The 55,650-nt window shown below is 40.9% G+C and carries 47 protein-coding genes; 30 read left to right on the top strand and 17 right to left on the bottom strand.

Going from position 1 to position 55,650, the window contains the following annotated elements:
- From zntR to J8L97_RS11735, 4 genes are all read left to right on the top strand, one after another.
- Positions 1 to 386: Zn(2+)-responsive transcriptional regulator (gene zntR, locus J8L97_RS11750; RefSeq protein ID WP_211049899.1), on the top strand; the 386-nt coding region annotated here is incomplete at its 5' end.
- The gene (locus tag J8L97_RS11745) at positions 370 to 1,482 is read left to right on the top strand and encodes an SO_0444 family Cu/Zn efflux transporter (protein ID WP_211049897.1); all 1,113 of its coding nucleotides are present in this window, start codon (positions 370 to 372) and stop codon (positions 1,480 to 1,482) included. The genes zntR and J8L97_RS11745, both read left to right, overlap by 17 nt.
- Positions 1,483 to 1,587: 105 nt before the next feature.
- On the top strand, positions 1,588 to 2,682 hold the full coding sequence (locus J8L97_RS11740) for a 1-acyl-sn-glycerol-3-phosphate acyltransferase (protein ID WP_211049895.1): 1,095 nt from the start codon (positions 1,588 to 1,590) through the stop codon (positions 2,680 to 2,682).
- Positions 2,683 to 2,887: 205 nt separating this feature from the next.
- Positions 2,888 to 3,136, top strand: coding sequence for a DUF1289 domain-containing protein (locus J8L97_RS11735; protein WP_211049893.1), 249 nt, complete (start codon positions 2,888 to 2,890; stop codon positions 3,134 to 3,136).
- Here the strand turns inward: J8L97_RS11735 and J8L97_RS11730 are convergent.
- Complete coding sequence (locus tag J8L97_RS11730; RefSeq protein ID WP_211049892.1) at positions 3,133 to 3,810, bottom strand: hypothetical protein; 678 nt, start codon at positions 3,808 to 3,810, stop codon at positions 3,133 to 3,135. The two genes, J8L97_RS11735 and J8L97_RS11730, sit on opposite strands and share 4 nt — an antisense overlap.
- A 125-nt stretch (positions 3,811 to 3,935) precedes the next feature.
- On the opposite strand from J8L97_RS11730, the gene J8L97_RS11725 reads away from it, so the two are divergent.
- Genes J8L97_RS11725 through J8L97_RS11715 form a run of 3 tightly spaced genes read left to right on the top strand, consistent with a single transcriptional unit; the run spans position 3,936 to position 9,057 of the window.
- The gene (locus J8L97_RS11725) at positions 3,936 to 4,142 is read left to right on the top strand and encodes a DUF3283 family protein (RefSeq protein ID WP_211049890.1); all 207 of its coding nucleotides are present in this window, start codon (positions 3,936 to 3,938) and stop codon (positions 4,140 to 4,142) included.
- A 3-nt stretch (positions 4,143 to 4,145) separates the two neighbouring features.
- The gene (locus tag J8L97_RS11720; RefSeq protein ID WP_211049888.1) at positions 4,146 to 4,553 is read left to right on the top strand and encodes a GNAT family N-acetyltransferase; all 408 of its coding nucleotides are present in this window, start codon (positions 4,146 to 4,148) and stop codon (positions 4,551 to 4,553) included.
- A gap of 16 nt (positions 4,554 to 4,569) precedes the next feature.
- Positions 4,570 to 9,057, top strand: coding sequence for an EAL domain-containing protein (locus tag J8L97_RS11715; protein ID WP_211049886.1), 4,488 nt, complete (start codon positions 4,570 to 4,572; stop codon positions 9,055 to 9,057).
- Here J8L97_RS11715 and J8L97_RS11710 read toward each other — a convergent pair.
- Both J8L97_RS11710 and J8L97_RS11705 read right to left on the bottom strand, forming a co-directional pair.
- A complete protein-coding gene (locus J8L97_RS11710; protein WP_409455159.1) occupies positions 9,054 to 10,001 on the bottom strand; it encodes an ion transporter in 948 nt (315 codons plus the stop codon). The two genes, J8L97_RS11715 and J8L97_RS11710, sit on opposite strands and share 4 nt — an antisense overlap.
- Positions 9,998 to 12,673, bottom strand: a complete 2,676-nt coding sequence (locus tag J8L97_RS11705) for a bifunctional acetate--CoA ligase family protein/GNAT family N-acetyltransferase (RefSeq protein WP_211049885.1) — start codon at positions 12,671 to 12,673, stop codon at positions 9,998 to 10,000. The genes J8L97_RS11710 and J8L97_RS11705 overlap by 4 nt, the downstream gene beginning before the upstream one ends.
- 134 nt (positions 12,674 to 12,807) lie before the next feature.
- On the opposite strand from J8L97_RS11705, the gene J8L97_RS11700 reads away from it, so the two are divergent.
- On the top strand, positions 12,808 to 13,521 hold the full coding sequence (locus tag J8L97_RS11700) for an SIMPL domain-containing protein (protein WP_211049882.1): 714 nt from the start codon (positions 12,808 to 12,810) through the stop codon (positions 13,519 to 13,521).
- Here J8L97_RS11700 and J8L97_RS11695 read toward each other — a convergent pair whose 3' ends face one another.
- From J8L97_RS11695 to J8L97_RS11680, 4 genes are all read right to left on the bottom strand, one after another.
- The gene (locus J8L97_RS11695) at positions 13,522 to 14,286 is read right to left on the bottom strand and encodes an ABC transporter substrate-binding protein (protein ID WP_211049880.1); all 765 of its coding nucleotides are present in this window, start codon (positions 14,284 to 14,286) and stop codon (positions 13,522 to 13,524) included.
- A gap of 210 nt (positions 14,287 to 14,496) precedes the next feature.
- On the bottom strand, positions 14,497 to 15,057 hold the full coding sequence (locus tag J8L97_RS11690) for a hypothetical protein (RefSeq protein WP_211049878.1): 561 nt from the start codon (positions 15,055 to 15,057) through the stop codon (positions 14,497 to 14,499).
- Between the two features lie 176 nt (positions 15,058 to 15,233).
- Entirely contained in the window at positions 15,234 to 15,758 is a 525-nt protein-coding gene (locus tag J8L97_RS11685; RefSeq protein ID WP_211049876.1) for an NUDIX hydrolase, read from the bottom strand.
- Between the two features lie 115 nt (positions 15,759 to 15,873).
- The gene (locus tag J8L97_RS11680) at positions 15,874 to 16,926 is read right to left on the bottom strand and encodes an aldo/keto reductase (RefSeq protein ID WP_210996033.1); all 1,053 of its coding nucleotides are present in this window, start codon (positions 16,924 to 16,926) and stop codon (positions 15,874 to 15,876) included.
- A 140-nt stretch (positions 16,927 to 17,066) separates the two neighbouring features.
- Between J8L97_RS11680 and dinB the strand changes: the two genes are divergently transcribed.
- From dinB to J8L97_RS11665, 3 genes are all read left to right on the top strand, one after another.
- Positions 17,067 to 18,128 (top strand): DNA polymerase IV, encoded by a 1,062-nt coding sequence (dinB, locus tag J8L97_RS11675; protein WP_210996034.1) that lies wholly within the window; start codon positions 17,067 to 17,069, stop codon positions 18,126 to 18,128.
- Between the two features lie 72 nt (positions 18,129 to 18,200).
- Positions 18,201 to 19,886, top strand: a complete 1,686-nt coding sequence (locus J8L97_RS11670; protein WP_211049874.1) for a carbon starvation protein A — start codon at positions 18,201 to 18,203, stop codon at positions 19,884 to 19,886.
- Positions 19,887 to 19,981: 95 nt separating this feature from the next.
- Positions 19,982 to 21,514 carry a leucyl aminopeptidase family protein gene (locus J8L97_RS11665; protein WP_211049872.1) on the top strand — a complete coding sequence of 511 codons (1,533 nt, stop codon included), beginning with the start codon at positions 19,982 to 19,984 and terminating at the stop codon, positions 21,512 to 21,514.
- 115 nt (positions 21,515 to 21,629) lie between these two features.
- Here the strand turns inward: J8L97_RS11665 and J8L97_RS11660 are convergent, their stop codons facing one another.
- The gene (locus tag J8L97_RS11660; protein WP_211049871.1) at positions 21,630 to 23,264 is read right to left on the bottom strand and encodes a methyl-accepting chemotaxis protein; all 1,635 of its coding nucleotides are present in this window, start codon (positions 23,262 to 23,264) and stop codon (positions 21,630 to 21,632) included.
- A 204-nt stretch (positions 23,265 to 23,468) separates the two neighbouring features.
- Positions 23,469 to 25,691 (bottom strand): S9 family peptidase, encoded by a 2,223-nt coding sequence (locus tag J8L97_RS11655; protein WP_211049869.1) that lies wholly within the window; start codon positions 25,689 to 25,691, stop codon positions 23,469 to 23,471.
- Between the two features lie 110 nt (positions 25,692 to 25,801).
- Here J8L97_RS11655 and J8L97_RS11650 point away from each other — a divergent pair, with 110 nt between their 5' ends.
- Positions 25,802 to 26,197 (top strand): HIT domain-containing protein, encoded by a 396-nt coding sequence (locus tag J8L97_RS11650; protein ID WP_192506643.1) that lies wholly within the window; start codon positions 25,802 to 25,804, stop codon positions 26,195 to 26,197.
- Between the two features lie 33 nt (positions 26,198 to 26,230).
- Here J8L97_RS11650 and J8L97_RS11645 read toward each other — a convergent pair whose 3' ends face one another.
- The gene (locus J8L97_RS11645; RefSeq protein ID WP_211049867.1) at positions 26,231 to 27,910 is read right to left on the bottom strand and encodes a dipeptidyl-peptidase 3 family protein; all 1,680 of its coding nucleotides are present in this window, start codon (positions 27,908 to 27,910) and stop codon (positions 26,231 to 26,233) included.
- Positions 27,911 to 28,140: 230 nt separating this feature from the next.
- On the opposite strand from J8L97_RS11645, the gene J8L97_RS11640 reads away from it, so the two are divergent.
- The gene (locus J8L97_RS11640; protein ID WP_192506645.1) at positions 28,141 to 28,980 is read left to right on the top strand and encodes an HDOD domain-containing protein; all 840 of its coding nucleotides are present in this window, start codon (positions 28,141 to 28,143) and stop codon (positions 28,978 to 28,980) included.
- Positions 28,981 to 29,231: 251 nt separating this feature from the next.
- On the opposite strand, the gene rdgC is transcribed toward J8L97_RS11640, so the two are convergent.
- Both rdgC and J8L97_RS11630 read right to left on the bottom strand, forming a co-directional pair.
- Positions 29,232 to 30,140, bottom strand: a complete 909-nt coding sequence (gene rdgC / locus J8L97_RS11635) for a recombination-associated protein RdgC (RefSeq protein WP_210996040.1) — start codon at positions 30,138 to 30,140, stop codon at positions 29,232 to 29,234.
- A gap of 118 nt (positions 30,141 to 30,258) precedes the next feature.
- Positions 30,259 to 32,019 (bottom strand): sensor histidine kinase, encoded by a 1,761-nt coding sequence (locus J8L97_RS11630; protein WP_211049865.1) that lies wholly within the window; start codon positions 32,017 to 32,019, stop codon positions 30,259 to 30,261.
- 211 nt (positions 32,020 to 32,230) lie between these two features.
- Between J8L97_RS11630 and J8L97_RS11625 the strand changes: the two genes are divergently transcribed.
- The 14 genes from J8L97_RS11625 (at position 32,231) to J8L97_RS11560 (ending at position 48,148) form a co-directional block, all read left to right on the top strand.
- Positions 32,231 to 32,596, top strand: coding sequence for a response regulator (locus J8L97_RS11625; RefSeq protein ID WP_192506648.1), 366 nt, complete (start codon positions 32,231 to 32,233; stop codon positions 32,594 to 32,596).
- A gap of 281 nt (positions 32,597 to 32,877) precedes the next feature.
- Complete coding sequence (gene thrA / locus J8L97_RS11620) at positions 32,878 to 35,295, top strand: bifunctional aspartate kinase/homoserine dehydrogenase I (protein WP_211049903.1); 2,418 nt, start codon at positions 32,878 to 32,880, stop codon at positions 35,293 to 35,295.
- Positions 35,296 to 35,307: 12 nt separating this feature from the next.
- Positions 35,308 to 36,246, top strand: coding sequence for a homoserine kinase (gene thrB / locus J8L97_RS11615; RefSeq protein WP_211049863.1), 939 nt, complete (start codon positions 35,308 to 35,310; stop codon positions 36,244 to 36,246).
- Position 36,247: 1 nt separating this feature from the next.
- Positions 36,248 to 37,531 carry a threonine synthase gene (thrC, locus tag J8L97_RS11610; protein ID WP_211049861.1) on the top strand — a complete coding sequence of 428 codons (1,284 nt, stop codon included), beginning with the start codon at positions 36,248 to 36,250 and terminating at the stop codon, positions 37,529 to 37,531.
- 251 nt (positions 37,532 to 37,782) lie between these two features.
- Positions 37,783 to 39,039, top strand: coding sequence for a serine hydroxymethyltransferase (glyA, locus tag J8L97_RS11605; RefSeq protein WP_211049859.1), 1,257 nt, complete (start codon positions 37,783 to 37,785; stop codon positions 39,037 to 39,039).
- 85 nt (positions 39,040 to 39,124) lie between these two features.
- The gene (gene nrdR, locus J8L97_RS11600; RefSeq protein WP_192506652.1) at positions 39,125 to 39,574 is read left to right on the top strand and encodes a transcriptional regulator NrdR; all 450 of its coding nucleotides are present in this window, start codon (positions 39,125 to 39,127) and stop codon (positions 39,572 to 39,574) included.
- A 29-nt stretch (positions 39,575 to 39,603) separates the two neighbouring features.
- A complete protein-coding gene (ribD, locus tag J8L97_RS11595) occupies positions 39,604 to 40,683 on the top strand; it encodes a bifunctional diaminohydroxyphosphoribosylaminopyrimidine deaminase/5-amino-6-(5-phosphoribosylamino)uracil reductase RibD (RefSeq protein WP_211049901.1) in 1,080 nt (359 codons plus the stop codon).
- Between the two features lie 10 nt (positions 40,684 to 40,693).
- Positions 40,694 to 41,350, top strand: a complete 657-nt coding sequence (locus J8L97_RS11590; protein WP_211049858.1) for a riboflavin synthase — start codon at positions 40,694 to 40,696, stop codon at positions 41,348 to 41,350.
- Between the two features lie 32 nt (positions 41,351 to 41,382).
- Positions 41,383 to 42,492, top strand: coding sequence for a bifunctional 3,4-dihydroxy-2-butanone-4-phosphate synthase/GTP cyclohydrolase II (ribBA, locus tag J8L97_RS11585; RefSeq protein ID WP_211049857.1), 1,110 nt, complete (start codon positions 41,383 to 41,385; stop codon positions 42,490 to 42,492).
- A 152-nt stretch (positions 42,493 to 42,644) separates the two neighbouring features.
- The gene (gene ribE / locus J8L97_RS11580; RefSeq protein ID WP_192506655.1) at positions 42,645 to 43,109 is read left to right on the top strand and encodes a 6,7-dimethyl-8-ribityllumazine synthase; all 465 of its coding nucleotides are present in this window, start codon (positions 42,645 to 42,647) and stop codon (positions 43,107 to 43,109) included.
- Between the two features lie 11 nt (positions 43,110 to 43,120).
- On the top strand, positions 43,121 to 43,531 hold the full coding sequence (gene nusB / locus J8L97_RS11575) for a transcription antitermination factor NusB (protein ID WP_010362354.1): 411 nt from the start codon (positions 43,121 to 43,123) through the stop codon (positions 43,529 to 43,531).
- 43 nt (positions 43,532 to 43,574) lie between these two features.
- Positions 43,575 to 44,537, top strand: a complete 963-nt coding sequence (thiL, locus tag J8L97_RS11570; RefSeq protein ID WP_211049856.1) for a thiamine-phosphate kinase — start codon at positions 43,575 to 43,577, stop codon at positions 44,535 to 44,537.
- Between the two features lie 8 nt (positions 44,538 to 44,545).
- A complete protein-coding gene (locus J8L97_RS11565) occupies positions 44,546 to 45,025 on the top strand; it encodes a phosphatidylglycerophosphatase A (RefSeq protein WP_192506657.1) in 480 nt (159 codons plus the stop codon).
- A gap of 15 nt (positions 45,026 to 45,040) precedes the next feature.
- A complete protein-coding gene (locus J8L97_RS11560) occupies positions 45,041 to 48,148 on the top strand; it encodes a ligand-binding sensor domain-containing diguanylate cyclase (protein ID WP_211049855.1) in 3,108 nt (1,035 codons plus the stop codon).
- Positions 48,149 to 48,166: 18 nt separating this feature from the next.
- On the opposite strand, the gene J8L97_RS11555 is transcribed toward J8L97_RS11560, so the two are convergent.
- The 4 genes from J8L97_RS11555 to J8L97_RS11540 all read right to left on the bottom strand — a co-directional run bounded on the left by J8L97_RS11555 (position 48,167) and on the right by J8L97_RS11540 (position 51,621).
- A complete protein-coding gene (locus J8L97_RS11555; protein ID WP_211049854.1) occupies positions 48,167 to 48,472 on the bottom strand; it encodes a DUF962 domain-containing protein in 306 nt (101 codons plus the stop codon).
- Between the two features lie 47 nt (positions 48,473 to 48,519).
- On the bottom strand, positions 48,520 to 50,382 hold the full coding sequence (gene dxs / locus J8L97_RS11550) for a 1-deoxy-D-xylulose-5-phosphate synthase (RefSeq protein WP_211049853.1): 1,863 nt from the start codon (positions 50,380 to 50,382) through the stop codon (positions 48,520 to 48,522).
- A gap of 105 nt (positions 50,383 to 50,487) precedes the next feature.
- Complete coding sequence (gene ispA, locus J8L97_RS11545; protein ID WP_210996051.1) at positions 50,488 to 51,375, bottom strand: (2E,6E)-farnesyl diphosphate synthase; 888 nt, start codon at positions 51,373 to 51,375, stop codon at positions 50,488 to 50,490.
- Positions 51,376 to 51,378: 3 nt separating this feature from the next.
- Positions 51,379 to 51,621 carry an exodeoxyribonuclease VII small subunit gene (locus tag J8L97_RS11540; RefSeq protein ID WP_192506662.1) on the bottom strand — a complete coding sequence of 81 codons (243 nt, stop codon included), beginning with the start codon at positions 51,619 to 51,621 and terminating at the stop codon, positions 51,379 to 51,381.
- Between the two features lie 301 nt (positions 51,622 to 51,922).
- Here J8L97_RS11540 and pomA point away from each other — a divergent pair, with 301 nt between their 5' ends.
- The 3 genes from pomA to J8L97_RS11525 all read left to right on the top strand — a co-directional run bounded on the left by pomA (position 51,923) and on the right by J8L97_RS11525 (position 54,287).
- Entirely contained in the window at positions 51,923 to 52,690 is a 768-nt protein-coding gene (gene pomA, locus J8L97_RS11535; protein ID WP_192506663.1) for a flagellar motor protein PomA, read from the top strand.
- Between the two features lie 2 nt (positions 52,691 to 52,692).
- A complete protein-coding gene (locus tag J8L97_RS11530) occupies positions 52,693 to 53,622 on the top strand; it encodes a flagellar motor protein MotB (protein WP_211049852.1) in 930 nt (309 codons plus the stop codon).
- A 173-nt stretch (positions 53,623 to 53,795) separates the two neighbouring features.
- A complete protein-coding gene (locus J8L97_RS11525) occupies positions 53,796 to 54,287 on the top strand; it encodes a hypothetical protein (protein WP_247682477.1) in 492 nt (163 codons plus the stop codon).
- A gap of 26 nt (positions 54,288 to 54,313) precedes the next feature.
- Here the strand turns inward: J8L97_RS11525 and J8L97_RS11520 are convergent, their stop codons facing one another.
- The gene (locus J8L97_RS11520) at positions 54,314 to 55,519 is read right to left on the bottom strand and encodes an aromatic amino acid transport family protein (protein WP_211049850.1); all 1,206 of its coding nucleotides are present in this window, start codon (positions 55,517 to 55,519) and stop codon (positions 54,314 to 54,316) included.
- Between the last annotated feature and the right edge of the window lie 131 nt (positions 55,520 to 55,650).

Raw genomic sequence — 55,650 nt, 5'->3', positions numbered from 1 at the left:
CAGGCGTAACGACAGACACGTTACGTTATTACGAAACGCATGGTTTGTTAACGCCTTCTTCTCGAAACGACGCTGGGTATCGTTTGTACGATGAGACCCACCTAAAGCAAATGCACTTTATCCTACGCGCTAAAGAAGTCGGATTTAGTTTGCGAGAAATTCAGGAGCTGCTGCAAATAAAAATTGAAAAACAGCAGCGCCGTTGTGAAGAAGTAAAAGCGATTACACTACAAAAACGTGACTTGGTACGACAAAAAATTTCAGACTTACAACGCTTTGAGCAGTCGCTCACAATACTGGCAAATCGTTGCTGTGGTGGTAAAGAGAGTGCGGACTATTGTTCTATATTGACAGCATTGGAGGATATAGATGTTACTTATAAATAACTTTTGGACATTATTTCTTGTATCAGCGCCCTGGCTGATGCTTGGTTTATTACTTGCTGGAATATTAAATGTGTTTATTCCGACTGATTTTCTACAGCGTCATTTAGGTAAGGAAGGATTTTGGACAACTTTGAAGGCAGCCCTCATTGGTGCCCCCATGCCGCTCTGTTCGTGTGGTGTAATACCCGCAGCGATTGGTCTTAGGCGCGCTGGTGCATCAAAAAGTGCAACGACCGCATTTTTGGTATCAACACCGGAAACTGGGGTTGATTCAGTATCTATTTCGTATGTTTTATTAGGGCCATTTATGGCTATTATTAGGCCTGTTGCAGCTGTGTTCAGTGCGGTTGTTGCAGGCGTACTTGTTGGAAGAGATAAGTCAGATATTGCACCTCCTGTGCATGAGCCATCTAACTCATCACACTGTCATGACACACAACAACATGTGCATGATAGTTGTTGTGCGCCTAAACAGGCACAGACCGAAAAGAAAAGTACCTGTTGTGCTTCATCAAAACCAGAAAAAATGCAATTTTTAGGTAAAGTGTGGCAGGCAATTAAATTCAGTTGTAATAAGCTGTTATCAGATACAATGTTGTGGCTGATTATAGGGCTGTTTTTTGCTGCACTTGTGCAGACCTTTGTACCTGCATCATTTTTAAGCCAATGGGGGAGCGGCTTGATGGCAATGGTGGCTGTGATTCTAGTGAGTATTCCTATGTATATTTGTGCTACCGCCTCAACGCCGATTGCTGCGGGTTTGTTGATGGCGGGCGTTTCTCCAGGAGCTGTGCTGGTCTTTATGTTAGCTGGACCCGCGACGAATATTGCGACATTAGGGGTCGTTGGCAAAGAGCTAGGTCGACGAGCGGTAATTGCTTATTTAATCGGTGTGATAGGGGTTGCTGTCTTATTTGGTTATTTAACAGATTACTTAGTTATGGCGTATGACTTTAATGTGAAGACGACGGTGGCAATGCAGCACGATATATTACCGACTTGGATATCAACTCTCAGTGGCGTATTATTGTGTTTATTGATGTTACGATTAGTGCTGCTTGATATTAGCAAAAAGCTTAAAGCATCAATCGCTTAATGTTAGTAGCAGGGTGGTCAGACTTGTTAATCTTAGCTTAACAGTCAATAGCGCGATAAAATAGTCCCGTTATTTCGTTTAATTTTTAATAAAAAGAGCAGTTTAGTGGATAAATACGCAGATATAAGACCGTACAATGATGAAGAAGTTGCGTCGGCCTTAGGTCGATTAGTAGCTGACAATAGCTTCATTGATGTGATTGTAAAATACACTTTGCCAGAGTGGCTGAGTAAATGGTCTATGTTATGCCGTCCATTTGTACGTTATAAGTTAGGTCGAAAATGGGGTCGTTTTAATTCTGTTAAGCAGGTGCAAGACGAAGTCGCACGTTATCTTGATATGTTAGTAAGAAAAACGACGAGTAAAGTGACCTACTCAGGCTTGGAGACACTTGATAAAGAATCGGCCTATTTGTTTATTTCAAATCACAGAGACATCGTGTTGGACCCAGCTTTAATGAACTGGGGTTTGCACAGCCATAACATGAATACCGTACGTATAGCGATAGGTGATAACTTATTGCAAGTGCCTTATATTACTGAGCTAATGCGACTCAATAAGAGCTTTATAGTTAAGCGTTCGGCAAAAGCGCCAAAAGAGATGCTAAGAGCACTAACACATTTATCAAGCTATATTTTTGATTCATTGAGCTCAGGTCAATCAATTTGGATTGCCCAAAAAGAGGGGCGGGCAAAAGACGGGGTCGATCAAACCGATCCAGCTTTGCTGAAAATGCTACAATTATATGGTCGAAAACAAAAGCTTTCGTTTGATGAGTACGTTAAGCAGCTCAAGATAGTGCCTGTTTCGATTTCATATCAATATGAGCCATGTGCTGTTGCTAAAGCTAAAGAACTTGTACATAAACAGCTTCATGGTAGCTATGTTAAAGCGGATGGTGAAGACATAAAAAGTATTTTAGAAGGGATCCGTTCTGATAAAGGCCATGTACATATTTCTTTTGGTCATCCAATTGAGGATGAGTGTGATTCGCCAGAGATGTTAGCGGAAACCATTGATAAACAAATTATTGGGCAGTATTACTTACATCCAAGTAATTATATTGCGGCAGGAGATAAACAACAGGTATCGCCTAAGGAGCAGCAAGATTTCATGGGACGTTTAGAATCAGTGCCTGAAGAGCTTAAGCAACAGGTATTAGCTATGTATGCAGAGCCGCTCAAACGCAAAGCGTTATAGGTAAACGAGTTGAAGTATAAACGCCACTATTTAGTGGCGTTTTTTGTTTTGATTGGCTTGCGATAATTCACGAAGATGATTTGTTATTCAAAATAGGTTTATACTGATCAGAGACGATAAATCTTTTGCATACGTATCGTTATACTTTCAAATAAGTAATGTAGCTATGTGTGCACTGAATTGACTAGATGAACTGTGAGCCAATGTGGAACAAATTGAAATATTTGAGATCCCCAATCCCTGTAAAGGCATATGTGAAGTAAACACTCGGGGTTATTGCAAAGGGTGTTACCGCAGCAGGGAGGAGCGTTTTGCATGGGGGCAATTGACAGAGCAACAAAAAAAGCATGTTATTACTTTATGCCAGCAGCGTTATAAACGTTATTTGGCAAAGCAGACCGCAAATACTTCTCCAAAAAGTGGAGCCGACGACCAGCAGCAGTTGGACTTTTAAATACCATATTTATTTTTTAACATGGATACCGTGCCTTTTTTATCTAAGTCAATTAATGATGTCATAATACGTGGTACTAGATGAGCGTGCTTTTCATGTAAATAGTGGTACAGGTTAATTTTATCTAGTGTTGTGCTAAATATCCCGAGCTCCTGGAGTTTTTCTTTGTATTCTTTGATATGAAATTCGATTACCAATGCAGCGCTGACTTTTTTTTGGGTTAGTAAATTGAGCTGTGTAGAGTTACTTTTTACTTGAATCAATTCACCTAAGTAATTTTGCTTGCCTAAATACGCTTTTGGCGCCAAATGTGATGCTTGTATTACAATCGATTGGGCGTCTAGTATTGAGCACGTTTGACAATGACTCAAGAATTGAAGGTTAAAAGAAAGTAACGGGAAGTCCACTTTTATGAGTGATGGATACTGCTGTGACGCGCCATCGACCCGACCAAGTTGCCCATCTAAGACACCTGCATTTGCGGCGACCAATGCACTTTGATAGTTAAAGTCGATAATTTTTATATCATAACCGATATTTTTATACACAAGCCGTGTTAGCTCAATAACATACCTAGATTGTGGTGTGTCGGCAGGACGATTAAATATCAATGTATTATTACTGTATGCAAACGAGCTAAAGAGTAAAAAACATAGCGTATATATAACAGGCATGATTATGGGAGATCCTATGTTTGTTTTATTAATTATTAAGTTCTCAGTAAGGTGCTCAAGTCAGTCTAGCAAATTAATAATTTATGTTACACTAGGCAAACGTTTACAATCACAATAATGTACCTATGAGTTTTAATCTGTGCAAACTACCTCGACATGAAAAGTATCAAATTCAATTAGACTATGAATCGTCATTTTGGGCATACCAAATTAAACGAGGAAAGCGTTCTCGAGAGATGGTATATGATACAATTAACAGTCGTCCCGTATCTGAACAGGCAGTTTTAAAGCAGCGGTTTGAGTATTATCTTAGTATTATGCTTGCAGGTTAGAAGATGTATGTTGTTAAACAACTCACGCCAATGTCTGTTCCGCTGATAAATAAGTTTTACCAACAATTCTCTGTACGAGGACGGGCGACTAAGCAAGATCAATGCTGGGTTGTTAAATCAACGGAGATAATTGCTGGCTGTCTAATACAAAGTAAAGACGATGCATTACTCTTATCAACGGTATTTGTTCACCCTGAATATCGTTCTCAGGGCTTTGCAAAGAGCTTGCTCACAAGCGTATTACAATCTCAAAATGAAGTCTTGTATACATTTTCATATAGAAAGCTAGATGGCTTTTATCGCCAGTTGGGGTTTGAATATAGTCCTAACTTACCACATCACTTATCCGTAAGTTTCTCTAATTATATTAGACAAAAACGTGATATTGTGGCGATGTGTATTTATAAATAATCAATCGTTAACACCTATGAGATATTTGATATTTATCCTAATTACATTAATATCCTCGAGCCTTTTCCCTTTCAATATATTGGCATCTGAAGTCACGCGATTATCACCTTCAGAAGGCTTATCTCAAAGTTATGTTAATACTTTAGTTATTGATAATAAGGGATATTTGTGGCTATCTACCGAGGGTGGTCTAAACCGTTATGACGGTTATCAAGTCTTACGGGTTAAAGGGCCTCAAGGAGAGCTTGAGGAGGTGATGATTGATCGTATTTATCAAGATCCATTAAATAGGATTTGGATAGCCTCTCGTAGATTAGGCCTTTACAGCTATGATTCCGAGCATGATAAATATCAAAAATATTTGGAAGTCGCACAGTCGCAAGAAGAGATGCTTGAGCAGTCGGTGAATCAAATGCTGTCCAAAAGTGACACGCAATTATGGTTAGGGCGCGGAGATAACGTTGCATTGCTCGACATTTCTACCGGTAAAGTGTCTATTGAGGTTCATTTGCCAATAGATAAGCAATCTGGGCACGTTAGAAAACTGTTACGCAAGAATGAATATTTGTTTATTGCAACCTCAGAAGGCGCGTTCGTTTATCATTTAGACTCAAAAATACTGAAAAGAATAACCCATGTTGATACACCAGAGCACAATTTACAATTACATACTAAATCATTTGCGCTGCAAGGGGAGGATACTTTATTAATTGGCGCTGTAAATGGCCTATATCAAGTTGATATTAGTCAATTGGGTGATCTTACAGATGAAAATTATCAATGGGAAAATCAGCATTTAATCAAAGAGTTAAATATTTGGAAAATTGTGGTTAAACCAAATTCATTATTGCTAGGCACTGATAAAGGTTTGATGCACTTTAATACCATAGATGGTGTATTGACAAGAGATGAGCGGATCTCAAAAAGCCGTTATACGTTGACCGATAATAGTATCATTGATTTTCTTGAAGACAAGTACGGAGCATTGTGGGTTGCAACTAAGCGAGATGGTGCTTTTTACATTCCCAAGCGAAAAACACATTTTCATAATGTAAACAATGGTTCAGTAAAAGGTACTGGATTTTCTCATTCAACGGTGTGGTCTTTGTTAGAATACAAAGGAGTAATATGGGCGAGCACCAATGACGGATTAACCAGTTATGATTTAAGCACAAATGAAACCAAAACTTATTTAAAAGGGTATATGGGGGAGGCTGTGATGCCTGAATTTTCCATATCAAGGTCTTATTTATATAAAGATAAAATTTGGCTAGAATCGAGCCGAGGTTTATTTGTATTCGATCCGAATACGTATGAAGTCAGTCGTCCTCAAGTGCAAAACGCAGCTCATCAAAAAGTGATTGAAGACTATTTATATGGTATGTTACTAATGCCTAACGGGAGGTTGTATTTTATTCATCCCAGTGAAGGTTTTTATTATTATGATATTGATAATAAAGAACTTAAACAACTTGAAGGTGACATTGCAGCGCGCAATCCATTTTTATCCTATGCGTTTCTAGCCCCTTTACCAGATGAACCGTCATATCCGCTCTATTACTCCGGTGGGGTATTATATCGCTTGAATCCAGTGACATCTGAGTTAACAGAAATATACGCAGTGCCAGATGCTAACGAAAACCTACCAGTGTCATTACTCACTTACACCGTCGATAAAAATAACGTGCTTTGGTTGGCTTTTTCTAATTTTGGTCTGGTGGGTTTATCGCTTGATGGGTTTGAAGTGATCCATACAATTGATCTAAAAAAGCTTAATCTTGGTACTCCTATGTACGGTATGCACCAAGACAGAGCGGATATGATTTGGATGTCTTCTCATAAAGGGATTTGGCGGTTAGACCCAGATAATTTGCATTTGCAGCAGTTTACGACGAAGGATGGCCTTTTTACTAATGAGTTCAATGGCGGATCATCAATCAAGTTATCAGATGGTCGAGTTGTATATGGCTCATTGAAGGGCTTTACTATTTTTAGTCCAAGAGAAAACCGCCCTAAGCAACCTTTATTATCACGCATAAATATTACCTCAGTAGAGCTCATGTCACGAAAGTTGCATTCATATGGCTTGAAAACGTTTGGGGATATAGTGTTAAACCATGATGATATTGGTTTGGAGGTGACTTTTTCAGCCATGGTCTTTAATTATCAACAAAGTATTGTGTATGAATATCAAATATCAGGGAGTCAGAAAATCTTAACTCGAGGTAATAATCGAGTGACGTTCCCTAAACTTAATCCGGGTAATTACCAGCTGAAAGTGTGGGCCAAAGACCCTTTAACAGGTGATTATACTCAACCCGCGAAATTGAATATTCGTGTGAGGTATCCGATGTGGCGTTCTCCTATTGCTTTAGCCATATACTTGATGCTTGTTTTGTTTATTTTTGGCCTTTGGCTTTATCGAAAAAGCCGAATTGAACAAATGATTATTGCTGCCCATAAAGAAACTCAAAACAGTGAGGCACGTTTAAAACTTGCGCTAGAAAGTAGCGGCTCTGGCGTTTGGGATTGGCACCTGCACAGCCAACTAATTTACCAACCGAGGCTGTTTTCTGAATTGGAATACGCACAGAATAATATTTGTTTGGATGATTATTTACAACTTATCCATCCCAACGATAGAGCTATTTTTAGATTAGAGTGGCTTGAATTTGTTTCCACAAATAAAGGTGTATTTGATTGTACTTATCGTTTAAAGCATGCGAAGGGACATTGGCGCTGGTATAAAGATTTTGGCAAAGTAATGGCGTGGCAAGAAGGCACCCCAGAACGAGTTACGGGTACCTATACCAACTTGACACGTGAACGTATGTTTGAAGAGCGCGCTAGGTTATTTGGTGCGGCGTTTGAGAAAACGCGAGATTGGGTGTTTATACTAGATAAAAATTTACGCATTCAAGCGTGCAACACAGCATTACAACAAGCATTTAATATTGAAGCAGAGCCAAAGTCGAGTACGAATTTACACTTGGGATTAAGTCGTCAGACGAGAATGCGTTATTTACGACGCATGACCGATTTAAAAATGGGTGAGCACATAAGTGCTGAAGATCAACTGATTTTAGCAAATAGTCAAATTTGCCATGTTTTGATCAAGATAAGTGCGGTAGAAGGTGTGAATGGAGAACTGCATAACTATGTGGTCGTTTTAACTGATATTTCTTCACAAAAACGAACGGAGCAAGAATTATATCAACTTGCAAACTATGACACCTTGACGGGGTTACCGAATAAAGCGTTATTTATTGACAGAACAGAGCATGCAATAGAGCAAATGTATAGTACGCAACCAGTGGCTGTACTGGCGATTAAGTTTAAGCGTTTACAACATTATCAGGATAGCTATGATAGCGATTTTTATGATGTACTCATTAAGCAATTGACAAATACCTTAAAGTGCTGTTTTCGAGATCACGATAGTCTGGCTATTGGAGTGAGCCAAGAATTTTACGTATTAATGGAACAAATAGAGGATATATCGCAAATTACCCGCTATATCAATTGTCTGATGAACCGTTTTGAACCTCCTGTTAAAGTACTAGAACATAGTTGTAATATACAGTTAAGTATTGGCGTGGCTATGTATCCTGAAGATGCCCTAAATGCGTTTACATTAAGTGACCGAGCAAAAATAGCGTTAAACCACGCAATGAAACATTATGGTAATCACTATCAGTTTTATCAAACTGAGCTAAACGAGCAGGTGCAAAAAGGCATTGAAATAAGCAAAATGCTTGAGCTGGCGAATCAACGGAATGAGTTTTGCAACTTGTACCAACCTATTATCAATGGTACGAGTAAAGTCATTGATGGGTTTGAGGTGATGTTGCACTGGCCTATAGATGCCCTTTACCGGCGAGATGAATTGACCGATGCAGCAGAGCAATCAGGGTTAATTAGTGAGTTGATGTTACAAACCTTAGAGCGTGCATTAATTGAATTGAAACAGTGGCATTTGTTCGCTCCGCAATTATATATTTCAGTGAACCTATCACCTTTAGATTTTCAATACCCAGAATTAATCAGCAAAATAGGGGGTACGTTAAAAAGAACGCAAGTTGATGGGAAGCATGTGGTCTTTGAGATTTCAGAGCCTGTGATGATGACTGATATTCCTCATGCATTGGAGAGAATGTACCAGTTGAAGGTATTAGGGTGTCGATTGTTTATGGATGATTTTGGTACAAGTTATGCCTCATTAACGTATTTGAAAAAGTTACCGGTTGATGTGCTTAAAATTGATAAGGGCTTTATTCAAGACATAGGTGTAGATAATGAACACGAAGTGATCATTCATTCTATTTTGTCACTGGCACATAGCTTAGGTATTCAATGCATTGCTGATGGTATAGAAAATAAAACCCAGATGAAATTTTTACGCTTACTTGGTTGTGATTATTTTCAAGGCTCACATTTTAGTGAGCCAATACTGGGAGAGAAAATCGCAGATTTACTTGCTTTGACTTGGCAACATCGCTTTTAGAGTTTGTTGCCACAGTGGCGACAATATGTCGCGTAAGCGCGTTGACTACTCATGAGCTTTATTGCTTGGCTGGCTTCACTTGGGCTGAGCCCAAGCTCCACTCTTAAGCTTTCTAAATGTTGCCGCTCTTGTCCATCTAAGACGCCATCATGTAGGCTGTGTAAAACCGCTTCATTAAATGCATCTCTGCGCTTTCTGAGTTGTTCAGCAAAACTTGACGCTAATAAGCCTGTGGGGATGGCGACCATTCCCATACTTAATAATGTAATTACACCACCAAAAAAGCGACCAATAGGCGTTATTGGTACGACATCTCCATAGCCAACGGTAGTGAGGGTTGCCATTGCCCACCACATAGAATCAGGGATTGAACCAAATTTATCAGGTTGTACGTCATGCTCTAATAAATAAATGCCGCACGAGGCCATTATTAATACCACAGACATGATAAAAAATGCGGCGAGTAAGCTACTACCTTCCTCTTTAAATGCGGCAAGTAATAATTGCATTGCTCTTGAGTAGCGAGTGAGCTTAAAAATACGGAAGAGCCGAATTACCCTTAAAAAGCGTAGGTCAAAGCTAATGAACATCATTAAAATAGTGGGTAAAATAGCCATTAAGTCAATCAATGCGAGCGGAGAGAAAATGTATGCTAGCCGCTTCTTTAAGTTTGAGGCGCTAAGTTGTTTAGCATCAATATTATCTACACAAGACCATAACCTCAGCAAATACTCAATGCTAAAAATACCCACAGATATGACTTCAAGTAGTAAAAAATAGTGATAATACTGTGCCGTGAGCTCTGGTACCGACTCTAAAACAATGGCGACCACATTGATCATGATAAGCGCTATTAAAAAAAAATCTAAATATCCCCCCATTTTTTGATAGGGGCGGCGACCTGCAAGCAGCGCAGCCACTTTTTCTCTGTATGTTGTCATCATAGTTTGCTGATTTCTAATCGCATGTCTACTGTACCCTCAGAAAAATCACGAGTGACAGTAAAGCCTAATTTTTTTGAGAGCTCAATCATACCGATATTTTCTGGTAATGTAATACCTACAACCATTTCAACACCGATGGATTGGCAGTGTTTTATCACCGCTTGCATAAGAACTCTGCCAAGCCCAAGTCCTTGACAATCAGACCTAACGATAACTGAAAATTCAGCATTGTGGTTATCTGGATCCATCAATACTCTCGAAACGCCCAGTGTTCTATATGTGCTTTTATAGGGCTGAGAAACTATAAAGGCCATTTCGCGATCATAGTCAATTTGTGTCATCTTCGCGAGTTGTTCATGGTTAAACTGCGGTAACTCCCCAAAAAACCGTTTATACCTATCCTCTTTCGTGAGGGATTGATCAAATTCTTGGTGTGTGCGCTCATCTTCAGGTTTTATCGGTCTGAGGATTGCATGGGTATTGTTTGTAAGTGTGATTTGGGTGACAAGCTCCTTTGGGTAAGGGCGAATTGCCAGCCTTTTTTTGCCAAGCTTAGGCTGGTATGGTTGTAGTGTGATATCGGCATCCAAGACAAGAAATTGGCCAGAACTGGCCAAAATGGGATTTAGTTCAATACTGTGAATGTCAGGTTGATCAACAACCAACTGTGAGACTCGGGTTAATAGCGCACATAGGCGATATTTATCAACTTTATCGGGTAATGTGCGCACTTTTAATACCCCTTTATCGTGAGCCGCAGCGATTAGATATTTGGCTAAATTCATGTTTAATGGGGGAAGTGCAACGGCTGCTTGGGAAAACTCGAGCCCAGTACCCGCTTCTCCTAGCAAAATAACGGGGCCAAAGTTTTGCTCTGTTTTAACGGCAATTCTTAGCTCTTGAACACCAGCTCTGGGTGCCATCTTTTGTAAGGAGAACCCCTCGATTTCGGCATGTGGATATGTTTCTTTGATGCGTAGCAGCATTGCAAAAGCGGTTTGCTCTACCTCATGCGCATCATTTAAGTTTAACACTACGCCACCGACTTCAGATTTTGAAGGGATCGAGGCACTGATCAATTTAAGTGCAATTGGAAAGCCTAACGCTTGAGCTTGCTCTTTTGCTTCACTGGGTGTGAGCGCTATGAGCGTTTCAATGCAGTGTACCCCGTAATGACTGAGAATTTGACTTGCTAAATGGGTTGATAGGTGTGAAAAACCTTGAGATATGAAATGTTCGACCTGTAGTTTGGCAGCTTGACTGTCGATTTGATCATCATCGCTGGTGGACTCAGGAGTTTGTGTTAAGTGTTTTTGGTTACGACGATAACTAACTAAGTGCATAAATGCACCCACGGCACCTTCGGGTGTCCGATAAGTTGGAATAGCGTGCTCTGCGCATACATATCGTGCTTCGTATGCCGCCTCTTCACCCATAAAATTTGTTATGACATATGGTCGAGCCATTTTATGTATCTTATCGAGTGTCGTGGCAATTATTTCTGCGTAATCTTCACTAGGCGCTAAAGCTGAAGGCGTGTGTATTATGAGTAGGTTTTTTACTTCAGGTGCTTTGAGTAAAATATCTAACGCTTTTTGATAACGCTGTGGTGCTGAATCTCCGAAAATATCGACAGGATTTGATGTCATGTCCGATTGTGGGATCACTTTATTGAGTGCATCTCGCGTTTGTTGAGACAGCTGAGTTAGCTTCCCTGAATGTTGTAACAGCGTATCAACGGCCATAATTGCGGGGCCTCCGCCATTGGTGAGTATGGTTAATTGTTCGATTTGTAAGAGCTTGGGATGAAGTGCTAATGTTTGTGTCGCTGCAAAGAGTTCTCGCAAGTCATTCACCCTCAGCATACCCGCGCGCTGAAACATAGCGTCATAGACTGCGTCGTCCGAAGTGCTGCCCCCGGTATGAATGAAAGCGGCTTCTGCACCAGCTTGAGTCCGTCCTGTTTTAATGACGATGACGGGTTTACTAAATGCAGCAGCACGCGCAGCAGATATAAACCGTCTGACATCTTCGATATTATCGATGTATAAGAGAATTGCTTTGGTTTTAGGGTCTCGGCCTAAAAAGTCGAGCAGCTCGTCAAAGTCAATGTCAATGCAATCCCCAACAGAGACAAAGTAAGAAAATCCAATACGCTTGTTTCTGGCCCAATCTAAAATCGTTGAACACACTGCGGCTGATTGTGAAACAAACGCGAGTCTACCTGATTGAGCAACAGTATGAGAAAAACTTGCGTTTAACCCCAAATGAGGGATTAGTAAACCAAGGCAGTTAGACCCAAGTAATGTTACATTCGCTGATTTAGCTATGTGCTTTAAAGATATTTTTTGCTGCGTATTTAGGCCGGCTGCTATGATGATCGCGTGTTGACAGCCAAGGTGGCCAAGCTCTCTGATCACTGTATTCAAAGTGGCTTTATTCGTGCAAATAACAGCAAGGCTAGGTACATGTGGTAAGTGTTCAATACTTGGGTAAGCGAGTACTCCATGGACAGCGTCATGCTTGGGACTGACAGGCATAATAGGTCCTTTGAAGCCCCCTTGTAGTAAATTTCTCATGACGATATAACCAGCGCGGCCTGGATTGTTTGAGGCACCAATCACTGCAACTGAACGAGGGGAAAAAAACTGGCTTATGCGTTTCACGCTCATAAAAGAATTCCTTATTATAATTCAAGTTCAGTTTAGGCTCATCGGTTAGGTATCACTCTATCATTTTTTTAGCGACGATCTAGCCTATTAAGGTTAGACTTTGATCTGACAACTTATTTTAGGAGAAAAGTGACATGCCTGTAGATATGACAAAGCACATAGGCGCTTCGATAGTTCTGGCTTTGGGGGTTATTGTGAGTACGTGGCTGATCATCAATACCATTGCTGATATTAAAGCAATGGAAAGAACGGTTCAGGTTAAGGGGTTAGCCGAGCAGGAAGTGTCAGCGGATACCGTTATTTGGCCTGTATTTTACAAAGATGCAGACAATAATCTAGATGCATTAATGGCGCGTGTTGATGAGAAAAACTCGGCGATTCGCGCATTTCTAGTGCTGCAAGGTTTTGATGATGAAGAGATTAGTGTGTCTGCTCCTTCTATTGTTGATAAATATGCACAAGAATATAACCAGAGTGAACGTGGTTTTCGCTATGTCGCGAAAGCAGGCATGACCGTATTTAGTCATTCGCCAGATAAGGTAAAAACAACATTTTCTCAGCTAAGTCAGCTCGCAAAGCAGGGCATTGCTATTACCCAGGATGATTATCAAAATAGGGTAGAGTATATGTTTACCCAGCTCAATGATATTAAACCTGAGATGGTGCAGTTGGCGACACAAAAAGCGAGAGAAGTTGCGTTGAAGTTTGCGAAAGACTCAGACTCTCAACTAGGAAAAATTAAATCGGCTCGACAGGGGCAGTTTAGTATTCGTGATAGAGACAGTAATACACCACATATTAAATTGGTACGGGTTGTAACAAGTGTTGAGTATTACTTGGCGGATTAGTCATTTTTTTTGGGGGGGGACCTTGAGTTTCCACCTAGCCAGTATTTGTTGATAAAGCCCTTTCTTTTTTATGCTTTGCAGTGCTATGGCGAGGCGTTGGCAGATATTATTGGGTATTTGCTTATTGGCTACCAAATGTAAAGCGGAAGGGAAGTGGGTAATATGTAACTTTTTTTCGACTTTGAGGGCACTATACCCAGAATTTTTTAACTCTTTTTCAAGTGTAAGGGTATTTGTCATCACAAAATCAACTCTGCGCTTAAATAACACATGCCATAATTGTTGATAGTGACTGGCAAGAAGAAGATTTTTATCTTCTACAAAGCCTGCACTTTGTAAATATCGCGCACTAGAATACCCTCTAATTGTGCCGACCCTAAATTGTTGTGCATCATTAAGCGTAGAAACATGATGAGGGGAGCCTTTTAAACTAACCAGATAAGCATCAGCGAAATAAAGTTGTCCAAGCCAAGTAAATTGTGATGCGCGAGAGGAGGTTTTAAGTAAGGACATCATTAATGCTAAGGGGTTATTTTGTAACTCATGGTAAGCCCGTGCCATCGGCATAATTTCAAACTGCCCCTGTAATTGCGCTTCATGTAAGACGGCTTTAGTGATATCAACGAGCGCGCCAGCAGCATTACCATTTTTATCGGAAAAGTGGTAAGGAGGTAAATCTTCAGCAACAAATACGAGTGGTTGTGCATAGCCGTGCTTTACCCCGAGAAAAAGCAAGGAAATGAACATATAAAGAGTACTGCGCATACACCTACCTCCTCAATATTGATTTTTGATTGTAGGGAATTTAATCGTGAAGGGATAGAGGTAATTCTACTTTTAATTTAAAGTTCTTATTTATTAGTTGTTTACTTGTTTTTAATGCAAGTGTTATGGCTTTTTTTTAAGCCATTTATTCATTACTTTGTCGTATGCTTGAGTTATCTTGGTGTTGTTACAGGTATAAGGTAAACTTTGTCATTGCGTGGTTAACCCTGAGTCTGCAACGCGATTGTTAACGTCACCAGTAAATACTTTATAGCACGTATTATTATGCTGGTATTCAGTAAACGTGTGGTTCATTGCGATGACTTTTGGTTGTTTATTTAGCGTATTTAGGGTGTGTGCGATGATGCGTTTATTTTTTCGGTTGTGTGGACTCGAAGAAAGAGGAGTCGTATGCGCCAGACCTTGAGCTTTAACGTGTTGTAGAAATTTACGTGGATTAATATCAAATTTTGTTGTTGGCATCTTTGTGGTTTTTGGGGAATGAGGCTGGGAGTCTGATACTGGCTTGAGCGATGTCGGTATAGGACGTGTTTTATTCGGATCTGGTGTGAGGCTTTTTTTGATTGGCACTAACGGTTCTAAGTTAAGCTTTTTTTGATAAAGTCTATTGTTAGTCTCTATAACTAAATAAGTTTTTAGCACCGGGGTTATCGAATGGGGAATCGTAATGTGGTTTTGTGAATTGAATAAGTATAAAACGGCAATGTGTAATACAGCAGAGTAAAGCACTGTTTTTATAGTAAGTTGCACGTAGAAACCCCAATATCAAAAGTGACGTTATGACAAATAGGTGTCTAGAAAGTTCCTTTTAGACAAAGGGCTTTACTCATAACCTACACCATTCATAGTTGTGAACCTTGAATAAACAGCCTTTGTTATGGTCGATAAAGTATCGATGCTGAATTTCTATGTTAAGGCGTTAACCACTATTTGCTATGGCTGCTTGTCATATAGTGATCTTTGATTTGCTCAAGTAGAGAGATTTCCCTAATGAGTGATAGGCCTTGCTTTTGACTGTTTGCGAGGGTTTTTTTGTTGTGCTCGATTGCCGTATTTATATCAACCCACATTGGAGACATACCGTTAGCGGTTTCATAGTCTTCCATTTTCGGTGTATCAAAGTGACCGCAAATAGCACATATGTAGCAATCTGAAACAATGTGAATCACATCAAAGTCGTTTTTGTACCAGGGTCGATACTCTTCATATCTGCCAAAAGCTTCAATCTGGGTTATTTGTCTCACTCCCGTTTCTTCTTGTAACTCCCTAAGTAGCGCGTCTTGGATAGATTCACCAGAGTCAACGCCACCACCAGGCAGGGTGTAGTCGTCATATCTAGCCGTATACAAGAGTAATATTTTATCACCATCGAGCACGATAGCCCGCGTTGTTTGGCGGGTAAATTGGGTCCCCAGCAGAGGTTTTACGGGGGTTGAGTTTAAACTACGCATAAAAAACAAGGGCCGATGATCACAAAGCCCGTAATTATACGTAAAATGATGCCAGATACAAAACCAAGGAAAAAAAGAATGTGGTGTTTTTTCCTTGGTCGGGACGTGTAGCGGTTTAAAACGGTGCTGGGTATTGTTTAAATACTTGCGTTATCTCTTCGAGTACTTCACTCGCCAGTGATTGCTCGAACGCGTTTAAGTTTTCCTTGAGTTGTGACATGTTGGTTGCACCGATAATAGTCGATGTGACACCATCGACTTGGTTGCACCATGCCAGCGCCAATTGAGCCGGCGTTAATCCATGGCTTTTCGCGATATCGACATAAAGTTTCGTCGCTTGGTTACTATATTCAGTATCTCTAAATAGCCCTTGCCGTTGCATCAAAGTCCATCGACTACCAGCAGGGCGAGCACCATCGATGTATTTCCCTGTCAGCATGCCGGCTGCTAAAGGTGACCATGGTAAATAGGCGATATCTTCGTGAACACAGTTTTCAATGAGATACGGCCAGTCTTTAGCATGTAATAAGCTAAATTCATTCTGAATAGATACTGGCGCAGGCAAGCTGTGTTCACGTGCAAGTCTAAGGTATGTATTTATGCCCCATGTTGTGTCATCGGATAGACCCCAGTGCCTAATTTTTCCGGCTTCAATACAGTGTGCAAGCCCTTGTAAAATATCCAGCATATCGGCAGTTTCTTGCTCAGAATTCACGTTTGAAAAGTTGATTTCACCAGGTTGGTGTTTGGCGAAGTGGGGTGTACTGCGGTTGGGCCAATGTAGTTGGTACACATCAATGTAGTCTGTATTCAAGCGCGCTAATGAATCATCAACGGCTTCGATAATAGACTGGCCAGAGATAGGTGCGCCATTTCTAACCCAACTGAGCCCTGGGCCTGCGATTTTAGTGGCGATGATGAGTTGGTCACGCTTCTCTTTGTGGCGAGTTAACCAGTTACCAATAATCGCTTCTGTTTTACCATAAGTTTGCGGTGATGGGGGGACAGCATACATCTCAGCAGTATCAATAAAGTTTACGCCTCTGCTTAATGCATAATTAATTTGTTCATCGGCGTCATGTTGATTATTTTGTAAACCCCAAGTCATGCTGCCTAAACAGATGCGAGAGACATTAAGTTGGCTGCGGCCTAAACGACTAAATTGCATGCTAACTCCTTGTTGTTATTGAAGTGACTGTGATAAGTCTGAAGAGTTAACATTGTAGTGTAAATAAGGGAATAGGAAAAGTTGCATAAATAGGAAATTTAGGGTCATAATAACTGTATATAAATACAGTTTAGTTTGTGATGCGTAAATTTATACACATTGATATGGATTGCTTTTATGCTGCGGTGGAAATGCGAGACAACCCTGAGCTGGCAAATGTGCCTATGGCTATTGGTGGAAATAGTCACCGAGGTGTCTTGTCAACGGCAAATTACTTAGCAAGAGAGTTTGGTGTTCGTTCTGCTATGTCTAACTATCAGGCTAAGAAACTCTGTCCAAACTTAGTCATTGTTCCGGGGCGAATGCCTGTTTATAAAGAGGCTTCGGTGCAAATTAGAGCGGTGTTTTCAAAATATACAAATTTGATAGAACCGCTGTCGTTAGATGAAGCATATTTAGATGTGACTGACAGTCGGCACTGCGCTGGCAGTGCGACGTTAATTGCTGAAAAAATTCGTGCAGATATTTTTGATGCAACCGGATTAACGGCTTCTGCTGGTGTTGCCCCAATTAAGTTTTTAGCCAAAATAGCCAGTGATGAAAATAAACCCAATGGACAGTTTGTGATCACCCCATCAGAGGTGGGCGATTTCATTGATACACTCGCGCTTAAAAAAATACCTGGTGTTGGTAAGGTGACGCAACAAAAGCTACAAGCGATGGGGTTGGCGTACGGAAAAGACATCAAAGCGTGTGAAGAGCATTTTTTAACTCAGCGCTTTGGCAAGTTTGGTGGCGTGTTATGGCGTCGATGTCAGGGGATTGATGAGCGTGGTGTCGAGACCCATAGAGTAAGAAAATCAGTAGGAGTAGAAACCACATTTAGTGAAGATACGAGTGAGTTTGAAATACTAAAAGCACGTTTAGTCAATGATTTATTACCAGAGCTCAATCGTCGAGCTGTCAAGCATATTCAAGAGCGGGGTATTGCTAAGTTAGGAGTGAAAGTTAAGTTTTTCGATTTTCAACAAGTCAGCAAAGAGTGTCAATTCGATGTGTTAGATGCCAATGTGTTGTGCAACTTATTGAATGAGTTATTGGCGCGTTATCGACACAAACCCGTCCGGCTTATCGGTATTCAGATTGGGTTATTAGATTCAAAGCACAGCCAACCTCAACTCGGTTTATTTGATTTAGACTAAAAGATAAGTGCTGTGGGCTGTATTTATGATAACGTAAAGTTAACAAAAAATAATAATTAACGGGAGCCCACTATGCAATCGATTATGATTGTACTGTTTGGTATTGCTGGAATGATATTTGGATGGTTTGTGTATTCGAAGTTCATTGCTGAAAAAATATTTAAAATGGATGATGGCTTTGTCACTCCAGCCCATGAGTTGAACGATGGTGTTGATTATGTGCCAACCAACAAAGTTGTTTTATGGGGGCATCATTTTACGTCTGTGGCAGGAGCAGCACCTATCGTAGGGCCTGCGATAGCGGTGTATTGGGGGTGGGTACCCGCGGTCTTATGGGTTGTTTTAGGCACAATTTTCTTTGCTGGCGTGCATGATATGGGCGCTTTATGGGCAAGTACGCGCCATAAAGGCAAATCAATGGGCGCACTCTCAGAAACGGTTATTGGTAAACGCACGCGCGCATTATTTATGATCGTCGTATTCTTAGTGCTACTGATGGTAAATGCGGTATTTGGTGTGGTGATCGCGAATTCATTTGTCGCGAACCCAACTGCAGTATTACCTGCTTGGTCTGCCATTATTGTAGCTTTAGTGATTGGCCAATTGTTGAAGCGAAAAGTCCCCTTAGTCCCTTTATGTATAGTCGGTGTGGCTATTTTATATGCAACAATTTACATGGGGTCAGGTGCGCCAATTTCGTTGCCAAGTGAGTTGCTCGGACTGACAGACAAAGCCAGCTGGATTGTGATCTTATTTATTTATGCCGCAGTGGCGTCCTTACTACCTGTATGGATGTTATTGCAACCGAGAGACTTTATTAATGGTATGCAACTCTTGGTTGGTTTAGTGCTCTTGTACGGAGCGGTGTTTGTGGTGATGCCTGATATCACGGCGCCGGCGTTTAATACGCAAACCGTTGTTGATACGCCAAGTATCATTCCTTTGTTATTTGTCACGATTGCCTGTGGTGCTGTATCAGGCTTTCACGGCATTGTTTCTTCTGGCACCAGTTCAAAGCAATTAAACAAAGAGTCCGATGGCCGGTTTGTTGGGTATTTGGGCGCCGTAGGTGAAGGGTGTTTGGCTTTGATCACATTGGTTGCTGTGAGTGGCGTTATGCTTGCTGTATCACCTGAAGAGTGGCATGAAATATATAGTCATTTGGGCGCTGGGAGTGTATCTGCATTTATTACTGGAGGGTCGAATTTAATCAGTAATGGATGGGGGATTTCAGCTGAAATAGCAGCGACTTTACTCGCTGTGATGGTGGTTTTGTTTGCTGGAACGACGATGGATTCAGGGGTGAGATTGCAGCGTTACATTATCCAAGAGTGGGGGGATATTTATCAGCTGACATTGCTCAAAAATGGTGTAATCGCGACATTTATCGCCGTCGCATGTTGTTTGTTACTCGCTTTTGGTGCTGGTGGGGCGTCAGGTAGCGGTGGGATGATCATTTGGCCATTATTCGGCTCAACCAATCAAATATTAGCCAGCTTAACGTTATTGGTGATTTCTGTGTATTTAATTAAGCTGGGTCGTCCTGCAAAATTTACTTTGATCCCAATGAGCTTTGTGCTGGTGATGGCTTTTTTTGCTGGGTTAATTAAGCTTGTTGAATATTATGAGCAAGGAAATTGGTTATTGGTGAGTTTAGATATTGTCGTACTCGTTGTGAGCGTGTTAGTGATGTTAGAAGCTTGGTCAGTAATCACTCGGCTTAGGAAAGATAACGCTACGCATAAGCAAACTCAGTGATACAAATGCAATTTGAGGTTTATCGCACAAACTGGTAAACCCCCACTCAATAGCTGATAATTGGGCCCTTAAGTTACTCTTTAAGGGCCCTTTTTATGTCTTTTCCTCTCGCGTTACCCTGTCATGATTTTTTAACTCAAGATGCAGATGCAGTGATTGTAATCGCAGCCAATGTGCATGATCTTGGTCATACTCAATTGAATGCCACTTTGGCCCCCTACTTGGCGGTCGATCAACGTATCGCCAGTAAAGCAACGTTGGTGCTTGCCAATGACTTGCCTGGCAAACGTTTGATTGTGTCGCCTACTGGACCATTGCACCGCGATTATGATGATGTACGCCGCGTATTTGATGCAGCTAAATCGGCGATTACAGAAGCAAAAGCAGCCGGTGTGACAAACCCTGCACTGATGGTTGTAGGATTACCTGCTGATGAGCGCTACAAAAACGCATTAGAAGTGGCTTTTTTAGGCACTTGTCAAGCATTGTGGCAACCGCTTGAAGCACGTGAATATCGTGGTGAGAGTATTGAGCCTATTACTGTAATACATATGGTCGGGGCGACTGAAATGCAGACGAAGCAATTAAATGCGATTGCTGCAGGTCAATATGCTGCCAGAGATTTATGTGGCACAGAGCCTGAAAGAATGGCACCGCCACGTTTTGCTGATTACTGTGAAGCATTATTTGTGAACACCTCTGTGGCCGTTGAAGTGATATCAGATATTGGTAAAATTGAAAATGACTACCCCATGCTGGGTATGGTAGCGCGTGCATCTTATGCTGTTGAACGTCATCACCCTCGTGTTGTTAAGTTGGAGTATACGCCGACAGATGAAGTAACCCGTACTCTAATGTTTGTTGGTAAAGGCTTGGTATACGATACTGGTGGTGCTGATTTGAAAGTGGGTGGTTTTATGGCTGGTATGAGCCGAGACAAAGGCGGGGCAGCATCTGTAGCTGGTTTTATGAAAGCCGTTGCTGAATATCAACCTAAAGGTGTCAAAGTTATTGCTTACTTAGCCGTTGTACGTAACTCAATTGGCTCAGATTGTTTTGTACCAGATGAAATTGTAACATGCCGGGAAGGTCTTAATGTTCGGATAGGTAATACTGATGCTGAAGGACGTTTAGCCATGGGCGACTTACTGAGTGAAATGAAGGATTTGGCTAAATCTCAAGTTAACCCTGAACTATTTACAGTGGCGACACTGACGGGGCATGCAGCACGCGCAGTGGGTCCATATAGTGCTTATGTTGAAAACGGGCCGGCACGTACAGCAAAAATATCTCGTCAATTGGCTGATATGGGAGATTTGTGGGCTGATGGTGCAGAGCTATCGCGTAGTCGTCGTGAAGATTATGACTTTATAAAACCACGCACTTTGGCTGATGACGTTATTTCAAGTAATAATGCGCCATCCGCTATCACAGCGAGGGGCCATCAATTTCCCATGGCATTTTTAGCGTTAGTAGGTGGGCTAGATAAACACGGCTGTGATGCACAGCAGCCTATTCCATATGTTCATATGGACATTGCAGGAAGTGGTGTTGAAGGGGGCGATTGGCAGCATGGAAAACCAACTGCTGCAACGGTATCTAGCCTATTTGCACGCTATTGTTTGTAGCTGTTGAGTGGTGAACAGGTCTGGACTTCGTCAGTAGTTAGTTCAATCACTCCAAATTACACTAGGCAGCGAATATCATTATTTGTTGCCTAGTTGTAATGTACATTGGGATAAGTTAAATCTTAAATCGCTGCACGATGTCATCCAAATGATGACTGGATTGTTTTAGATCAAGGCTGGCATCCGTTAGGGAATGAGTTGTGTCTAGAGACTGGTGGGTAGCGTTAGATAAATCGGTAATACGTAAACTGACCTCTTGCGCAACACTGTTTTGTTCTTGAGTTGCTCTTGCAATATCGCTATTCATTTTACTTATCACTTTGATTAACCGTCCAATTTCATCTAGGGATTGGTTAGTGCCGCAGGCTTGTTTTACTGTACTGGTTGATATTTCTTGGCATAACTGCACGGCCCTCACCGTTTCTTGGGCATTTTTTTGCAACTTTTCAATCATTTTTTGGATTTCGTCAGTGCTTTGCCCTGTGCGACTTGCTAGGGTGCGCACTTCATCGGCTACGACCGCAAACCCTCGGCCTTGCTCTCCGGCTCTGGCTGCTTCAATTGCCGCATTAAGAGCAAGTAAATTTGTTTGCTCTGAAATACCACGAATGACATCCAGTACAGAGCCGATGTTATTACTCTCGGTTGCTAAAATTGCAGATACTTTACTTACTCTTTGGATATGGGTTGACAGAGTTTGAATGGCAGTAATGGTATTTGCAACAACTTGCTTATCCTGTTCACTATTTAGTAGTGCATCAGCGGCTGCGACTTCAGCAGCACGAGCATTTTCATTGACTGCCGTTATTTGTGTACTCATTTGTTCAACGGCAGTAGCAACCTGCTGACTATTGTCATTTTGTAGTTCTATGTGGGTTAAGTTTATGGCGCCTGCTTCATTTACTTGGTTAGCAAAGAGGCCCAAATGTGCAGCACTCTCAGCGACTTGAGAAATGGACTGACGCATTTTTTCAGTATATAAATTGAAGTACCGTGAAAGCCGAGAAATTTCGTCGTTGCCTTGCTCGTTCAGCTGTTGGGTTAAGTCTCCTTGGCCTTGAGAGATATCTTTCATCATGTTTGTTGTCAGACGAATTGGATTTAAAATACTGTTACTAATAATGGTGCAAAGGATGGCTAAAACAATAACGATGATAATAACATCTAAGATCATACGCCAGCGAAGCTCTGAAAATTCGTCATCAATGGTATCTAAATAGACCCCAGAACCGACTACCCATTGCCATGGGAGAAACCCTTTAACAAATGATATTTTATCTACCGGAGTTTGTGCGCCAGGTTTAGGCCATTTGTAAGGCACAAATCCTTCCCCGTGACTGACAACCTTGTCCACCATCTCTACAAATAAAGAGGTCCCGTCAGGGTCTTTGCTATTCGTTAAATTTTTTCCATTGAGCTGTGGTTTCAGTGGGTGCATAATCATCGTTGGGGTGAAATCATTGACCCAAAAGTAGTTATTACTGTCATATGTAAGCCCTTTGATTGCGGTTAACGCAGCATGTTTAGCGGCAGCTTCTGTTAAGAGGCCTGTTACTTGTCGTTGGTGATAAACAGAGAGTAAGCTGTGTGCAGTTTCGACCAAATTTTTGGTTTTTTCATATTGTTGTTTTTTTAGAGTGGCGTACTGCTGAGTTAAATTTGTCAAACTTAGAATAATTAGTCCTAATATGACTACCATGAGTAACATCATAAGGCGTTGAAAAATCGTAAATCGTCTTAAAATCTGCATATCAATCTCCTTGCTAAAAATACACAGTCCTGTGCATAAAGATAACGGGCGAGGTTTTAAGATAAAGAAATAAAGAGAGTCTGTCAGTACATTTTTAAGATGTTTTTATCTTTAAAAGCAAAGAGTTATTTGTTTTTTTAACAAGGAATACAATTAGATTTTGGTCTAAGAAAAAGCCCACAAATATGGGCTTTTTGGCTAAATTTACATGTTGAAGTGACGGTTAAAAAAGTTTGTGATCGTTTGATGTAAATGGGTTTGCACTTTCTTACCGCGTAAGCTGTGCTTTGAACCTGGGTATGTCATCATCTCGAATGGTTTTGCATTGTCTTGAAGCTGTTTAAAGAGTTTAGTTGCATGAGTAAATAACACGTTGTCATCAGCCATACCATGATAAATCATCAATGGACCATTTAAATTATCAGCAAAAGGGAAGACAGCACTTTGTGCATAGCCTGTTGCGTTACTTTGCGGGTGCCCTAGGTAGCGCTCAGTGTAATGGGTGTCATATAAAGCCCAATCAGTTACAGGGGCACCTGAAACACCTGCTTGGAAATAATCACCAGCTTTAAACATAGCCATAAGTGCCATATACCCACCGTAACTGTGACCGTAAATACCAATTCTTGTCGGGTCAACGTAATCAAGCGAGCGCAAGAACTCAACACCTTTGATTTGGTCATCTACTTCGACAACACCTAACTTTTTATATATTGGCGCTTCAAAGGCTGTCCCACGGTTATATGAACCACGGTTATCTAATTGGAAAATCACATACCCTTGTTGTGCCATGTATTGAAAGTAAAGGTTTTTACTACGCCAACTGTTGGTAACCCGCTGTGCGTGTGGTCCACCGTATACATTGACCATAACAGGGTGCTTTTTACCTTTTTCCATATTTGTAGGTTTGAAAATACGGTAATGCAATGTTTGTCCGTCTTCGGCTTTAATGGTGCCATACTCAGGTTCCGCCAACTTACTCAAATAAGGTGTAAGTGGGTGAGTACTGTCTAACTTGTTTTGCTCCAGCCAAGTAATGAACTCTCCATTTACCTTACGTAGCGCGACAGAGTTGGGTTTGTTAACTGAGGAGCTATTATCAATAAATGTTTTAGCATCTTTGGCGACAACGATTTTATGATAGCTGCCCGTTTGTGTGATGCGTTTGGTATTGCCTGATGTGAATATAGGGGCGCTATATAAATGTTGTTCTAGAGGTGTATCTGCACGACCAGCAAAATAGATGACCCCTTTAGTCTCATCAATACCTTTTATACTATCGACAATCCACTCCCCTTTGGTGATTTGGCGAATGAGTTGGCCATTGGTTCGATAGAGGTATAAATGTTTATATCCATCACGTTCAGAGGCCCACACAAAGTGTTTTTTGTCGGCTAGGAAGCGTAAGTCAAAGTGTAAGTTAACCCAAGTATCACTTTGCTCTGTTAGCGCAACCGTTTGCTGTTTTGTTTTGGTATTATAAAAGCGCAGCTCTAATGCTTGTTGAGAGCGATTTTGCCATTGATATGACAGTGTTTTATCATCTTTAAGCCATTTAGCGCGGGCAATGTAAATATCTTCATTTTTGCCTAAGTCAATCCAGTCAACCTGTTGGTTATTCAGCTTAACAACACCTAGGGCTATTTTGACATTACTTGTACCTGTGAATGGGTAACGCTGATTGAATAGTTTAACTTCATCGGCATATATTTCGTTACGAATTGCTTCTTCTACAGGGCTTTCATCGATACGAGTAAAGGCGACTTTTTTCTCATCACCTGACCACCAGTACCCGGTCATGCGACTCATTTCTTCTTGCGCAACAAATTCAGCCATGCCATTTTTGATGACGCCGCCGCCATCCGTGCTGAGCGCGATTTCTTTGCCACTGGCAAGTTCAAGTGCGTATAAATTTTGCTCACGAATAAATGAGACATAGTTGCCTTTCGGAGAGAAGCGAGCATCGGTTTCAAAAGCAGGTGTATTTGTTAGTTTCTTACTTTTTCCAGAGTCTATTTGATAATGGTATAGGTCGCCATTTAAAGGAAACAATAAGGCTTTTCCATCGTTTGACCATTTGTATTCGAGAATACCGCGACCAAAAACCCGTTGTCGTTCACGACGGGCTTTTTCTTCGTCAGATAAAGTTTCAGGCCCAGAAAACAGCGCAGCTGAGTCAACTAATAATCGGTTAGAGTTGTCTTTTAGGTTGTACTCCCAAAGGTCGTAACGGTTATAGTCGTTTGTTTTACCTTGTAAATACGTGACACGTTTGCCACCAGGAGAAAATTTGAGTTTAACAGGGGCTTTGCCTGCTAAGTTTGGGTCATCAAAAATACGTTCAAGGGAGAGGGGTTTTGCTGCAATGGTTGCACTGCACAATATAAGTGGCAGACATAACGCTAAAGACGAAAGAGTAACTCGCACAAGAGGGCCTTATCAAAGTGATTTGTTGGTTGGATGTTATAGGCAAGCATAGGCAATGGCAACAAATTGGGATAGAGTTCACATAATAATAAGTGTAAGTGGAGGTAATTATGACATTTGAGCTCGCCCCAGAATTAAAGCGTGATTGTATCGAGTTAGTTGATTGGCAGTTATGCAAAGTACTATTGTTGAACGATAGCCAGTACCCGTGGTTTATTTTAGTACCAAGAGTTGATAATTTAAAAGAGATCATTGATTTAAGTCAATCTCAACAGAGCCTTTTTTGGTCCGAATCAGCGAAGCTTAGTGAGTTATTACGAGAAGTATTTAATCCAGATAAGTTAAATATTGCAGCTTTAGGTAATATGGTGCCGCAATTACATGTGCATCACATTGCGCGGTTTACAAATGATATTGCATGGCCGAATCCAGTTTGGGGCTTACATCCAGCAGTGCCTTATTCAAATGAGCAACTTATATCACTAAAAAAGGCGCTAGCGTTGTAGCGCCCATTATGGTGTTAAATTTAAAGTACCGTATTACAAACCGAGTACTTTTTTACCTTGCGTAAATGTGACATCAACTGGAATGTTGGCTGCAGACAATTTTGCTAAATCTGCTTTCAACTCTGCTTTAATGCTTCCATGTGTCGCAATAAGTTGGCTTACTTTTTCGTAGTCACCATCACCTTGTAGAGTAAGAATTAACTGCGATAAGTTTTTCATTGCAGTCGCCATTTTCTTCATATTTACTTTGTAAAGACCTTGTGCATTTTTAGAGAATGCCCCTTGCTCTTTGAAGAAATTAAAGCGGATCATGTTGGCTTTGCCATGGGCACTTGATGCGCCAAAACGTACAGAGCGGAAGATCCCAGCCATAAATGTGGTGTAGTAGTCTTCCAATGTTCCCTCTGTTATCTCACCTTTTTTAAGTAACTGCTCGACCATGTATAAACCAAGAATGTCAGCTTTCCCTTCTTCCAATGCACTTGCATGCTCTTGTAATGATTGACGAACGGTACCTTTATCAGTAATGGTATTTTTAATTCCCAGTCCATGTGCGACTTCATGAAACATGGTATTGGCAAAAAAGGCGTCGAATGTAATATGTTTACGTTGCTCGGGCACAATTAATTGTTCAGAAATTGGAAGCATGATTTTATCAAACTTCGCGCGCATTGCATTTTTTAATTGCAAACGGCGAGTGCCTTTTTCTAATTGAACTTGCTCATCATTAGGTAAATTAATTGCAATTGTTTTACTGCCGGCGTTGGAGTGACCAGCATAATAAATAACATCATATGCGTTTAGGTCAGCATCAGAACCAGGTACTTCTTGTTTGTATTTTTTATCGACAGGCAAACCAGTCTGTAGCTCTGGTAAAAATGCGGCAAATTTAGCGAGACGTTCACTCCATGCCAAATCTTTTACAAGTACATAAGACTCAAATCCTGCACGATATCCGAAAAGCTGGTCTTCATAGGTTTCAATAGGGCCGATAACGATATCAATGAGGTTATTTTTCATATCCATCCACGCGAAATCAGAGCGTTGGTAGCTATTATTTAATAATGCATCTGCACGCAGGTTGAGGTAATTGGCAAATTCTTTGTCAACGGCTAACTTACTGGCTTCTCGTAATAAAGACGCTGCCTTTGTTAGCTCGGTTTGAAATACTTCTGAATATGAAGTACTCGATAGGTTGCCTTGGTCATCACGTGTGATAATTGAATAAAGGCCTTGTTTGTCTTTAACCGATGAACTGTTTAATTCCTCTTTGGTAATGTTGTGAGGGTAAAATTCAGCGCCGGGTGTTTTAGGGTCAAAGCCAGATAAAAACACTTTATCACCATTGAGCCTATCCCATGGCCCATAATTGATCTCGGCAAATTGACGTACTTTTTCATCCGCTATGTTACCTAAGAATTGTGTTTTATCCATTCCAAAGCTTTGCTTCCAGAATAGGTCATCCATCAATTTAGAGGCATCGATTAATTTGCTGAGCATTTTCTTTTGATTATCAGTCAAATGCGATAAATCACTGGTTAGTGTTACGTCTGTATAAATATCAAGGCGCGACTGCTTGGTATTTATTAGGTTGTAGTCATTATTTTCTTTGGTGCTTGTTTGCGTGTTATTTATTGTTTCTGGTTCTGAGCATGCACTGAGTGTTAACGCACTGGCGATAAGCAGTGCATGGCTAATTTTAGAAAGCTTCATGGGTAACTCTTTTGTTGTTATCTGTTTGGCTATCTACCATACCCGAATGTTTTATGGATTTCTGCCTTTGTACGTTGTAGTGGCAGTAAATATTAGTCATACGCGAATTAGTAAGAATATTTTTTATACTTTTCTTAACTTTATGGTTAACTTAGTCAATACTAAAGGGTATAAAAATAAGCGTGCTTTATTGTGCACACCAGAAAATTTCTACCCAAGGGATATAGCTTATGTCGACAGAAAATGCCTTACTGACCATTCTTATTGATAGGATAAATAACGATACACTTGTTTTGCCCACTTTACCTGAAATTGCTGTAAAAGTAAGACAAGCAGCAGATGATCCTGAAGTAAACTTAGCACAGATGGCAGAGGTTATTTCTCAAGATCCCGCTTTGTCAGCCCGCATGATTAAAGTTGCCAATAGTGCGTTTATGGGACGTTCAATTAAGGTGAATACACTTAACCAAGCTGTTACACGAATTGGGTTGCGACAAATCAAAAATATCGCCACAGCAATGGCGATGGAACAATTGTTTGTATCGAACAATAAGTTGATCAGAACGTATATGGATAAGGCATGGCAAAAAACGCTCAAAGTGGCATGCCAAGCTATTACGACTATGGATTTTTATCTTCGCGTAAATAAACATACCTCTCTAAATAAAGATACCATTACGTTAGCATCACTGGTGTTTAACATTGGCGTTTTGCCTATTTTAACAGAAGCGGAGCGTCATCCAGAAGTGTTCGCGAACCCGAGCTTTTTAGCTCATGCAATACAAAAGCTCGCGGGTAAAATTGGCGGAGCAATCATGAGGGAGTGGGGGTTTACCGATGACTTTGTTGAGGTTGCTGAAAGTTGGTCCAATCCAAACTACAAACCAGATCATGTTTGTTATGTCGACTTTATTCGTGTGGGTGCGATTATTGAAGGCATCTTACAAGTGTCTGATAAAGCTGCGGCGCTTAGCGCCTATGAAGCCAAGGGCGTAACGCGTACATTAGACATGTTTACGAGTGATGAATATTTATCGACGTTAGAAGATGTAAAAAGTATGTTTGCTTAACATCGCGCGTTTAAAAAGTAGTAAGGTGAAGCTCACCTTACTACTAACTAACCTCAGCTCTGGATAGGCGAATTTGCCCAATAAAGCTATTTTTCTCACTCTCGGCGTTGCTTTCATTTGTAATAGCCTGCTATTACTGTATAAAAGCGCCTTGATATTGAACAAAATATCATCATTGGATTGTACGTAAGTTTGTTTTCAAAATATTTTCTATTCCAAAACCCTTATCCAAACCTGAGGTTAACTAATGTTTATAAGTCTTCAGCTTCGCCTAAGCTTTGTGTTAACTCATCTATCAGCTCTTTGATTTCTTCACTTACCAGAATAAAATCGGCATCGAGCTTTACGAGCATATCTTCTTTTGGAATATCAGCATTTTGTTCTTTCAGTGCGTCAGCGTAACTTAAGCGCTTAATCGAGCCGTCATTTTGAAGCATAAACTTAACACGCTCACGCCAATCTAAGGCGAGCTTAGTGACACGTTTACCACTTTCTAAATGGTGCTTGATTTCATCAGTAGATAAATCATGTTGCTTTAATTTTACTTGCGCGCCATTGTCATCCGGTTCTTCTAATTCAGCATCGGTACCAATTGCAAACCCATCTGGTGTTTCAAATTTAGTTAACCAATTGGTCAAAAACACATCTAAGTCATAATTGGCAAAAGCAGGAACAACGGGCAATGTACCAAGTGATTTGCGTAGTAATGCCAATAACTCTTCCGCCTTGTTGAAGCTGGCGCTGTTGACGATAACCCAGCCGTTCTCTTGATCAATAAAAGCGAATTGTAAACTTGATTTCTTAAATGCTTGTGGCAATAAAGTCGCGAGAATATTTTCTTTTAACTCGTCTTTTTCTTTTTTCTTAACTGGGCGGTTCTCTTCGCGCTCGATAAGTTCAACTTTTTCTGCAACCATGTCATTAACAACAGCTGCAGGCAGCACTTTCTCTTCGCGTTTTGCGCAAACTAAAATGCTGTTTTTTGAAAAGTGTGACAGGCTATTACCATGTTTACCGAATGCTTTTGACCAGCCAAATGTACTCATGTCTTGGCTACCACAAGGGCGGAATACATCTTGCTCTAATGCTTGTTCAAAATCTTCTTGGTTGTATGAGATATCTTGTTTGAATCGATAACAGATCAGGTTACTAAACCACATAAAAACGGTATCCGTGCTAAATAGTGGTCGCTATGATAACAATAATTTTCAGACAAGGAAGTGTTAAAGCAACTTGAATACAACAAAGGTAAGAGATTGCTGTATTCAAGTAAACAGACTAACTAAACATCGCCAATGGTGCTTGCATGTTTTTAGGGAAACTGATTTGGTATACTAGACCTTTACCTTCTTCACTGGTTACTTCTATATCGCCATTAAGTGTTTGTTTTACCAAATTTAAGGTGATGTGAGTACCTAAGCCACTGCCGCCTTGATCTCTTTTAGTTGTGAAAAATGGGTCAAACAATTTCTCCAGTTGCACAGCACTGACACCGCGTCCATTGTCTCTATACAAAATACGTACATCATCGTTGTCATCTGTGATTTCTATATCTATGTTGCCTTTGTCAATTCCTTCAAACCCATGAATGAGTGAATTCATTATTAAATTGGTAAAAATTTGGCTAATCGCGCCAGCAGGCAAGTTCAGGGTTAAATCTTCGGGGCAAGAAATATGAATATCATGCTTGGTTTTTTTTATTTTAGGGTGTAAAGAACGAACAACTTCTGCCAAGTATTCTTTAAAGTTAATAGTACGAACGGCCTCACTGGCTTGGTCAACCGCAATTTGCTTAAAGCTTGCGACCAATTCAGAAGCTCTGTCTAAGTTGGTTGTTAACAAGCTGGTGCTTTGCTTGGCCTCATTAATAAACTCCTCAAGTGCTTTTGGAGATAAGGTTTTTGCCTCATAAGCGGCCTCCAGCTGATGTAACCGTTCCTGTAAAAATGATGTCGCGGTCACACCTATACCCACTGGGGTATTTATATCATGGGTTATCCCAGCTACAAGGCCACCGAGGGCTGCCATTTTCTCAGATCCAACCAAGCGCTCTTGTGCCATATTTAGCTCGTCGAGGTAACGTTCAAGTTCTTTTTGCTTAGTTAATAGCTCTTGTTCTGTTTGGCGACGTAGATCTATTTCTTCTGTAAGCGTTAACTTTTGCTTTTCTAGCTCATATTTTTGTTGTTGTAAGTCCATCATTGCTTGACTAAGGTTTGATGTTTTTCTTGCCACCTCTTGTTCCAATTGCAAGTTATGCTGATCAAGTTTTTCATTACTTATTAGTAACTCTTTTTGTGTTTGATCCAGCTTTTTTCGGTACTCAGCGACTTTATCAATTAATTTATTGAACGCTTCTTCCATGACTTTAAGTTCATTGCGTTCAGTTGTGCCAATATCTATGCGTTGTGCATCAATATTGTCTAATTCGAAGTCCTCAACTTGATCTGTCAGATCTGTTAAAGGCTCAGTAAGTAAACGCCTAAATGCGATCAAAAATAAAATAATAAGGAATGTCGTCTTGATCATTGCATTACCGATCAAGAAGTAAATGGAGATCATGATTCGGCTAAAGACGACTTCTCTACTAGAAAACAGGGTGACATCACCCACTTGTGTTGCGCGGCCGGAAAACTCAAAAATTAATGGAAATGTGTACCCAAATAACCCCGATGGGGTATCTTCTATAATGGCTTCTTCTTGTACTAGCTGCTGACTATACAACTCGTGAATGTCGAGCGAACGGCCCAATTGAGAAATAATCTCTCCACTGTCATCGCGGACAATGATCCCTTCAATCATCGGAATTGCAAGTAACCCTTCAGCAGTAGTAACTGTTTGTTTGGTATTAAGTTCCCATATGGCACGCGTTAAACTTCTACTGAATGTTTTTTGTAGCATCGTTAATTCATTACGAATATAGTCCTTCGTATTGACGTATTCAGCAACGACTTGGCCACAGGTCACAACAAAGGTCAACAGAAAGTAAACCGATAGCACATTCGTGAGCAGCTTTTTCGATAGGCTTTTTTGTAACATGAATGAACCTTGGCTCCTCAATTAGGTCAACAGCAGGATATGTACTTAAACTTAGCTAATAAAGCCTTAAAAATAAATAAATATCTGACATTATTGCACACAATGTGCTTATTAAATGAATATATAGTTTAGGGGCTTACTGAATTATCATTAAATGTGGTATAAGTTGATGATTGCCATCGTACGGGTTATTGGAAGATAAATATTTGATATGAGTTATTCTATATTAGTTTGTGATGACTCAAGGGTTGCAAGAAAACAGGTTGTTCGTTGTTTGTCTAGCGCACTTGAGGCTAAGATTGTGCAAGCTGAAAATGGTGCGCAAGCTGTGACAATGTTAGAGGAGCAGCAAATTGATTTACTCTGTCTTGATTTGACTATGCCGGAGCTGGACGGTGTGGGTGTGCTTGAGGCAATAAAGCAGCGCAAAATAGAAACCTATGTGGTGGTTATTTCAGCAGATATTCAGCCAGAGATGAAAAGTCGTGTTATTGGTTTAGGCGCAATAGATTTTATTGAAAAACCGGTTACGGCAGAACAACTATTAACGCTCCTTGGACAGTATGGTATTCGTTAGCAAGAAGAAATAATGCATTTTCTCCTATAATGAGCAATGTTTTTGAAAAGGTTTGTCATTAACGTGAGTAAATTGCATAAAGATTGTTGTACTTTAGCCTTGACACTTCGCCTACATTTCAGGCACTCTTAACTCATGAAATTAAAATTTAACACTTCGACCATTATTATTACAACCACCATCCAATCTGGATAGTGGCATAGGTCGGTGCGTATTTAAAAGGCCTGTGTTCACTAAGAACACAGGCCTTTTTTCGTTTTTGGAATGAGGAAATTACCATGATGCGAGTATTAAAATTTGGCGGCTCTTCTTTAGCCGACTTTGATTGTTTAAGGCAAGTACAGAATTTAGTGTTAACCCAGTCAGGCGATGAAGCACTTATTGTTTTATCAGCACCTGGCGGGATGACAGATCAATTAGTTGAATTAGCAGCATTGGCAGAGCAAGGTGTATCGTATGATGTGCAGTGGCAAGCATTACAAAGCAGAGTAAATGCGCTACATCTGCAGGTGACCAAGCTATACGGTGAAATAGCGCATTGGCCTGACTTTTCAGCTTTGGCTAATAAATTAGCTGGGGTAAAACTTCTCAATCATTGTCCAGCACAAGTGCGCGCTTACATCATAAGCTTTGGCGAGCGAGTGAGCTGTGCCTTAATGCAAGCTATGTTGGGCAGCGCTCAAGCCAGTTATTTAGATGCGACAGACTGTATAGCGACTGTTGGTGGGTATTTAGATGCGGAAGTTGATTTAAAGCTGAGTAAGGCGCAATTTACTTTATCTATGCGTGAAAACCCCAACAAGTATTATATCATGCCAGGGTTTACCGGTCGCAATCAAGAGGGCGAACTTACGACACTTGGTCGCAATGGTTCTGATTACTCAGCAGCTGTTGCAGCCGCTTGTTTGCAAGCACAAGTCTGCCAAATATGGACTGATGTTGATGGTGTTTATAATGCGGATCCTCGTTTTATACGTAAAGCAACTAAAGTTGATTGGCTCTCTTATAAAGAAGCAATGGAATTATCTTATTTTGGCGCCAAAGTACTTCATCCGAAAACTATCTTGCCTTGTGCGAAAGCGGGTGTGCCGTGTGAAATAAAAAATACCCATAACCCAGATGTGCCAGGCTCGGTGATAAGTAATGAGCGTCGTGGTAATGAGCAGGTGAAAGCTTTATCAAGCTTAGAATCGCTCGCGATGCTGACGGTGTCAGGTCCTGGCATGAAAGGTAAAGTTGGTATGGCATCAAGAGTATTCAACGCGTTAGCGAATGATAACGTGTCTATTGTTTTAATCACTCAATCTTCTTGTGAATTCAGTATCAGTTTTTGTGTACACGAAGCAGATTTAAATCTGGCGTTGACCGCACTAGAACAAGCATTTGAATTAGAGTCTCAAGCGGGTTTGATTGAACCTGTTCAAGTACAAAGAGAGTTGGCGATAGTGACTCTGGTTGGTGATAATATGAAAGCACATCGTGGCTTAGCTGCGAAGTTCTTTGCATCATTAGCTCAAGCGCAAGTTAACATTGTAGCAATCGCTCAGGACTCTACCGAAAGTGCAATTTCTGCTGTTGTCGATGGCAGTTTATGTAATGATGCTGTGAAAGTATGCCATGAAAACTTCTTTACACATATTCCTTCAATTGATGTGTTTTTATTGGGGGTTGGCCTTGTAGGGCAGGAGCTTATCAAACAACTTGAAAAGCAACAATCTTGGCTTCAAAATCGAGATATAAAGTTGAACCTTTATGGTGTGGCCAATTCTCAAAAACTGTATCTAAATGCGCAAGGCGTCCCTTTTGATACTTGGCACGGAGAGTTAGAGCAGCAAACAGATGGACTTACTTTAGAAAGATTAGAAGCGTTTGTGAAATCAAACCACTTAATAAACCCTGTTATTGTCGATTGTACTTCATCGCAGCAGTTGGCTGACCAATATTGTAATTTTCTTAACGCCGGCTTTCATGTTGTTGCAGCCAATAAAAAAGCAAATACAGGAACTTATGATTACTATCAAGCATTAGTGAATGCAGCGCAACAAAAGCACCGTAAGTTTTTGTACGAAACAAATGTTGGAGCTGGCTTACCTGTATTAGATAATCTTCAGCTTTTATTTAGTGCGGGAGACGAACTCTTATCCTTTAATGGCATATTATCAGGGTCACTATCTTATATGTTTGGCGCATTAGAAGATGGCTTGAGTTTATCCGAGGCTACAGCGAAAGCGAAAGCAAACGGTTTTACAGAACCCGATCCTCGTGATGATTTATCGGGCACTGATGTGGCTCGTAAACTACTTATTATTGCCAGAGAGTCAGGGCTTGCGTTGGAGTTATCTGACATCGAAGTAGAACCGGTCGTCAGTGAGTCATTTTCTGAGGGAGCATCCGTTGACGAATTTATGACAAAACTTCCAGAGCTTGATGGTAGTTTTGCTTTGAAAGTGAAAGCCGCAGCAGAGCAAGGTCAAGTGTTGCGCTATGTTGGAAGTATTGAAAATGGCCATTGCAGAGTTGGTATTGAAGCCGTCGATAAGTCACATGCTTTATATGATATTCGAGATGGCGAAAATGCATTAGCCATATTGAGTCAGTATTATCAACCTCGCCCATTTGTTATTCGTGGTTATGGAGCAGGTGCTGAAGTCACGTCAGCGGGTGTTTTTGCTGATATATTAAAAACGTTGTCACGTTAGGAGTTACGCATAATGATATCTATTTATGCACCGGCATCCATTGGTAATTTTTGTGTTGGTTTTGATTCCTTAGGGGCTGCATTAGCGCCCATTGATGGTACTTTACTTGGCGATGTTGTTCATCTTGAACATGCGGACAACGATGCATTTTTTTGTGTTGGCCCATATGCCGAAAAGTTGCCAAAGAGCGCGCAAGAAAACTTAGCGTATCAATGTTTGGTGCATTTTCGAGAACATGTGGCTTCAGATATGCCAAGCGTGTCGTTAACTCTTGAAAAGCGTTTGCCGATAGGATCGGGGCTAGGCTCTAGTGCTTGCTCGGTTGTGGCAACATTTGCCGCGTTAAATGAGTTTGCACAAACGAAGTTATCTCAGGAAGCACTGATTGAGTTAATGGCTGACTTTGAGGGGAAGGTTAGTGGTGCTCGCCACTACGACAATATCACCCCGTGTTACCTAGGTGGGTTGCAGCTAACTTCCCATTTGGTCCCCAACAAGGCAGTCAGTGTTCCTGTCAGTGAAGATTGGCACTATGTTGCTGCTTTCCCAGGTTTTGCTTTAAATACTGCTAAAGCGAGAGGAGTACTACCGGCTAGTCTGGGCAATCATGAAGCGGTTGAATTTGCACAGCGGTTAGCGAGTTACTGCTTACTAATGCAAGTAGGACGTTTTGATGAAGCATTAGAACTTATGGAAGATAAATTGGCTGAACCCTACAGGCAGTCATTAATAGCTGGTTTTAGTGAGGCAAAATCGGCACTACCTAAATTGGGTGCTGAAATCGTGAGTATTTCAGGAGCAGGCCCGACGTTGTTCACTATTTGTAAGTCGTTGGCCGCAGCTGAACATTGTCAGCAGTGGTTGGAAAAAAATTATATTAATGCGCATGGCTTCAGCCACATTTGCAAGCTAGATAATCGTGGTACTCGTGCCATTTCTTTAGGAGTTTAAAATGAACCTCGTAAATTTAAAAGATAAACAACAACAGGTATCCTTTACGGAGGCGGTAAAAACGGGGTTAGGACGAAATCAAGGTGTATTTTTCCCCACTGATTTACGAAAACTCAGCGATGTAGATGCATTACTTGATTTGCCATTTGTAGAGCGAAGTACAGAAATACTTGCACATTTAATTGGCAATGAATTGCCTAAAGATACATTAGCAGACATGGTTCAGCGGGCTTTTAACTTTCCGGTGAAGTTAGAGAAAGTAGATGATAAAAACTATTGCTTGGAACTCTTTCATGGACCAACGCTTGCGTTTAAAGACTTTGGTGGGCGTTTTATGGCTGAATGTGTGGGGTTATTCAATCAAGGTGAACGCGTCACTATTTTAACCGCAACTAGCGGAGATACGGGCGCGGCTGTTGCTCACGCATTTTATAAAAAAGCCAATGTTGATGTGGTAATTTTGTATCCTGAAGGCAAAATATCACTGGCTCAGCAAAAACTATTCACCACTTTAGGTGAAAATATACATTGTTATGCGGTTGATGGTAGTTTTGATGATTGTCAGGCACTAGTAAAACAAGCTTTTTTGGATGAAGAGCTAAAAAGTAAATTAGGACTTAACTCTGCAAATTCAATTAATATAAGCCGTTTAGTGGCGCAAGTTTGTTATTATTTTGAAGCCTTAGCGCAATTACCGAAATCAGAGCGTGATAATGTGCATGTATCGGTGCCAAGTGGTAATTTTGGCAATGTGTGTGCTGCGATGATAGGTTCTGTCATTGGTTTGCCTATTGCTAAGCTATCAGCAACAACAAATCAAAATGACACTGTTCCACGATTTGTTCACTCTGGTGATTGGGCACCAAAAGCAACAATGGAATCATTATCAAACGCAATGGATGTGAGTAAACCTAATAATTGGCCAAGAGTGCAAAGCATGTTGGACTCTGAGCAGTTTAGTAAACATGATTTTTATTCACGTAGCGTGTCTGAGCAAGTGACAGAGAAAGTGATGCGAGAAATTGCCCATAAAGGGTATATCGCTGAGCCACATACAGCTATTGCGTTCGAAGGGCTACGCCATGATAAAGGTGAAAGTAGCATAGGTATATTTTTAGCTACGGCGCATCCCGCTAAATTTAAAGAGTCAGTTGAAAATGTGTTAGGTCAAGAAATTGCGATGCCTCACGTTTTACAAGACGCGTTAGATAAAAGCTGTTTAGCGCAACCGTTGGGTGCAGATTATCAACAATTAAAAGCGGCGATGTTTGAAAAACTGTTATAGAGATTAAAATCGATATATCGTGATGATAGGTATTTAAGAGTCGACTTGCTCGGCTCTTATATTAATAACTTTAATTCACTGGTTTTTATTTATTAAGATTATAAATGTTTAAATAAAAAAATATCATTGCATAAACACTGTGAAATAAATTCAATCCCTGTTTAAATATGCTCACGCCTACAGCATAGGCAATACACGCATTAGAGCGTACAATACGGCTTTTATACCTTTACGTGCCCCTAGGAGACCCCATGTTAGAACGTAACATGAACATTGCAGACTTTGATCCAGAATTATTTAACGCGATTGAGCTTGAAACAACTCGTCAAGAAGAACACATTGAACTTATCGCGTCTGAAAACTACTGTAGCCCACGCGTTCTTGAAGCGCAGGGTTCACAGTTAACAAATAAATACGCAGAAGGTTACCCAGGTAAGCGTTACTACGGTGGTTGTGAGCATGTCGATGTTGTTGAGCAGCTAGCGATTGATCGTGCTAATGCACTCTTTGGCTCAACTTACGCCAATGTTCAGCCGCATGCAGGTTCTCAAGCAAATGCAGCAGTATTTTTAGCGTTGTTAGACGCTGGTGATACTGTACTTGGTATGAGCTTAGCCCATGGTGGCCATTTGACTCATGGTTCTCATGTGAGCTTTTCTGGTAAATTGTATAATGCAGTGCAATACGGACTTAATGAAGCAACGGGTGAGATAGATTATGAGCAAGTAGAAGCGTTAGCGCTTGAGCATAAACCTAAAATGATCATCGGTGGGTTCTCTGCTTATTCTGGCATTGTTGACTGGGCTAAATTCCGAGAAATTGCAGATAAAGTTGGTGCATATTTATTTGTTGATATGGCGCACGTTGCAGGTTTAATTGCTGCTGGTGTATATCCAAGCCCTGTGCCTCACGCACATGTTGTCACTACGACAACACATAAAACACTCGCTGGTCCGCGTGGTGGTTTGATCATTTCGGCATGTGATGATGAAGCGATTTATAAAAAACTGAACAGTGCAGTATTCCCTGGTGGCCAAGGTGGCCCTCTATGTCATGTTATTGCGGCTAAAGCTGTTGCGTTTAAAGAAGCACTTCAACCTGAATTTAAAGCATATCAAACGCAAGTTGTTAAAAATGCTCAAACGATGGTGTCGGTTTTACAAGAACGTGGCTATAAGGTTGTCTCTGGAAAAACTGAAAACCATTTGTTTTTACTAGACCTTATTGATAAAGATATCACGGGTAAAGATGCAGATGCTGCATTGGGTCGTGCCAATATTACGGTTAATAAGAATTCAGTACCAAATGATCCTCGTTCACCATTTGTGACATCGGGTTTGCGTATAGGCTCTCCTGCGATTACGCGTCGCGGTTTTAAAGAGGCTGAGTCTCGTGAACTGGCTGGTTGGATTTGTGATGTACTAGACAATATTAATGATGAGTCAGTACAAGCGGATGTAAAAGAAAAAGTGAAAGCTATCTGTGCTAAATTACCCGTTTACGCATAATTTAGCGCACACAATTAGAGATTTTTGATATCATTAAGGCCGCTATTTAGCGGCCTTTTTTGTATCCAGTTATAAGTGAACAACTATGCATTGCCCATTTTGTACCGCCAAAGACACAAAAGTAATTGACTCGCGCCTTGTGAGCTCTGGTCATCAAGTGCGTCGTCGTCGCGAATGTATTGAATGTCATGAGCGTTTTACCACCTTCGAAGGTGCCGAACTTGTGATGCCAAGAGTGATAAAGCAAGATGGTTCAAGGGAGCCGTTTAATGAAGATAAGCTCATTAATGGGTTACATCGAGCTCTGGAAAAAAGACCTGTCAGTACCGAGCAAGTAGATGAAGTGATTCATGAGATTAAATCTACTATTCGGGCCACAGGTGAACGTGAGATCCCAAGTCATATGATTGGTGAATGCATAATGCAAGCCTTAAAAAAGCTAGATAAAGTAGCTTATGTGCGCTTTGCGTCGGTATATCGCTCTTTTGAGGATGTACGAGAATTTGGTGAAGAAATAGCACGGTTAGGGGATTAGCGGTGTTTAGTGAACAAGATAAGTCATATATGACGCGTGCAATTGAGTTAGCACAGCAAGGTCAATATACCACCACACCAAACCCAAATGTGGGATGTGTCATTGTAAAAAATGGTCGTATTGTTGGTGAAGGCTTTCACCAACAGGCTGGAGAAAGCCATGCTGAAGTTCATGCTCTTCGAGAAGCTGGCACTCAAGCGAGAGGTGCTACGGTTTACGTTACATTAGAACCTTGTAGCCACTTTGGGAAAACACCACCGTGCGCAAAAGGCTTGATTGATGCAGGTGTGAACAAAGTGATTGCAGCTATGGTGGATCCAAATCCACAGGTTGCCGGCCGTGGTTTAGCCATGCTAAAACAGGCGGGAGTTGAAACAGCGTTTGGGTTATTAGAGGAACAGGCTCGGGCCTTAAATGATGGCTTTCTTAAGCGAATGGAATTTGGACTCCCATTTGTAAGTTGTAAGCTGGCAGCGTCAGTGGATGGAAAAACCGCGTTGAGTAATGGTCAAAGTAAGTGGATAACTTCTTCAGCTGCGCGAAGAGATGTACAACTATTTAGAGCCCGAAGTTGTGCTGTCCTTACGGGGGCCGACACCGTTTTAGTTGACGATGCAAAAATGAATGTCCGTGAAAGTGAGTGTGATATTTCTCTTCCTGAAGGTAAGCAATTACGTCAGCCTACCAGAGTCATATTTGATTCACAAAATAGACTCTCACCAAACTTACCTTTGTTTAAAATTGATTCCCCCGTTATTATTTTAAGAACCAGTCTTGATAATTCTCATGACTGGCCGCACTTTGTAGAACAAGTGGTTGTCCCTGATAGCAAATTAAAAATTAATTGTCATGCGGCATTGGCTTTGCTTGCTCAACGCGGTATTAATCGAGTATGGCTTGAAGCTGGGGCAACTTTGGCAGGTGTTTTTCATCAACAAACACTAATAGATGAATTTGTTATTTATCTCGCCCCTAAAATAATTGGCCATGATGGACGAGGGTTGTTTAACACACAAACAATAGCATGCATGAATGATATAGCGACACTTAATTTTACGAGTGTTGAACGCATAGATGAAGACGTTCGTTTAATATTAAGACCAAGCTGATAGAGGCATTATGTTTACAGGTATAATTGAAGCAACCGGCACGCTCACTGAGTTGTCAGCCAACCACGGTGACTTAACTGTTCGAGTAAAAAGTGACACGTTACAGATGAATGATGTGAAGCTTGGAGACAGCATCGCAACCAATGGTGTGTGCCTGACTGTTATTGAAAAGTATAGTGATGGTTTTAAAGCTGACCTATCAAATGAGACTTTACATCTGACATTGTTTGCACAGTATAAAGTGGGTCAAAAAGTGAATTTAGAGAAGGCCTTGCAACCGATATCGCGACTTGGAGGGCATTTAGTGTCAGGTCATGTTGATGGTGTAGCCACGATTGAAAGTGTAACGTCAAATGCACGAGCGATAGAGTATTGGTTAGCAGTACCAGGTGACCTAATGAAATATATTCCTTATAAAGGCTCAGTTGCAATTGATGGTATAAGCTTGACAGTCAATGAGATAAAAGAAAACAAATTTAAACTGACAATCGTACCCCATACGGCACAAGAAACCACCATTGTAGACTTTCAAGTTGGCTCAAAGGTTAATTTAGAAGTCGATCAAATTTCTCGTTATTTAGAGCGTTTGATACAAGGGGCGCAAATGCCAGCGAAAGAATCAACTCTCACAACGAATTTGTTAGCCAAAGCGGGCTTTATAAAGTAACCCGATAGCAAATCAAAATAGACAGGTAAATTATGAATTTAAATAGTGCGCAAGAGATCATTGATGATATAAAAGCCGGTAAAATGGTTATTTTAATGGATGATGAAGACCGCGAAAACGAAGGGGATTTAATTGTGGCAGCTGAACACATTTCGGCTGATACAATTAACTTTATGGCCACTCATGGTCGTGGGCTTATTTGTCTAACAATGACTCAAGAGCGTTGTCAGCAATTAGACTTACCATTGATGGTTCGCAATAATGGTGCACAGTTTTCAACTAACTTTACCATGTCTATAGAAGCTGCGAAGGGCGTAACAACAGGCATATCTGCTGCTGACCGAGCGCGGACTGTGCAAGCTGCGGTAGCCAAAGGTGCCGTACCGCAAGATATTGTACAACCAGGCCACATTTTTCCAATTATGGCACAAGCCGGTGGTGTCTTGACTCGGGCAGGTCATACCGAGGCGGGGTGTGACTTAGCGCGCTTGGCTGGTTTGGAGCCTTCATCTGTTATCGTTGAAATATTGAATGCCGACGGCACGATGGCACGTCGTCCACAGCTTGAGGTTTTTGCAAAGGAGCACGGGATAAAAATTGGCACTATTGCTGACCTCATTGAATATAGAAATCTCAATGAAACAACGATAGAAAAAGTCGCTGAATGTAAATTACCAACTGAGTTTGGTGAATTTAACTTAGTAACTTACAAAGATACAATTGATAGTCAGCTGCATTATGTGATGAAGCGCGGTGAAATCAGTACGAGTGAACCTACATTGGTACGAGTACATTTACAAAGTACATTTAATGATGTGTTACTTTCCGACCGAGGTGCAGATCGTAGCTGGAGTTTGCACAGTGCAATGAAGCACATTAGTGAAAATAATGGCGTGCTTGTGATTCTAGGAAAACAAGAAGATCCAACTGACATTGAAGCGATGGTAAAAGCATTTTCCGCAGAAGATGCTGGCGAAAGTGTTAATCATCGTAAGTTTCAAGGTACATCTCGTACTGTTGGTGTTGGGTCGCAGATTTTGGCCGATTTAGGTATTCAAAAAATGCGTTTAATGAGTATGCCTAAAAAGTATCATGCGCTTTCCGGCTTTCATTTAGAAGTCGTAGAATACGTTGAACCATAATAGCTTCTGAGGCGCATATATTTGCGTGATTAAAGGTTGTTTGGGGAAAGCTAAAGTTGTGCTATTATGCGCACCAATTTGGCAATTGCTCATACCAAGCTACTCCTATGTAAGAGGGTAGGTGTGGTATTACACAAGATTAGGATCATCTAATGAATATTATTGAAGGTAACAAGTACGCGCCAGGCAAGAAATTTGCCATTGTCATATCACGTTTCAATGACTTCATCGGAAGCAGTTTACTTGACGGTGCTGTTGATGAGTTAAAACGCACAGGCGGTGTCAGTGATGATGATATTACTGTGGTATATGTTCCGGGTGCTGTAGAATTGCCTCTTGCTGCGAAACGTATTGCAATGAAGAAAGAGTTTGACGCAATAATTGCACTGGGTGTGATTATTCGTGGTGGTACGCCACACTTTGATTTGGTTGCAAATGAATCCAACAAAGGATTAGCAAGTGTTTCATTAGATTATGATATTCCAGTTGCATTTGGTGTTTTGACCACTGAAAGTATCGAGCAAGCTATTGAACGTGCGGGAACTAAGATGGGCAACAAAGGTGGCGAAGCTGCACTTGGTGCGCTAGAAATGGTTAACGTACTCGATAAAATTTAAGAGGATCCTCAGTGAAACCAGCAGCAAGACGTAAAGCGCGCGTATTAGCACTACAAGCCGTGTACTCATGGCAATTAAGTGGCAACCCAATTGGTGACATCGAGCAACAAATGTTGATTGAAAATGATGTTACGAAAGTGGATGTTGAGTATTTTAAAGACTTAGCGCGTGGCGTTGCAGTTAATCAAAAACAGCTTGATGAAATTGTTACTCCTCACTTATCTCGTCCATTTGATGATTTAGATATGGTAGAAAGAGCTGTACTTCGCGTGAGTGCATATGAACTTAAATTCCGCGAAGACGTTCCTTACAAAGTTGCTATCAATGAAGGTATTGAGTTAGCTAAAATATTTGGTGCAGAAGACAGTCATAAGTTTGTCAATGGAGTGCTAGATAAAGCGGTTAAAGATATCCGCAAGTAAGGGCAACAAAAAGGAGAGCCGGCGTTGGCCGGCTTTTTTGTGTATGAAGGAATTTGAATTAATCAATCGCTATTTCACTGGTCGAGGCGTTGCACGACGAGATGTAGATTTAGGGATTGGAGATGATTGTGCACTTGTTAACGTTCCTGAGCATTGTCAGTTAGCAATAACAACAGACACGCTTGTTGAGGGCGTTCACTTTTTTTCAGATATACCACCTCGGGCATTAGGTCACCGAGTTTTGGCTGTTAACCTAAGTGATTTAGCTGCAATGGGGGCAGAGCCAACTTGGGTGTCGTTAGGCTTAACATTACCCAATATTGACCCAAATTGGTTAGATGAGTTTACTGAAGGCATGCATGAGATAGCTGAATATTTTAATGTTCAGATTATCGGCGGAGATACGACTCAAGGGCCACTGACCATCACTATTTGTGCTAAGGGCATTGTACCGAAAGGAAAAGCTTTGACTCGTTCAGGTGCAAAGGTTGGTGATTGGATTTATGTCACAGGTTCTTTGGGTGATGCAGGGTTGGCCATTGAAAGCCGCAAAAATAGCTGGCAATTAGACGATGAGGCGTTTGCCAGTGCATTACAGCGCTTTCATTTTCCATCGCCACGTGTTGCAGCAGGACAAGCTTTACGAGGTATAGCTTCGTCTGCGATAGATATTTCGGATGGGTTAGTTGCCGACTTAACGCATATATTGCGCCAATCAGGTGTTGCAGCTCAAATAAATGCAGATATGGTTCCGATGTCAGACGCGTTACGAAACAGCGTATCAGTAGAGCAATCTTTACAATTAGCGCTGGCATATGGTGATGATTATGAGTTGCTGTTTACTGTTTCTGAAGGAAGTAAGCTTGCTATGGAGGCAAAGCTACGTCAGTACGGTGTTGAGCCGGTATGTATTGGCCAAATCCAAGCAGGAGATGGCAATATCGAATTATTATATGAAAACCACCCTTGGCCTTTTCCAAAGACTGGTTTTGAGCACTTTAGCTAGGAGAAGGTTTGGCTAAGCAGTTTAATTTAAAGCGACCCCACCAGTTTTTTGGTTTAGGGTTTGGCTTAGGGTTATCTCCTGTCGCACCTGGTACTGTTGGTACATTTGCGGCTTTACCCTTTATTTTTATTACTTACAGTTACCCACTGTGGTTGCAGTGTGTGTTTGCGATTGTGATTAGTGTTTTTGGCTTGTGGGCTTGTGGGCAAACGGCGAAAGACGTACAAGTACATGATCATCCAGCTATTGTATGGGATGAAGTCGCAGGGTTCTATATTACAATGTTAGGTGCGGCATTAAGTTGGCAAACTTTACTTGCTGGGTTTCTGTTGTTCCGTTTCTTTGATATTGTAAAACCTGGGCCGATTAAATTATTAGACAAGCGCTTAAAAGGCGGCTGGGGAATAATGGCGGATGATATTTTAGCAGGTGTTTTTTCATTGATTTGTTTACAGGCTTTGCTGAAAACGGGTGTTTTAGCAGGCTAATTTAGGCTGATATTTGTGACTAAGAAAAGAACGTTAGTAACGACTTGTTTGTTTTTTATTTTGGGGGTGGTTTTATTTGCAAACACCGCTTCTGCAGCAATCAATGATTACGTTGTAAAACAATGGAATTTACAAAACGGTTTACCGTCACAATCTATCGCCAGTATTGTGCAAGATAATAATGGGTATATTTGGCTGGGTACGCAGTTTGGCTTAAGTCGTTTTGATGGGCATAAGTTCACTAATTTAACTACCCAGAACAGTGCTTTTTTACAATCGAATGCCATTCATAAGTTGATTATTGATAAGTACGGCATGTTATGGATAGGCACTCGTCGTGGCTTACATCGCTTAAATCCTCAAACATTAGAAGCACAAACCTTTAATATTCAAGGACCGGTTCGTGATTTACTGCAAGATCACGATGGCGGTATCTGGATTGCGTCAAATGGTTTGTATTACGTCTCTGCTGAGAAGTTGTCTGAAAAGAATGTGAAGCGCGAGGCATTAAGTCTGACGCCTAGAAAGATCAATCAAATTGTTGGTTCAGTAACACGCATGGCACTTTCATCTGATGGTATTTGGTTGGTCAACGAGCACCATTTATTGAAGATTAAAGAATCAAGGTCGGTCAGTAACACGGAGTTTCGCTTAGAACTTGCAAGTAAGTTGTCTTTACCTCGACAGTTGGCACAAACCATTATCCATGATTTATCGTGGATAGATGGTCGACTTTACCTCGCATCCGAATTAGGTGCTTACTTCCTTGATATCGATGAAGTGATAAGACGGTACGATGAAATTGGTAATACGGCCGTATACAAGTTTCAAGGTGATGAAGATGGGGGGTTTTGGGTATCTACATCAAATGAGTTGATGTATAGGGAGTCCAATGGTAATTGGCAATCAGTTAAACCGACTCAATCAGATCAAAATATATGGTTTTCAGATATTTTTAAAGATCGTGAAGATAATATTTGGTTGGGTAGCTTAAATGAAGGCTTGTGGTTTGCGCATTCAGGCAAAGTAGAGAGGCACCAAGTTGGACCTTTAAGTAACCAAGGTGTTACTGCAATAACTCAAGCTGAAGATGAGTCTGTTTGGGTTTCTAGTCGATTGGGCATAGGTGTGTTGAGTGATGGAGATACATATCGGCAAGTTTTGTCTATGCAGCAGTTGCAACGGCGCCAAGTTTTTGATTTGGAGTTTCAAGGAAGTCGCCTATATTTAGGTACAGAAAAGGGGGTATTACTTTACGAACAAGGTAAGATATATACTCTGCCATTCATTGAGTTAAGAGATAATCCCGTTTTCTCAATTAGTACATCAAATAAAGGGGGTTTGTGGCTCGGTACTGGTCGTGGACTATATCGATTAGATTACGCAGGCTTAACGCCATTCGCATACAACTCCTTCCTAGGTAGTCAATACATTACATTCGTTTTAGATTTACCGAACTTTGGCTTCATTGGCACAAATAAAGGTGCTTACCAATACAATGAACGTGGTATTGAAAAGCTGGGGGGACATACCTCCCTTGATGTCGCTTATGTTACGAGTATTTTACATCTTGACGGTATCTCTACGCTTATAGGCTCACGAAGCCATGGGTTGTTTTATAAGACTGATGAGGGTCTTTGGCACCAACTAGATGCGTCAAACGGATTGCCTTATGGTTCAATTAATTCTCTTTACTATGATAAACAGTTTGAGCAAATTTGGGTGAGTACAAAAAAGGGCGTGTATAGAATGCCTGCACCGCAATTTAAGAAGAACATCGATAATTTGAGAGTAGAGCAAGTCATTAGCCAATTTGACCGTCAGTTAGATGGTAAAGCGAGTCAATGTTGCTCTGGCTTTGGCCATGATGCAGTTATGGAAACGCAAAGTGCAATTTGGTATCCGAGTTCTCAGGGGATTGTTGAGATACCAAAAGACGTTAAGTTGTTTGGGGCTGATGAATTAAAGCCCAAAATAGAAGCGCTTTATACACAAGAAAGGCGGATTTCGAGTTCTGAACTGATGGCACCTATTTTGTTAGGTAACGGGGAACGCGATATTACGGTTCAATACACCGCGATTGATTTTTATGCACCTAAAAGTATCGAGTTCAGATACCGTTTATCGAGTAAAGAAAAAGGTGAGTGGCGCGATGCTCCAGAAGGTCAAGAAGCCATTTATACCAACTTACCACCTGGGGAGTATATCTTTGAACTCGAGGTTAAGCGTCGAGGGGAGGACTGGTCTAAAGCGAGAGCAAAACATGTCGCGATTTCATTACCGAGACGTTTTGATGAAACTATTTATTTTCGTCTCGTGATCACATGTGGTTTTATTTTCTTGTTTTACCTTATTTTTTGGGTATTTAGAGCACAGGAAAGACGTAAGCAAATGGCATTAGAAAACTTAGTGGCTGATCGTACTACCGAATTAAGAAAAGCCAATGAAAAACTAAACCAAGTTAATACCCAGTTAAAGCTAGTGAGCCATACCGATGAATTAACAGGGTTGCGTAGCCGCCGCTTTTTGTTCGACCAATTGCCGAAAGATGTGGAGCATTATCAGCGAAATGCACAATCGTTACAGCAGCAAAATAAACGATTGGTATTAATGATTTTGAATATTGATAGCTTTAGTAAGATTAATGATACACATGGTCCAATTGGTGGAGATAGTTGCCTTCAGCAATTGGCTACATTGTTAAATATGCGCACACAAGGCTCTGATTATGTCGCGCGTTGGAGTGGTGATGAGTTTTTGTTGTTACTACGAGATTTTAAACGTGACGAAGTGGTAGATTACGTAGGGGACTTATGTAAGGCCGTGGCAGATTTTGAGTTTAATCTACCGAATGGTAAATCGATGAAAATGACGGTGTCTATGGGTTGGTCTTTTTACCCATTACCATTGCTTGGTGGTCAGGTGATTGGTTGGGAGGCATCCGTGAACCTTGCTGATATTGCGTTACACCAAGTAAAACATCGAGGCGGAGATGGCGCTGCAACGATTATTTTCGATGAACAACTAGATGCATTCGAGTTCGAGCAAAGCAGTAATATTGAATCACAATTGCAAACATTACAGGAAAATGGTTTGGCTGAAGTGAAAGTATGGATGCGATGAACAGAACTGCTAATTACGCTACTTTCTGCATAACCATTGATAATACATCACCCAGTCAGCTATGAAGGAATAGAGTGGGTATTTAAATGTAGCAGGTGTGTTTTTCTCAAATATAACATGACCAAACCATGCAAACCCGTAACCTGTAATGGGTATGAAAATAAGAGTGCTTGCAGATTGCATTAAGCATGATGTAATGATGAGTCCGATAACGCATGTACAACCAATATAATGCATCCCTCGGCATGCAGGTTGACGATGTTCACGTAAATAAAACACATAAAAATCAGAGAATGAGTTGAATGAGGGGGTCTTTTTAGTCATCAAGTTAATTCTCTGTTCGATAAAAAAGGAGCTATACGCTCCTTTTTTTACTTAACAAGTGTATTGATGGTATGCAGTATCCCTTGCGCAGACAAGCCCATCTCATCGTGAATTTCATCTTGTGTCCCATGTTTGATAAATTCATCAGGAATACCCAGATGGTTAATTTTTGTTACTACCCCAATACTGGAAAAGAACTCACTGACTGCGCTACCAGCACCACCGCATATTGCGTTATCTTCAATCGTGATAAAGTGATTGTGAGATTGTGATAGCTCAGTTAGTAGTTGCGTATCAAGTGGTTTAATAAAGCGCATATCAATCAAAGTAGCATCATGTTCATCAGCAGCCAGCTGTGCATTTTCAAGTAATGTACCAAAGTTAAGAATAGCCACTTTATTACCATCTCGAATACGCTTTGCTTTACCTAGTTCCAATGCCTGCATTTGCATTTGAATTTCCGCAGTGCCTGCACTGCCTCTAGGATAGCGCACTGCAACAGGTTGGTTACATTGAAACCCTGTATAGAGCATTTTCCGACATTCGTTGGTATCACTGGGTGCCATAATAACCATATTTGGAATACAGCGCATAAAGCTTAGATCGTAGGCACCTTGGTGTGTTTCGCCATCAGCTCCCACAATACCAGCCCTGTCAATAGCAAATAGTACGGGCAGGTTTTGTAATGCGACATCATGAATTAACTGATCGTAAGCTCGCTGTAAAAAGCTAGAATAAATTGCGACAACAGGCTTTAAGCCTTCACATGCAAAACCCGCTGCGAGTGTAACTGCATGCTGTTCAGCAATCGCAACATCAAAGTATTGCTGCGGATACTGTTTTGAAAACTGCACCATGCCTGAGCCTTCTCGCATCGCAGGGGTGATTGCCATCAGCCTCGGATCTTGTTCAGCCATATCACATAACCATTGACCGAATACTTTCGAGAATGTAGCCGCGGCTGGTTTAGATTTAGGCAAGCTATGGATGGTAGGATCAAATTTTGGTACGGCATGATAGCCAATTGGGTCGGCCTCAGCAGGTTCATAACCTTTTCCTTTTTGTGTTTTAATATGAAGTATCTGAGGCCCTTTTAGGTTGCGCATATTACGCAATGTATCGACAAGCATGTTGACATCATGACCATCAATTGGCCCTATGTAATTGAGGCCTAATTCCTCAAAGAACGTGCCTGGTATCACCATCCCCTTTAGGTGTTCTTCTACTTTGCTTGCCAGCTCTTTAACAGGGGGGACGCCAGACAATAATTTTTTACTGCCCTCGCGGATATTCGTATAAAAACTGCCAGAGAGTATTTTCGCAAAGTGATTGGTTAATGCACCGACATTTTCAGAAATAGACATTTCGTTGTCATTTAATATGATCAACATGTCTGATTTTATATCTCCAGCATGATTCATTGCTTCAAATGCCATGCCTGCGGTAATTGCACCATCACCAATTACAGCCACAGTTTTACGACCTTTGCCTTCTTTTTTAGCTGCAATTGACATTCCCAATGCTGCTGAAATAGACGTACTAGAATGACCAACACTGAACGTATCGTATTGGCTTTCTTCCCGGTAAGGAAAAGGGTGCAGACCTTCTTTCTGTCTAATAGTATGAATTTGATCGCGTCGGCCGGTCAAAATTTTATGAGGGTAGGCTTGATGACCAACATCCCAGATCAGTCGGTCTTCAGGTGTATTATAGACATAATGAAGTGCGACAGTGAGTTCCACGGTCCCTAAGCCAGATGCAAAATGGCCACTACTTTGCGAAACTGAGTTAAGCAGATAATCCCTCAACTCATTACTAAAAGAAGGTAATTTATGTTGCGGTAACTGGCGCAGTTGCTCAGGCTCTTCTGCTAAAGCCAATAAAGGGTACTTGCTACTATCAAATATCATTGTATTTATATATGTCCTACTCAAACCTTGCGTAATTATATACAAAGCCAGTGGTTAATTTTATCTATTTATGCAACTTCGTCATTAATACGTCATGAATTGACGTTAATGATCGCGTTCAACTATGTATTTTGCTAATTGTGCGAGCAACTCTGTATCTGCATTAATATGATTGAGCTTTTCTATTGCTTGTGTTGTTAGAGCTTGCGCTTTTTGTTTTGCTCCAGGCATACCAAGTATTGCAGGATAAGTCGACTTATTATTGCCTATATCAGAACCTTGTGGTTTACCGAGCGTATAGGTGTCACCTTCAATATCTAAGATGTCGTCTTGAACTTGAAATGCGAGCCCGATATTCTGTCCATACTGCTGTAATGTTGTAAAGTCAGTCTCATTCATATTTGGAGAACAAAGGGCACCTAATTCAATTGCACAGGTCAACAAAGCCCCAGTTTTTAAGCGGTGAATTTTTTCTAACTCGTCAAGGCTAACAACTTTATCAGTTGCGGCAATGTCTAATGCTTGACCGCCGACCATTCCTTGTAATCCAGCAGCTTTTGATAGTACTTGAATCATGCGTAATTGACGAGATTCAGGTATAGCAAAGCGGTGCTCTGCAATTAACTCAAATGCGAGGCTTTGCAGCGCATCGCCGGCTAAAATAGCTTGTGCCTCATTAAACTGTATATGGCATGTGGGTTTTCCGCGTCGTAAGTCATCGTCATCCATTGCGGGAAGGTCATCGTGAACGAGGGAGTAACTATGAATACATTCAATAGCAGCTGCAATAACATCGAGATCTTCAATACGAGCGCCGAGTATATTACCTGTTGCATACACTAAAAATGGCCTTAAACGCTTACCGCCATTATTGATACTGTAAAATGTTGCGGCCTTGACTGTTTCATCGGTGATTAAATCTTGCTTAAAGTAATTACCGATAAACTGACTAACTCGCTGTTGAGCATTGCTTATTTCTATTTTTAAATTCACAACTTAATCCGTACTGCCTGTGAATGGTATTGTATCGCTTTGCGTGTCACTACCCATAAGGATGGCTACTTTTTGTTCTGCTGTGTGTAACTTCTGATTTGATGCATTAGCCAGTAAAATACCTCTTTCAAATTGTTTCAATGACTGCTCCAAAGTCAGCTCACCTTGTTCCATTGCACTCACAATGCTTTCTAGCTCGTGTATCGCTTCTTCAAAGCTGAGGTTTTCTGGTTTCTTTACAGCCATGGTCACGTCTCTTTATTGGGCTTATTGGATAAAAGAGCTCAATTTTAGGGGCAATAGCGTACTAGGTCAAAGATAAGCGTATTTTTTTACGCTAAACTGTGAGGTAGATACTCATACGCCTTTGTTCGCAATTTTTCGGGTTTTTAATATAATTGGGTTAAGATATTCAGTAGCTTGCCGATAAACAACAAGGCTGGTACTTTCTCTTTATAAGAGGATGTGTCGCATAGGCACCTTATTAGGTTACAGCGCATAGCAGTCAGAATTAGAAAAATAGTAGATAAGACTCTCTGGAGGGGATGTGGATTTAGCAACAGTAATAGGTATATTGGGCGCGATTGGCTTGATTGCCATGTCTATGTTTATGAGTAGTGACGGTGAAGTCGCTATGTTTGCTGACTCCGCCTCAGCCGTTATTGTATTTGGTGGCTCACTTTTTATCGTTTTGTCTAACTTCACAATGCCGCAATTTTTCGGTATTGGCAAAGTGATGGGAAAGGCGTTCATGTTTAAGATTGAAACGCCAGAAGAGCTAATAGAAAAAGCTGTAGAACTTGCGGATTCAGCGCGAAAAGGTGGTTTTTTAGCCTTAGAAGAAGCTGAAATACCGAATGCATTTATGCGTAAAGGAGTTGACATGTTAGTCGATGGCCACGACGCAGATGTAGTAAGAGCGACACTACAAAAAGATATTTCCTTAACTTCTTCTCGCCATGAACAAGGTGCGTCATTATTTAAATCTTTGGCTGATATTGCACCTGCAATGGGGATGATTGGTACATTGATTGGCTTAGTTGCGATGTTATCTAACATGGATGACCCTAAAGCCATCGGTCCTGCAATGGCAGTTGCTTTGTTGACGACCCTTTATGGTGCTTTTTTGGCGAACGTTGTGGCGATCCCGATTCAGGTAAAGTTGGAATTGCGAAAGGATGAAGAGGAGCAAAACCAACGACTAATATTGGACGCGATTCTCGGAATTCAGGATGGCCAAAACCCTAAGGTAATAGAAGGGATTTTGAAAAATTATTTGGCTGAATCAAAACGCGGCACTGATAAAGAGGAGTAAGCATGTCTGACGAGCAAGAGTGTAAATGTCCCCCACCAGGCTTACCGGCTTGGATGGGCACCTTTGCAGATTTGATGTCACTACTTATGTGCTTCTTTGTGCTGTTACTTGCTTTCTCCGAAATGGATGTACTGAAGTTTAAACAAATTGCGGGTTCAATGAAGTTTGCATTTGGTGTGCAGAATAAAATAGAGGTTAAGGATATCCCTAAGGGGACCAGTGTAATTGCAATGGAGTTTACCCCTGGTAAGCCTGAGCCTACGCCAATCGAGACAATTCAGCAGCAAACCGTGGAAATGACGCAGCAAATGTTAGAGTTTCAGGCTGGCGATGAAAGTTCTGCTGGCGGGCGACAGGAGCAAAGAGGTAACAAGCGAGGCGGCGAGTCACAAAGTACCTCACAAGAACAATCTATGCAGCAGGCCGTTTCTTCAGCAGACCAAGAACAAGTCGATGAGTTAGTTAAAAAAATAGCCCAGCAATTGGAAAAACAAATCATGGATGGTGCAATTGAACTCGAATCTTTGGGGCAGCAAATCATCATTCGTATTCAAGAGAATGGCTCCTTTCCATCAGGCAGTGCATTTTTACAACCAAAGTTTAAACCAGTAATACAAGATATTGCGGAATTACTGAAGGATGTACCCGGTGAAATAACGGTATCTGGACATACCGATGATTTTCAAGTGACCAACGAGCTTTACAGTAATAATTGGGATTTATCAGCAACCAGAGCGGTTGCGGTTGCAACTGAAATGGTGAAAGCGAGAGGTTTTGATAAAAACCGGTTGGTGGTTGTAGGTCACGCAGACACAAGACCGATGGTACCCAACGAAAATGATATAGACAGAAGACGTAATAGAAGAGTCGAAATATCAATCTTACAAGGGAAGGCTAAAGAGTCGGAGCCTATTGAAGTGAGAGAAAACTAAGCAAAACTTGATTGTGATAACAAATTGGGCTACTTTACGAAAGCTCAACTCAAATAAGGAGAAACTAATGTCAATTAAAAATTCATATGTGTATTTACCAGGTGGTAACGGTGAAGGCACAGACCCAAAAGATTAGCCGGAGCGCTTAATATTGCAATACTATGGTTAACTCAATGCTTCCTGATAATATAGATGCAATTCTCTTACTGATAAGAGATCATGCAATGGCAATTACGTTTATTGCTGTTGCAATTTTCACTATTTTAGGTGATAGACAGGCGCTGCGTTATGCTGGCTTATGTGCAATATTTTATGTGATGGGATATTTTCTTTATGACTTTTTCCTAAAAGTTGATGGAGGTCAGTATATATTCCGCTATATTGTATGGGCGTTAAACGACATCGTATTCATGGCCATTTTGGCTTACTGGGCGATAAAAGATAAAGTGTATATTTGGCAAAGTGTTATTGCCCAGCTGGTTATTTTACCGGCGCCTTTATTACAATTGTTTCGCTTAATAGATCGTCATATGTTAGATCTAACGTATTCAGAGTATCTATATCGAACTATTTTGCCACTAGTAAACATCACTATCGTATTATTGTGCTTTGCCCCTTTGGTGATGCTACTCAACCGAAACACTATGGTAGAAAAACACACTTAAGTTTAGCCATCAATTGATGGCTAAACTTACCCTAACGATGGAATTGCACCAAACATTTGTAGTGTTTGAGCCGATATAATGGTTAAACCACACAGTGCAGCGATGACCAATCCGATATTACCACCTTTCACTTGATAGCCATTACGAATTACGCTGTCTTTACGTTGCGTCCAAACCATCATCACAGGCAAAAATATTGCTAACACTACTAGGGCAATTGCGGCATAGCCTAGCGCCATTATGAACCCCTGTGGATAAAATAGCGCAAACCCAAGCGGTGGTAGAAACGTGATTAAAGCGGTTTTTACTCTGTCTTTTTTGGTGTTTCCTTTCTTAAAAGCGTCCGCAAAAAAATCAAATAACCCTAAACTGACACCAAGGAAAGAGGTGGCAAGAGCCAAATCTGCAAAAAGGGTAACGAAAGTGGACACACTAGGGTTATGTGCTATCTCAGCAATGTTTTGTACAAAGCCTTGAAGACCTTGACTACTTAACAAGTTTGATTGGCTCATGACACCTTGGCTGAGTAATTGCCAGCCGATATAAATAACCAATGGTAATGAAGCCCCAAACATCATTACACGACGTAAAGACTTTATATCTAGGCCTACGTACTTAACGATTGATGGGATAGAACCATGAAAACCGAATGATGTAAATACGACAGGAATAGCGCTAATGATAAGCCCCTGTTCTATTGGCATATCTAACAGGTGAGCGCCTTGTACATATGGAGTTAAGACAAAAAAGAGACAGGCAAGTACAATGATTTTGACTGTAAACAAAAGGCGATTTAATTTATCAACAGTACTGGTTCCAGCTGTGACAATAATAGCAATGGTAATGGCCAGCATAATTGAACCGACTTGTGGAGCAACGTTGATATTAAGCAGATCACTGAGCTTACTTTGCAATTGCGCTCCCCCACCGGCAATATAAGCTGCACACAAGGCATAAAATAAGAATACCATGGAGAAGTTCGCAATATACTGGCCTTTTTTTCCTAAGATAGACTTTGCTAAGGTATTTAAAGTTGAATCTACATTCGCGTATTGATGGAGTTCTAGCATCAATAATGCGGTATACGTCATAAGTAGCCATGAAAGTACTAATAGAATCAATGCAGTACTAAACCCGAGTCCAGCTGAAGCTATGGGAAGTGCGAGCATTCCTGCGCCAATGGTTGTACCTGCGACGATCAGCATACTCCCGATAGTTTTATTTTTAAGCACACATTGCCCTTTTGTTTGTGAGAGACACAGGAAGATATAACGGTAGTAAGAAAAATGAAATAGTTTTACTACAAATCAATGTTAAAGATTGTAACTTATGTTGTACATAGAAGAGAGGGAAGTTGGATATT

This window comes from Pseudoalteromonas sp. MMG012 (genome assembly GCF_018100875.1).
Taxonomy (GTDB): Bacteria; Pseudomonadota; Gammaproteobacteria; order Enterobacterales; family Alteromonadaceae; genus Pseudoalteromonas; species Pseudoalteromonas aurantia.
This window is presented reverse-complemented; position numbering and strand designations above follow the sequence as displayed.

What these genes read in the sequence shown, in the direction of transcription:
- J8L97_RS11715 (WP_211049886.1), top strand. Translation starts at nt 4,570, where the DNA reads ATGAGATATTTGATATTTATCCTAATTACATTAATATCCTCGAGCCTT.
- J8L97_RS11695 (WP_211049880.1), bottom strand. Translation starts at nt 14,286, where the DNA reads ATGCGCAGTACTCTTTATATGTTCATTTCCTTGCTTTTTCTCGGGGTA.
- J8L97_RS11660 (WP_211049871.1), bottom strand. Translation starts at nt 23,264, where the DNA reads ATGCAGATTTTAAGACGATTTACGATTTTTCAACGCCTTATGATGTTA.
- J8L97_RS11665 (WP_211049872.1), top strand. Translation starts at nt 19,982, where the DNA reads ATGTCTTTTCCTCTCGCGTTACCCTGTCATGATTTTTTAACTCAAGAT.
- rdgC (WP_210996040.1), bottom strand. Translation starts at nt 30,140, where the DNA reads ATGTGGTTTAGTAACCTGATCTGTTATCGATTCAAACAAGATATCTCA.
- J8L97_RS11705 (WP_211049885.1), bottom strand. Translation starts at nt 12,673, where the DNA reads ATGAGCGTGAAACGCATAAGCCAGTTTTTTTCCCCTCGTTCAGTTGCA.
- J8L97_RS11645 (WP_211049867.1), bottom strand. Translation starts at nt 27,910, where the DNA reads ATGAAGCTTTCTAAAATTAGCCATGCACTGCTTATCGCCAGTGCGTTA.
- J8L97_RS11700 (WP_211049882.1), top strand. Translation starts at nt 12,808, where the DNA reads ATGCCTGTAGATATGACAAAGCACATAGGCGCTTCGATAGTTCTGGCT.
- thiL (WP_211049856.1), top strand. Translation starts at nt 43,575, where the DNA reads ATGAAGGAATTTGAATTAATCAATCGCTATTTCACTGGTCGAGGCGTT.
- thrC (WP_211049861.1), top strand. Translation starts at nt 36,248, where the DNA reads ATGAACCTCGTAAATTTAAAAGATAAACAACAACAGGTATCCTTTACG.
- ribD (WP_211049901.1), top strand. Translation starts at nt 39,604, where the DNA reads ATGACGCGTGCAATTGAGTTAGCACAGCAAGGTCAATATACCACCACA.
- nrdR (WP_192506652.1), top strand. Translation starts at nt 39,125, where the DNA reads ATGCATTGCCCATTTTGTACCGCCAAAGACACAAAAGTAATTGACTCG.
- J8L97_RS11525 (WP_247682477.1), top strand. Translation starts at nt 53,796, where the DNA reads ATGCTTCCTGATAATATAGATGCAATTCTCTTACTGATAAGAGATCAT.
- J8L97_RS11555 (WP_211049854.1), bottom strand. Translation starts at nt 48,472, where the DNA reads ATGACTAAAAAGACCCCCTCATTCAACTCATTCTCTGATTTTTATGTG.
- J8L97_RS11730 (WP_211049892.1), bottom strand. Translation starts at nt 3,810, where the DNA reads ATGCCTGTTATATATACGCTATGTTTTTTACTCTTTAGCTCGTTTGCA.
- J8L97_RS11640 (WP_192506645.1), top strand. Translation starts at nt 28,141, where the DNA reads ATGTCGACAGAAAATGCCTTACTGACCATTCTTATTGATAGGATAAAT.
- J8L97_RS11720 (WP_211049888.1), top strand. Translation starts at nt 4,146, where the DNA reads ATGTATGTTGTTAAACAACTCACGCCAATGTCTGTTCCGCTGATAAAT.
- J8L97_RS11625 (WP_192506648.1), top strand. Translation starts at nt 32,231, where the DNA reads ATGAGTTATTCTATATTAGTTTGTGATGACTCAAGGGTTGCAAGAAAA.
- J8L97_RS11745 (WP_211049897.1), top strand. Translation starts at nt 370, where the DNA reads ATGTTACTTATAAATAACTTTTGGACATTATTTCTTGTATCAGCGCCC.
- J8L97_RS11590 (WP_211049858.1), top strand. Translation starts at nt 40,694, where the DNA reads ATGTTTACAGGTATAATTGAAGCAACCGGCACGCTCACTGAGTTGTCA.
- ribBA (WP_211049857.1), top strand. Translation starts at nt 41,383, where the DNA reads ATGAATTTAAATAGTGCGCAAGAGATCATTGATGATATAAAAGCCGGT.
- ribE (WP_192506655.1), top strand. Translation starts at nt 42,645, where the DNA reads ATGAATATTATTGAAGGTAACAAGTACGCGCCAGGCAAGAAATTTGCC.
- J8L97_RS11685 (WP_211049876.1), bottom strand. Translation starts at nt 15,758, where the DNA reads ATGCGTAGTTTAAACTCAACCCCCGTAAAACCTCTGCTGGGGACCCAA.
- J8L97_RS11650 (WP_192506643.1), top strand. Translation starts at nt 25,802, where the DNA reads ATGACATTTGAGCTCGCCCCAGAATTAAAGCGTGATTGTATCGAGTTA.
- J8L97_RS11725 (WP_211049890.1), top strand. Translation starts at nt 3,936, where the DNA reads ATGAGTTTTAATCTGTGCAAACTACCTCGACATGAAAAGTATCAAATT.
- dxs (WP_211049853.1), bottom strand. Translation starts at nt 50,382, where the DNA reads ATGATATTTGATAGTAGCAAGTACCCTTTATTGGCTTTAGCAGAAGAG.
- J8L97_RS11530 (WP_211049852.1), top strand. Translation starts at nt 52,693, where the DNA reads ATGTCTGACGAGCAAGAGTGTAAATGTCCCCCACCAGGCTTACCGGCT.
- thrB (WP_211049863.1), top strand. Translation starts at nt 35,308, where the DNA reads ATGATATCTATTTATGCACCGGCATCCATTGGTAATTTTTGTGTTGGT.
- J8L97_RS11680 (WP_210996033.1), bottom strand. Translation starts at nt 16,926, where the DNA reads ATGCAATTTAGTCGTTTAGGCCGCAGCCAACTTAATGTCTCTCGCATC.
- J8L97_RS11630 (WP_211049865.1), bottom strand. Translation starts at nt 32,019, where the DNA reads ATGTTACAAAAAAGCCTATCGAAAAAGCTGCTCACGAATGTGCTATCG.
- dinB (WP_210996034.1), top strand. Translation starts at nt 17,067, where the DNA reads ATGCGTAAATTTATACACATTGATATGGATTGCTTTTATGCTGCGGTG.
- J8L97_RS11540 (WP_192506662.1), bottom strand. Translation starts at nt 51,621, where the DNA reads ATGGCTGTAAAGAAACCAGAAAACCTCAGCTTTGAAGAAGCGATACAC.
- J8L97_RS11670 (WP_211049874.1), top strand. Translation starts at nt 18,201, where the DNA reads ATGCAATCGATTATGATTGTACTGTTTGGTATTGCTGGAATGATATTT.
- glyA (WP_211049859.1), top strand. Translation starts at nt 37,783, where the DNA reads ATGTTAGAACGTAACATGAACATTGCAGACTTTGATCCAGAATTATTT.
- J8L97_RS11710 (WP_409455159.1), bottom strand. Translation starts at nt 10,001, where the DNA reads ATGATGACAACATACAGAGAAAAAGTGGCTGCGCTGCTTGCAGGTCGC.
- thrA (WP_211049903.1), top strand. Translation starts at nt 32,878, where the DNA reads ATGCGAGTATTAAAATTTGGCGGCTCTTCTTTAGCCGACTTTGATTGT.